This is a genomic window from Trinickia sp. (genome assembly GCF_036503415.1).
Lineage (GTDB): Bacteria > Pseudomonadota > Gammaproteobacteria > Burkholderiales > Burkholderiaceae > Trinickia.
Map to the genome: position 1 here is coordinate 1 of NZ_DASXWY010000127.1, position 44,631 is coordinate 44,631.

Below are 44,631 nucleotides of genomic sequence, written 5' to 3' on the forward strand. Positions count from 1 at the left end.
AGATCGAACCACTCGAGTGCGTTGCCGATGGATGTTGCAACGACTGCCCGCCACACGCCATTGCGCGCCGTGGCCGGTCGTGCCGTCAAAGTCTCGCCCATGCTTGCCTCCTGGGTTGTTTTAGGGGAGCAGTGCCGCGGCAAGTATCTATCGCAAATTTGCGGCGCGCAACGGAGGAGCGGCAGGTGTCGAAGCGAAAAAAAGCCGCCCCGGCTGGATGCGCGAAGCGGCTCGTTCCCTGAGCGCCGGGTCTGAAGCCCGTGCTGAGCGGTTATTGCTGCTTGATACCCTCGGCTTGGATGCGCAGCGCCGTTTCCATCTTGAACCCGTACTTCTTGCCCATATCGATGCCGAATTCATCGCGATCGAACATCGTGCTGGCCTCGACACCGCATACCTCGCGCTTGAGCATCGGATGCGGCATGCACTTGAACGAATCGATCTTCAGATTCACGGGCTTCGTGACGCCGTGCAGCGTCAGCGTGCCGATGACTTCGACGGGCTTGTCGCCGTCGAACTTGATCTCGGTGCCCTTGTACGTCGCGGTCGGATATTTCGCGACATCGAAGAACTCATTGCCGACGAGGTGCTCGTCGAGCTTCTTGTTGCCGGTATCGATCGAAGCCGCATCGATCGTGACGTCGACCGTGCCCGTCTTCGCCTGGCGATCGAGCGTCACCGTGCCGGAGCTCTTCGTGAACTTGCCACGCCAGACCGAGAGACCGCCGAAATGATCGGCCGCGAAACTCGGATAGGTGTGATTCGGGTCCAACTGGTACGTATCGGCAGCGAATGCGGTGCCCGAAATCGAGGCGGCAAGTGCCGCGGCGATGAGCAGATTGCTTTTCATTGATTCTCCTGATGCGTGCCGCCATCCGGGCGGCGAAAAGGGTTGATTGCGTACGGCGAAACCCAGCTCGGGGAGTTCAGCCCTTCTTGGCAGCGGCAACGATATGGAACTTGATGGTCACGTCGTCGGCCACGACCGACGTATCCTTCCACTCGCCCGTCCCCACGTCGAACGCGGAACGCTTGATCGGCAACGCGCCATCGAAGACCTGCGTCGCGCCTTGCTGTGTCACGGTCACGGGCACGACAACGTTCTGGCTCTTGCCCTTGATCGTCAGTTTGCCCGTCACGTTGTACTTGTTGCCGCCTGCCGGCGCGATGGCACTCGAGACGAAGGTCGCGCTCGGGTAAGTCTTCGCATCGAACCAGTCCTTGCCGGCTACCTGCTGGTTGTACTCTTTGTCGCCGAGATCGTAGCTCGCCACATCGATGGTGAATTGGGCGTTGCCCGTCGTGGGCTTGGCCGGATCGAAGCTGATTTGCGCCGTGAACTTCGTGAACTTGCCGTCCACGGGCACGTTCATCTGCTTGGAGGTCGCGACGATCGAGCTCTTCGCGGTATCGACCTGTGCCTGGGCCAGACCGGCGGCGGCCATCGACGCCGCGGCGAACGCCGCCAGCATGTAGCGGTAAAACGATGCTTTCATTGTCATTTCCGTTCAGAGATCACTTGAGAAACGGAATCATCCGGGAGAGCAGCTTGTCCCGGTCGATCCACTGATGCTTGAGCGCGGCCGCCACGTGCGCCAGCACGAGAATGCCGAGTCCGTAATCGAGCGTAATATGCGCGGTCTTGAGGATCGCTTTCCACTCCGGGTTCGGATCGATGATGCGGGGCAACGGAATGAGCCCGAGATAGACGACGGGCACGTTCGCGGCCGAGCTATAGAGGTACCCCGTAACGGGGACCGCAATCATCAGCAGGTACAGCAGCCCGTGCACGGCGTTCGCAGCCGCGCGCTGCCAGGCGCTCATGCCGGACGGCAGCGGCGGCGCCTCGTGCGTCAGACGCCACAGGACGCGCACGAGCGCCAACGCGAACACGGTCACCCCAATCCACTTGTGCCACGAAAAATAGCGCAGCTTCTCGGGGGTGAAACCGGGAATGCGGGTCATGATCCAGCCGATCGTGAATCCGCTCACGATCAAAAGCGCGATCACCCAGTGAAAGGCGATTGCAATACGCGTATATCCGTCTGATCGCGCAAAGGAAGGCTGACGTTTGGTCTGCATGGCAAGGCATCGAGTGACATGAAAGCGGGCCCGCTACCCGGATACTGATGAAACGAATATGTCCCGCTTGCTATTCCAACGGGCGCCATCGTACCGCAACCTGAAAATACGTGCGGGATCGCAAACGGGCTTCTCGCCGGCGGCCGCTGCCCGCTGCAAAGTGCCCACGCGCCGCGCCGATCGACCCAATCGTTCGATCGGCGAGCCCGTCCGCGGGACGCGCGGCGCCCCCTCGAATGTCCATTTGGTAAGATGGGCGCGGACTTGCGGCACATCCGCACATCGCGCGGACGCACCGCGGCCCGCGTTGAAACCAGGACGAAAGCCCGCCGCCCATGAATCGCTTGGATCTGATTGCATGCCACGAATGCGACGCACTGTTGCGAAAACCGCATCATGCGCAGCAGATGAACACGCGTTGCCCGCGCTGCGCGGCGTTGCTTTTTCGCTCGAGCGCAACCCGCCTCGACCTGATCGCCGCGCTCGCGGTCGCCGCCCTGATCACCTTCCTGATCGCGCAAGGCTTTCCGATCGTCGAACTCGATCTGAATGGCACGACTTCCCAGACCACGCTGATCGGTGCGATCGGCGTGCTATGGAACGATGGGATGGAACTCGTCGCCGTGGCCGTCTTTTGTTCGACGTTTCTATTTCCGCTCGTGGAACTCGTCGCGCTGCTCTATGTGCTGATGCCGGTTCGCTCGGGCGTCGTGCCGCCCGCCTTCGATCTGGTTTTGCGGACCATCCAGTTCGTTCGGCCGTGGGGGATGGTCGAGGTCCTGATGCTCGGCATCCTCGTCACGATCGTCAAGATGACGAGCCTCGCCCGCGTGGTGCCCGAGGCCGCGCTCTTCGCGTTCGGCGGGCTGACGCTGATGCTGGCCGTCGTCGTCATGTTCGATCCGCGCGCGCTCTGGGATATCGCGGACGTCCTGCGCCCGTCCTCGGCGCCCCGTACACGCACGCAGGGCGGCATCCCGCGTGCGTCGGCGCACCGCCGATAGACGCCCGATGAGCTATCTCACCGCGGCCCGCGCTGGATTCATCGCCTGCCACGCATGCGGCAACGTCGAAGTCCGCGCTGCGCCGCGCCGCGCGCGACAGCATTGCTCGCGCTGCGGCGCCGCGCTTCATCAGCGTCAGGCGAACAGTATTTCGCGCACCTGGGCGCTTTTGATCGCGGCGGCGTTGCTCTACATTCCCGCTAACCTGTTGCCCGTGCTCCATACGAGTTCGTTGTTCGGCGACCAGGACGACACGATCATGAGCGGCGTCGTCTATTTCTGGGTCTCCGGAGACTGGCCGCTTGCCATCATCGTCTTCGTTGCAAGCATTCTCGTACCGATGCTCAAGCTCACCGTGCTCGCGCTGCTCGCGATCACCGTCCAGCGGCGCACGCCGTGGCGCCCGCTCGAACGCACGCGGCTTTATCGGCTCGTCGAGCGCATCGGCCGCTGGTCGATGCTCGATGTCTTCGTCATCACGCTGACCGTCGCGCTCGTACGGTTCAAGTCTTTCGCCGTCATCACGGCCGGTTGGGGCGCGCTTGCGTTCGCCTCCGTGGTCGTGCTGACGATGCTCGCTTCGATGCAGTTCGATCCGCGCCTCATCTGGGACGCTGTGCACGACGAAAGCGGAGCCGATACCGCCGACAGTGCGCCACGCCGCCCGCCCGACTCAGGACCCTCATCATGACCAGTTCGCAAGGACAGCCCCCCAACGCCAACGGCGGTTCGCCCGGCGGCCCGGAGCTGCCGCCCGATTTGCCCGAGCCCCTGGCAGCGAAACGCAGCTGGCTGCCCTCGCTCGTCTGGCTCGTCCCGCTCGTTGCCGCGCTGATCGGTATCGGCCTCGTCGTCAAATCGGTGATCGATCGCGGGCCGACCATTACGATCAGTTTCTCGAGCGCCGAGGGCCTCGAGCCGGGCAAGACGAAGGTGAAGTACAAGGATGTCGATATCGGCGCGGTCAAAACGATACGCTTGTCGAAGGACCATCACCGCGTGCTCGTGGAAGTCGAGCTGACCAAGGAGGCCGAGGACTTCGCCGTCGAAGACACGAAATTCTGGATCGTGCGCCCGCGCATCGGTGCGAGCGGGGTAACGGGGCTCGGCACGCTGCTGTCCGGCTCGTACATCGGGGTGGACGCCGGCCGCTCGCGCAACGCGCAATCCGATTTCGTCGGGCTCGAAAAGCCGCCGGCCGTGACGGGCGACCTGCGGGGGCGCCGCTATACGCTGCAAGGCGGCTCGCTCGGCTCGCTCGATATCGGCTCGCCCGTCTATTACCGGCGCGTGCAAGTGGGACAAGTGGTCGGCTTCTCGCTCGACAAGGACGGCACCGGCGTGACGGTCGAGGTATTCGTCAATTCGCCCTACGATCAATATGTCGGCACCAATTCGCGCTGGTGGCATGCGAGCGGCGTCGATCTACGGCTCGATTCGAGCGGCCTGAAGCTCAATACGCAGTCGCTCGCCACCGTCATCGTCGGCGGCGTCGCGTTTCAGTCGCCGCCCGGGCAAGCCGTGGGCCAGGCCGCACCCGACGATGCGGTCTTCCGGCTCGCCAGCGACGAAAGCAGCGCAATGCGCGAGCCGGACGGTCCGCCGCTGTCGGTGGTCATGAACTTCAACCAATCGGTGCGCGGACTGTCCCCGGGCGCGACCGTCGATTTCCGCGGAATCGAGCTCGGGGAGGTGACGCGAATCGGCGTCGAGTACGATTCGAAGGCACGCAATTTCACGATGCCCGTCACGATGAACCTCTACCCCGACCGGCTCGGTCAGCAGTTCCGCGACGCCATTGCACGCGGCGGACCGACCGCGGGAATGGAACTGCTGGGCACGCTCGTCGCGCATGGGCTGCGCGGCCAGTTGCGTACCGGCAATCTGCTCACGAACCAGCTCTACGTTGCGCTCGATATTTTCCCGAACGCACCGCGGGCGTCGTTGGACATGCGGCATGCGCCGCTCGTATTGCCGACGGTGCCGAACACGCTCGAAGAGCTGCAGTTGCAGGTGGCCGACATCGCGAAAAAGATCGACAAGATCCCGTTCGACGAGATCAGCCAGAATCTGAACGGCACGCTGAAGAACGCCAACAACCTCTTCAAGCAGCTCGATACCGAACTCGCCCCGCAGGCGCGCGACACGCTGGCCGCGGCGCGGCAAACGTTCGGCGCGGCGCAGGCCACGCTGCAGCAGGATTCGCCGCTGCAATCGGATATGCATCAGGCGCTGAACCAACTCACGCAGACGCTGCAATCGCTGAACGCGCTCGCCGATTATCTCGAGCGGCATCCCGAATCGCTATTGCGCGGCAAAGCCAAGGATGGCCATCCATGACCTCCATTCGCACTTCCTACCGGGCCGGACTCGTTCGTGCCGCGGTCTGGGCCAGCGCCGCGGCGCTCGTTGGCTGCGCCTCGCCCACGAGCCGGTTCTATACGTTGAGCGGCGCGAATGCCGGCAGCGACGGAGTGGTGCCGGCAGCGGCCGCGCAACGTCAGACGACGGCTCCCGCGTTGTTGTTCGAGGTGCCCCCCGTCGACACGCCGGCCCAGGTTTCGCGCAACCAGCTCGTCGTGCAGGCCGGCGATGCACGCGTCGACGTGCTCGAGCAGGAACGCTGGGCCTCGGCGCCCGCCGATGAAATCCGCAGGGCGCTGTCGGGCGATCTGGCCGTGCGCCTCGGCTCGTTCGATGTGTATGGCGCGCCCTATCCGGCAGGCGTGCCGGTTTATCGCATCACGGTCAACGTGCGCCGCTTCGAATCATGGCCCGGTTCGCGCGCGGTGCTCGATGCGGTCTGGAGCGTGCGCGCCGTACGCACACAGGCCGTGCTGACCTGTCGAACCGTGGCGAGCGAGCCCGTCGAAACCGGCTATCCCGCGCTCGTCGATGGTCACCGCCGCGCCGTGGCACAGATGGCCGACGACATCGCGGCCGCCGTGCGCGCGTTGGCGGCGCGGCCGGCCGCTGCAGCGGGCGCGGCGGCAAGCGGCTGCGCGTCGGGAAGCCAGAGCGCTGTGAGCAGTTCGAACTGACCTGGCACAGCGCAGCAAGGCAGGACGCCGGCACGTCCGTCGCGGCAGCGCCGGATTGAAAACGGTTTCGCCGCCACTGCGCACGCTTGCGGTCGAGCCGCGCATTGAGGCGCCGGGACGCATGGATGAGGCGCGTACAATGGCGTCTTTGAATTACGCCTGTGCCTTATGTCCACCCCCACGCCGTTCGATTTTTTCGCCCCTTGTCCGCGCGGCCTCGAAGCCGCGCTCGCCGCCGAGCTCGCGGAAATCGGCGCCCGTCTGCAAACGGCTGGCGCTGCCGCCCCGTTCGAAGCCGGTGCCCAAGTGCCTGGCGGCGTACAGTTTCGCGGCGGCTGGGCGGTCGGCATGGCGGCCAATCTGCATTCGCGCATTGCCAGCCGCGTGCTGCTCAAGATCGCCGAGGGCTCCTATCGTAATGAACAGGACGTCTATGCGCTTGCTGCGGAGCAGCGCTGGGAGACCTGGTTTTCCGCGAACGAAACGCTGCGCGTGGATGTCACCGCGATCAAATCGCCGCTGCGCAGCCTCGAGTTCACCACGCTGCGCGTGAAGGATGCGGTGTGCGACCGTCTGCGCAGCGTGAGCGGCGCGCGTCCGAGCATCGACACGGCACAGCCCGACGTCCGCGTGTCCGCGTTTCTGACCGCCGATCTTTGCACCCTTTATCTCGATACTTCGGGCGAACCGCTGTTCAAGCGCGGTTGGCGGCTCGACAAGGGCGCCGCGCCGCTGCGCGAGAACCTCGCCGCGGGCATCCTGCGCGTGGCGGGCTGGACGCCGGGCACGCCGCTTTACGATCCGATGTGCGGCAGCGGCACGTTCCTTGCCGAAGCGGCGCAGATGTCGCTCGGCATCGCACCCGGCGTCGAGCGCCGCTTCGGTTTCGAGAAGCTGAAGCAATACGACGTTGCCGCCTGGCAGGCGATGAAAGTCGAGGCGATGGACGCCAAACGCGCGGCACGGGCATCGAATTCGGCCGACCTGCGCATCTTCGGCAGCGATATCTCGGGCGACATGCTGGAGAAGGCTCGCGCAAACCTCGAACGGGCTGGGTTGCCGTCGATCTCGCTGAAGCAGCTCGACGCGCGGGCGATCACGCCGCCGATCGCGGCCCCTGGTATCGTCGTCGCGAATCCGCCCTATGGGGAGCGGCTGACGGTACGCGGCCGTGGCCCGCGCGGGGAACTGCGGGAGCCGCGTGAAAACGCGGAAGGTTTTCGCCGCGCTCACGAAGAGACGCCCGATGCGGAGTTCTTTCAGGCGTTCGGCGATGCACTCAAGCAGCGCTTCGCGGGCTGGAGCGCTTTCGTGTTGACGGCGGATCGCAAGCTTCCCGGGCTCATGCGCCTACGCGAATCGACGAAGACGCCGCTTTTCAACGGTCCGCTCGAGTGCCGGCTCTTTCGCTTCGATCTCGTCACGGGCAGCGTGAAGTCGCGGCCAGCGCGCGATTAGTGCTTCCCCGCCCCTCGATGCGATAGGGGTCAGGGAACGCCATTCGTCGCGCCTGCGCCCCTCTTGAAATCTCCACTTTCTGCACTATCTTAGGTTTCGCTCAGGCAGTCGCGGTTCACGCGCTGCGTGTTTCGATTTGTTTGTCAGCGGGCTTCCTCGCGGACGGATGGACTGGAGCGCGTAGTCCGGTCCAGTTCCGTGCGGGCCCCCCGGAAAGGAGCCAATCATGAGCGATCTTTTCTTCGACGCCAATCTGCTGGGCGAGCTCGATCGCCTGCAAAGGCAGATGACGAACCTCTTCGCGGGGTTCCCCGCGAGTCTGCGCGCCACGCGCTTCGACGCCTTCCCTCCCATCAACATCGGCACGACCGACGAATCGGTCGAGATCGTCGCATTCGCGCCGGGGCTCGATCCGGCCACGATCGACGTTTCGATCGACAAGGGTCTGCTCACGATCAGCGGCGAGCGCAAACGCACCGAGCCGGAATCGTCCGACGAGACACGCGTCTACGCCGAGGAGCGCTTCGTCGGCGCATTCCGGCGCGTCGTGGAACTCCCGCAGCACGCCGACCCGGACAAGGTCAGCGCGCGCTACGTGGACGGGTGCCTGTCGATCAGCGTCGGCAAGTCCGAAGCGTCGAAGCCGCGTTCGGTCACCGTGCAATAAACGCGGCGACGCACGAAACAGCACATTGGACCGGTGGGGCGACCCGCCCAAGGCATTACGGAGGACATCATGAATGACACAACCAAGCTGGCCACCCAGGCCGGAGGGAGCAGCACGACCGTGACGAAACCGGGGAACGGACAGACCGCAACGCGTCAAGTGCGCCTCGCGCCGGACGTGGATATCTTCGAAGACCGTCATGGCATTACGCTCTATGCAGATTTACCGGGCGTACCGCGCGAAAAACTCGATGTGCGCGTACAGGACGGCAGTCTGACGATCGAGGCGGAAGCGGTCGTGCCGACCCCGGCCGGCTTGCGTCTACAGCACGCGGAGATACGCCACCCGCACTTCGCGCGCGCGTTCACGCTGAGCCCGGACTTCGACGTATCGCGTATCGACGCACAACTGCGCGACGGCGTACTGAAGCTGACGATTCCGCGCCGCGACGAAGCGAAGCCGCGGCGCATCGAGATCAGCGTCGGCTGATCGGCGGTTGGCGCTGCATTTCCGTGCTTTGCGAACCGCGCGACGGTGGTATCGCGCGGTTGCGCGTGCGGTCGCTCGCCGATGAGGGTTCCGCAGCCGCCCTCATTCTGCCTGCGTGACGCACGCGCCCCCGGCGGTGACGATTCGGTCCGCAACGGAACGCAGGAACGCGGGAAGCTCGACGGCGGTTAAAGGCCGGCTCAACAGGAACCCCTGCATCTGATCGCAGGCAAGCTCGCGCAACGTCAGGAACTGCGACTCCGTCTCGACGCCTTCCGCCACGACTTCGATCTGCAACGCGCGCGCGAGTGTCATGACGGCCGACAGCAATGCGCTGCCGCGCCGGCCGCCGGCGACGAGATCGCGCATGAACGAGCCGTCGACCTTTATCTGGTCGAACCTGAAGCGCTGTAGATAGGCGAGGCTCGAGTATCCGGTGCCAAAATCGTCTATCGCGACGGTATAGCCGCGCGACTGCAGCGCTTCGATCGTGCGGCTCGTCTTCTCGATGTTCTGCATCGCCGTTGTTTCCGTGATCTCGAACATCAGGCGACGGGGATCGACGCCGGCTGCGCCGATCAGCGTGTCGATCCGGGCCACCAGGTCTTGCACGTTGAACTGGATCGGCGAAAGGTTCACCGCCACACATACCGGGGGCAGCCCTTGCGCATCCCATAGCGCGATATTGCTGCAGACCTCCCGCACTACCCAGTCGCCGATCCCGACGATGAGGCCCGAGCGTTCCGCGATGGGAATGAACTCGAGCGGAGGAATCTCGCCGAGTTCGGGATGGCGCCAGCGAATCAGTGCCTCCACGCCCGTCACCGATTGCGACGCAACGCTGAACTTCGGCTGAAACGACACGCTGAGTTCGCCGCCCGTCAACGCACGATGCAGATCGCGTTGCAGAATCAGCGATTTGAGGGTGGTATGGTTCATCTGCGGCTCGAACACCCGGAACGTGTTGCGCCCGCTTTGCTTCGCGACGTACATCGCGGCGTCCGCACTGTGCAGCAGTTCGCCGGCATTGCTGCCGTCACGAGGATAGAACGCAACGCCGACGCTTGCGCTCACGCGCAGCGGCAATCCGTTGACGTCGATCTCCTGGCTTAGCCGCCGCAAGACGCCATTGGCAAGCGCCTCGGCGGACGACGGCTCGACCACGTGCTCGACCACGATCACGAATTCATCTCCGCCGAGCCGGGCGACCATGGCGGTCGGGGGGACGTCCTGGCGTAGACGCTCGGCGCACGCTTTAAGCAGGTCGTCGCCGACGCTGTGGCCGAGCGAATCGTTGATCGACTTGAAGCCGTCGAGATCGATGAAGAGCACGGCGAATGGCGATTCTCTGCGCGAGCATTCGGCGATCGCCTGCGCGATGCGCAACGAAAGTTGCTGGCGGTTCGGGAGATTCGTCAGCGCGTCGTGCGTACCGAGGTAATGCAGTTGCCGGTTCGCGCGCCGCAGCGAGATCGAGAGGCTGCTCGTATGGAAGCCAAGCAATGCGAGTGTGCCGACCAGCACGGTGAACGATGTCGCGGTGACGATGAGCGCAAGCCAGCGCGCATCGAGCTTGCCGACGGAGAGGCAAATACTGCCGGCGGCGAAATCGGCCGCGCTCATGCCGACATAATGCATTCCGGTGATCGCGAGCGCCATGATGAAGGCTGCGCCGAGCCGCTTGACCACGACGTTCTGCACGTCCGATGCGCGCAGTGTGAAGGCGAGCCAAAGCGCCGCCATCGAAGCGGCGATCGCCACGCCCACCGACAGCGCGACTCTCCAGATCGTGTAGGCGATTCCCGGCGACATCTGCATCGCGTGCATGCCGGTGAAGTGCATCGCGGCCACGCCGATGCCCATGACGGTCCCTGCAATGCACAGGCGCGCGCTCGACAGCACGCCGCGGCTCGCCGTGGCAAGCGCAATCAGCGACACGCCGATCGCGAGGAACAGCGACGCTGTCGTGGCGGCCAGATCGTAGCCAACCTCGACGGGCAGCGAGAACGCGAGCATGCCGATGAAGTGCATCGACCAGATACCCACGCCCATCGACACCGCGCCACCCGCGAGCCATAGCGGCCGCCGTTTGGCGCCCGCGAGCGTATTCAGGCCGCCGGACAATTCCACTGCCGTGTAGGACGCAAGGAATGCAACCACCAGCGACAGGCAGACCAGCAGCGGGTTGTAGACCCCGGTCATCGGCTCTCTCTTCGTTAGTATCAGTCAGTCTCGTGCGACTGTGTCTTGGTGCGGTTCAGCCTCAAAGGGTGGCACCACATCGGCGCGCGGCGCACTGTATCCAGATTGTTGTATCGACAAATTGGCGGATTACTTTATCCGTAAGAACCGCACCCCGATGGGTGCCGCAGCGATGCAACGGAGACCGCCATTGCCGGACCTCCCCACCCGGACGGCCCCGCCGCCACCTCTACTGACAGAACGCTGTCAGCAGCGCCGCCTCAGACTGTCTCTCACGCGCCGTCCGGCGCACTGTCCGGCACACCGCCGCCCCCCGATGGAGACTGTCATGACCGCTGTCGCTGCTGCCACTCGCGTTATCGCCTGGTTCGAACTTCCGGCCGTCGATCTCGAACGCGCCGCCCGTTTTTACGAAGCCGCGCTCGGCATCGAATTGAACCGTGAAGTCGTCGGCGGGGTGCCGATGGCAGTATTCCCTCACGAAGACGGTGCAACCGGCGGTTGCATCGTCAACAACCCCCAGCAGTTGCGGCCCGCTCAACCCGGTGACGGCGCCCTCGTCTATCTGAATGCCGAACCGTCGTTGCAAGCCACGCTCAAACGCATCGAAAAAGCCGGTGGCAAGCAGGACGGCTCGCTGGTCGAGCTGCCGAACGGGTATGGCTACATCGGATTTTTCATCGACTGCGAGGGCAACCGGGTCGGTCTTCATTCGCTCGAACTACGCTGATGCGTGTCAGGCGTGGCCGTTCACTCCGCGACTGATGGGTGACGGCCCGCGCTATCATCGCGCCATACCGAGCCCGGGCCACCGGCCCGGCCTCGCCCTGGGCCATTTCGCTACCGTTAGCCGAGTCCGTCCGCCATGAGTCGCCGAGCCGACCGCCTGTTCCAGATCGCCGAGTTGCTGCGCGGGCGGCGCCTGACGACGGCGCAGCAACTCGCGGAATGGCTCGGCGTCTCGCCGCGCACCGTTTATCGCGACGTTCGAGATCTGCAGCTATCGGGGGTGCCGATCGAAGGAGAGGCGGGCATCGGCTACCGGCTTTCGCGCACGGCAAGTCTGCCGCCGCTCACCTTCACGCCCGACGAACTCGCGGCACTGGCAGCCGGCGCCCGCATGATCGAAACCTGGGGCGGCGCGGGTCTCGCGGCCGGTGCCCGCAGCGCGCTCGCGAAAGTGGCTTCGGCCATGCCGGCCGACAAGCGCGCGACACTTGAGCGCCTTGCCGTTTTCGCGCCCTCGTATCACATCGATCGCCAGTTCTCGCAAAACGTCGATGCGCTCCATCGTGCCGTCGATACCCGACACGTCGTGAGCTTTTCGTACCGGGACAAGAAAGGGGCCGAGACCGAGCGGCGCATCTGGCCGCTCAGCCTCGTCTATTGGGGTGGGCAATGGACGGTCGGGGCATGGTGCGAACTGCGCGAAGACTTCCGCAATTTCGACATCTCGCGCATGGTCGATGTCACGCCGCACGAGGGGTTTCCCGATATGGCAGGCCGGCGGCTCGCGGACTACCTGCGGCACGTCGAAGCGCCCTCGTCGGCATGATGTCGAAGGGCGTACGCGCCGAAGTGCGGCGGCCGAGCTATGCACACGACAGACTCGGCCGTACCCCGCATCTCAGTCGACCGACTTCACCATATCCTCGATGACCTTCTTCGCGTCGCCGAACACCATCATCGTCTTGTCCATATAGAACAGCTCATTGTCGAGCCCCGCATATCCGGCGGCCATCGAGCGCTTGTTGACGATGACGGTACGAGCCTTGTAGGCCTCGATGATCGGCATTCCCGCAATGGGCGACGCCGGGTCGTTCTTCGCCGCGGGATTCACGACGTCGTTGGCGCCCAGCACGAGCACGACATCGGTCTGGCCGAACTCGTTGTTGATGTCCTCCATTTCGAAGACGAGATCGTAGGGCACCTCGGCCTCGGCGAGCAGCACATTCATATGCCCCGGCATGCGGCCCGCGACAGGGTGGATCGCATAACGCACATCGACGCCTTTCTCGATGAGCTTGTCGGTCAGCTCCTTCAGCGCATGCTGCGCACGCGCGACGGCAAGACCGTAGCCCGGCACGATCACGACGTTCTCCGCATTGCCGAGCATGAACGAGGCATCTTCGGCCGACCCAGACTTCACGGGCCGCTGCTCGGCCGGGCCGCCCGCCGCGGCCGCGCCCGGTTCGGCGCCGAAGCCGCCCAGCAGTACGTTGAAGAACGACCGGTTCATCGCGTGACACATGATGTACGAGAGAATCGCACCGGACGAGCCGACGAGCGAACCCGCCACGATCAGCATCGCGTTGTTCAGCGAGAAACCGATGCCGGCCGCCGCCCATCCCGAGTACGAGTTCAGCATCGAGACGACGACGGGCATGTCGGCCCCGCCGATCGGAATGATGATGAGCACGCCGAGCGCGAAGGCGATCAGCGTCATGATGATGAACGGCAACCACGACTGCGTGAGAAAGAAGATGATGCCGAAGCCGAGCATGCCGAGCGCGAGCATCAGATTGATCAGATGCTGGCCCGCATAGACGACGGGCGCGCCTTGAAAGAGTCGAAACTTGTACTTGCCCGAGAGCTTGCCGAACGCAATCACCGATCCCGAGAACGTGATGGCACCGACGAAAGTGCCGATGAAGAGCTCGATCCGGTTGCCGAACGGCAGATAGCCCGCGTAGGGCGCATCGGGCGGCACGAGCCCGAACGCGGCCGGCTCCGACACCACCGCGTAGGCAATGGCGACTGCGGCGAGACCGATCAGCGAATGCATCGCGGCAACGAGTTCGGGCATCTTCGTCATTTCGACGCGAGCCGCCACGAACGCCCCCACCGCGCCGCCGACGACGAGCGCGGCGAACAGCAGCCCGAGCCCGAGCGCGAGGTTCGAGCCCAGCAGCGCTGCTTCTCTGACGATCAGCGCAACCGTGGTAAGGATCGCAATCGCCATCCCGGCCATGCCGAATGCATTGCCCGCGCGTGCGCTCTTCGGATTCGAGAGGCCCTTGAGCGCCTGAATGAAACAGACGGAGGCGACGAGATACAGGAGCGTAACGACGTTCATGCTCATTTACGCACCCTCCTTCGCCAGTTTTTTCGGTTCTTTTCTCTTGAACATCTCGAGCATGCGCCGTGTCACGAGAAAGCCGCCGAACACGTTCACTGCCGCGAGCAGCACGGCCAGCGTGCCGAAGAACTTGCCGGCGCCGCCGACGGTGAGCCCGGTCGCCAGCATCGCGCCGACGATCACGATTGCCGAAATCGCATTGGTCACGGCCATGAGCGGGGTATGCAGCGCAGGCGTGACGTTCCAGACCACGTGATAGCCGACATAGACGGCCAGCACGAAGATGATCAGATTGATGACCGTGTGATTGATGATTTCCATCGCCGGCTCCTTAGGATGTGCGCGTGGTCGCACCGTCGCGGGCAATCAGCGTTGCCGCGACGATGTCGTCGGTCAGGTCGATGTTCAGCGCGCCTTCTTTCGTCACGATCAGCTTGAGGAAATCGAAGAGGTTGCGCGCGTAGAGCGAGGATGCGTCGGCGGCGACCATGGCCGGCAGGTTCGTGTGACCGACGATCGTCACACCATGTTTCGTCACGACGCGGTCGGCCTCCGTCAGCGGACAATTGCCGCCGCGCTGACCGGGGCGGTCCGCCAGCTCGGGGCCGCGCCCTGCCGCCAGATCGACGACAACGGACCCCGGCCGCATGGCCTTGACCGTCTCCTCCGACAGCAGCGTCGGCGCGTCCCGTCCCGGGATCAGCGCGGTCGTGATGACGATGTCGGCAAGCTTGGCGCGCTCGTGGACCTGCTGCGCCTGGCGCGCGAGCCAGCTGGCCGGCATCGGCCGCGCATACCCGCCAACGCCTTCGGCCGCATCGCGCTCTTCCTGGGTTTCGTAAGGCACCTCGACGAATTTAGCGCCGAGCGATTCGATTTGCTCCTTGACGGCCGGCCGCACGTCGGACGCCTCGATGACCGCACCGAGGCGCTTCGCCGTCGCAATGGCCTGCAGCCCGGCCACGCCCGCACCGAGCACGAGCACGCGCGCGGCCTTGACCGTGCCCGCGGCCGTCATCAGCATCGCCATGAAACGCGGATAGAGATCGGCCGCAACGAGTACGGCTTTGTAGCCCGCGATATTGGCTTGCGAGGACAGCACGTCGAGGCTTTGTGCGCGCGTCGTGCGCGGCGCGGCCTCGAGCGCGAACGCGGTGACGCCGGCTTCGGCCAGGCGCGCGGCATTTTCGGCGTTGAACGGTTCGAGCATGCCGACTACGACGGCGCCGCGCTTCATCATCGCGAGTTCCGCCGGCTGCGGCGATTGCACCTTGAGGACGAGTTCGGCGCCGAACGCGGCGGCCGCGTCGGCAAGCTCCGCGCCCGCGGCGGCGAACGCGTCGTCGGTCAAGCTCGCGGCACTTCCCGCTCCGCGCTCGATCGTGACACGATGTCCGGCCGCGACGTACTTCTTGACCGTCTCGGGCGTCGCGGCCACGCGCGCTTCATGCGCGCGCGTTTCGGCTGGCACTCCGATGTGCATCGTTCAATCCTCCTCACCTTCTCGTTCATCAAGCAAAGCGAAGACAGGCCGACCACGCACGCCGGCTCCATCTGTCGAGATACACGGCTGACACGGCTGATTCGAAGCGACACTTTAACCGAACTTGCGCCGGCTGACGAAAATCGGTGCGGATCGCTCGCCGGGAGGTGCCGAGCGGCCGCATCGCGCATTCGGTAAAATGCGCTGCTATGAAAAACGAACGCTGGGCGCCGCATGTGACGGTCGCGGCCGTCATCGAGCGCGACGGCCGCTTTCTGATGGTCGAGGAGCGCACGGCGGACGGCCTGCGCATCAACCAGCCGGCTGGCCATCTCGAGGCTGGCGAGACGCTGCTTCAGGCGGCCATCCGGGAAACGCTCGAGGAAACGGCGCACACGTTCGCCCCGCAAGCGCTCGTCGGCGTCTATATGACGCATATCGACAAACCTGGCAGCGGCGCAACGTACCTGCGCTTCACGTTCTGCGGCACCTGCAGCGCCGAGCCAGCGCGGCGCGCGCTCGATGAAGGCATCGTGCGTGCGCTCTGGCTCACGCCCGAGGAGCTGCGTGCCTGTCGCGAGCGTCACCGGACGCCGCTCGTCTTGCGCTCGCTCGACGATTACCTCGCCGGCCAGCGCTTTGCGCTCGACCTTCTGCATACGCATTCGGTCGGACCGCCGGTCGCCGACGCGCCATGAACCCGATAGCAGTGAATTCGATGAGCAAGCAAAAAGTGGTGGTGGGTATGTCGGGCGGTGTCGATTCGTCGGTGACCGCCTGGCTCCTCAAGGAAGCCGGTTATGACGTCGTCGGCCTTTTCATGAAGAACTGGGAGGACGACGACGACAGCGAGTACTGCTCGACGCGGCAGGACTGGATCGACGTCGTCTCCGTCGCGGACCTGATCGGCATCGATGTCGAAGCCGTCAACTTCGCGGCGGAATACAAGGACCGCGTGTTCGCCGAATTCCTGCGCGAATATTCGGCCGGCCGCACGCCGAACCCCGACGTGCTCTGCAACGCGGAGATCAAGTTCAAGGCGTTTCTCGACCATGCCATGTCGCTCGGCGCCGAGACGATCGCGACGGGCCACTACGCGCGTGTGCGCGAAGCCGATGGCCGCTTCGAGCTGCTCAAGGCGAAAGATCACACCAAAGACCAATCCTATTTTCTGCACCGCCTCGATCAGGCGCAGTTGTCGAAGACGCTGTTTCCGCTCGGCGACACCCCCAAAACGCAGGTGCGCGCGATCGCCGAGCAAATCGGGCTGCCCAATGCGAAGAAAAAGGATTCGACCGGTATCTGTTTTATCGGCGAGCGGCCGTTCCGCGAGTTTCTGAACCGCTATCTGCCTACGCGGCCGGGACCGATGATGACGCCCGAGCGTGTCGTCGTCGGCGAGCACATCGGTCTGGCCTTCTATACGTTCGGACAGCGCAAGGGAATCGGCCTCGGCGGCAGCAAGAGCGGCAGCGGCGAGCCATGGTTCGTCGCCGGCAAGGACATGGCGACGAACACGCTTTACGTCGTGCAGGGCCACGATCATCCGTGGCTGCTCTCGGAGACGCTCGTCGCGGGCAATACGAGTTGGGTGGCAGGCGCCGCGCCCGACGATGGCGCGCGGCTCGGCGCCAAAACGCGCTACCGGCAAGCCGACGCCCCATGCACGTTCAGCGTCCAAGGCGGGCCGCAACAGTTCTCGCTTGGCTTCGATACCCCTCAGTGGGCCGTGACGCCGGGCCAGTCGGCGGTGCTCTACGACGGCGATGTCTGCCTGGGCGGCGGCATCATCGAACAGGCCGCGGCCACGGCGTCGATCGCCACCGATATCGCAACAAGTACGACGAGCGCCGCATAAACGCCGCCCGCATTGAACTGATGCAGCGAACGAACGATCAGAAAGCCGATACCGCGGCCCGGGACAAGGCATTCGGCGAGCACGGCCGCGGCGAGTGCAAGTTGGCACCGCAGGCGTAAGCGCGACGACGTTCGAAGCGACCCGCGCGCATCGGCCATGGCTGTCGCGAACACGGCCAGCGCGGCGAACACAGCCTTGGGCACCCATCCGCTTGCGCCGCTCAGCCCCATCGCGAGCGCCGCGGCAATGCCGATACCGACGGCGGGCTGCGCGATGCCGGTCCCGAGCCGCAGTATCCGGCCGCGCATCGAATCCGCCGGACAAGCTGCAACAGCCAGCGCGGCAGCCAACGAGCCGCCCGCCACCCCGGCGGCCGTCTCGCCGAGCGTCAGGCCGATGTGTACGGCCAATGGGCCGCGCGACGTTGCGCCATGCCACCAGTCGAAAAGCTGATACGCAATGACGGACGGCTGCGAGACGAAGAACGGGTCGACGAGACCGCGCCGCGCGGCGAACTCCCACGCAAGCACGAGCAGACCGAGAAGTATGAGGAAAGCGAGCACCGCACCGGCCATCCCCCGCCCGCTCAGCGCAGGAGCGTGCCGAGCCGCGGCCAGATCGGTGCGCTCGGGCGAGCGCTCATCGTGCGGGGGCGCGTCGGGTAGATTCAAGCGGGAATCGTATCGATGAACGACTGCCGCTGCGAAAGCTTCGCGAAGTGCTTATCGAGATTCGAATGTTTTTCGCGCCAGCCAAGCTCCGGCATCCGGAAATCGAGGTAGCCGAGTGCGCAACCGACCGCCACATCGGCAAGCGAAAAATGATTGTTTGCGCACCACGGCTTGCCGGCGAGCCCTTGCGACATGGCACCCAGCGCTTCGTCGATCTTGCGTCGCTGGCGTGCGACCCACCCTTCGCTGCGCCGCGCCTCTTCACGCTGCGTGGCCTCGAGGCGGATCAGGACGCCGGCATCGAGTACGCCGTCAGCCAGCGCCTCCCAGCAGCGGACTTCGACGCGCTCCCGGCCCGATTGCGGAATGAGCCGGCCAACCGGCGACAGCGTATCGACATACTCGCAAATGACGCGGGAATCGAACACGGCCTCACCGTCCTCCATGAGGAGGCAAGGAACCTTGCCGAGCGGATTGAACGTATGAATAGTCGTCTCGGGTGCCCAGACGTCTTCGAGCACCAGTTGGTAGTCGATCTTCTTTTCGGCCAGCACGATGCGTGCTTTGCGCACATACGGGCTGGCCAGCGAACCGATTAGTTTCATCATCTGCGTTTCTCAGGTGTGCGACGGAGAGTATAACGTTGCCAACGATCATAACGGCGGACAGCGTTGCGGGGATATCGGCCCGATCGGCCAGGCCGGCGCCTGTCGGCGGAATGCAACACACCGGCTGACGCGCGCGCCGCGCCGCGCCGGCGCCACGCCATCGAGCCGCCGTTTGGGCGCTACAATCTCACGATGAATCCACCGACCGATCCCCCCCTCGCCGTTGCCGTCTACCGCGAACGCCGTGAGCGCCTGCTGGCTGCCCTGCGCGCGGCCGGCGGCGGTGTCGCCGTCGTACGGACGGCGCCGGAACTCGCGCGCAACCGCGATACCGACTACCCGTACCGGCACGACAGCTACTTCTACTACCTCACCGGCTTCACCGAACCGCAGGCGTTCATCGTGCTCGACGCGGAGGCTCGCGACGACGAGCCGGCCAGTCTGCTTTTCTGCCGCCCCAAGAACGCCGAGCGCGAAACCTGGGAAGGCTTTCACTTCGGCCCCGAGGCCGCGCGCGACGCGTTCGGCTTCGATGCGGCATTTTCCGTCGACGAAATCGATACCGAGCTGCCGCGCCTGATCGCCGACGCGCCGGCGCTGCATTACCTGTTCGCGCAATCGGGCGAACTCGACGGCAAAATTCGCGGATGGCTCGACGCCGTGCGCTCGCAAAGCCGCAGCGGCATCGCCGCGCCCGTGGCGCTCGTCGATCTCACGCCGAAACTCGACGACATGCGGCTCTTCAAGGATCCGCACGAGGTCGCGATCATGCGCCGCGCCGCGCAGATCTCGGCCGAAGCCCACCGGCGCGCGATGTCCGTATGCCGGCCCGGCATGACCGAGTACGAGCTCGAGGCGGAGCTGCTCTATACCTTCCGGCGCCGCGGCGCGCAGGGCCCCGCCTATGGCTCGATCGTCGCGGCGGGCGCCAACGCCTGCGTGCTTCACTACCCGGCCGGCAATGCGGTGTTGCGCGACGACGAACTCGTGCTGATCGACGCAGCGTGCGAGCTCGACGGCTACGCCTCCGACATCACACGCACGTTTCCCGCGAACGGGCGGTTCTCCTCGCCGCAGCGGGAGCTCTATGACATCGTGCTCGCCGCGCAGCAGGCCGCCATCGATACGACGCGCCCGGGCGTGAGCTTCGAGGCCCCGCATGACGCCGCCGTACGCGTACTCGCGCAGGGGCTGCTCGATACCGGCATCATTGCGCGCGAGCGCTTCTCGTCGGTCGACGACGTCATTGCCGAGCGCGCCTATGCGCGCTTTTATATGCACCGCACCGGGCACTGGCTCGGCATGGACGTGCACGATTGCGGCGATTACCGCGACCGCGGCGCCCCGCGCGATGCGCAAGGCGCCTTGCCGTGGCGCACGCTCGCGGCCTCGATGACGCTCACGATCGAGCCGGGTCTCTATATCCGCGCGGCCGAGGATGTGCCCGAGCGCTACTGGGACATCGGCATACGGATCGAGGACGATGCGGTCGTGACCGAGACCGGCTGCGAGCTGCTGTCGCGAGACGTGCCCGTGCAAGCCGACGAAATCGAGGCACTCATGCTTGCCTCGCGGACCGCTCAGCCATGACAGCGCAATCGACGACAAACGGACCGACCGGATCGGCAGATTCGGCCGAATCTGCCGAAGCGGCCCAAGCCGCGCGCGAGGCGGGCGATCCTGACTTCGACGTGGCGATCGTCGGCGCGGGCCCCGTCGGCCTTGCGCTCGCCGCCTGGCTTGCCCGGCGCAGTGCAAGTGCCGGACTCGCCGTCGCGCTCGTCGACGCACGGGAGCCGGAGGATGCGACAAACGACCCGCGCGCCATCGCCGTCTCGGAAGGCTCCCGCATGTTGCTGGAGCCGCTCGGAGCGTGGCCGGCCGACGCCCATCCGATCGAGCGCATCCACGTTTCGGAGCGCGGACGCTTCGGTCGCACGCTGATCGAGCGCGACGAGCACGGCCTCGCCGCACTCGGTTATGTCGTTCGGTACGGGTCGCTCGTGCAGACGCTCGCCCGGACCGTGCGGCGCACCGCCGTAGACTGGTTCACGTCCACCTCCGCACTGCCGCCGCGTAACGAGCCGGGCGACGACGCGCTGACGCTGCCGCTCGAAACCGGAGCCGTGCGGCGCACGGTGCGCGCGCGCATCGTCGTCAACGCCGAAGGCGGCCTCTTCGGCGAGGTGCGCACCGGCGAGGGGGAGAGCGAGGGCGAGACCCACAGCCCGGACGGCGCGGCAGGCTCGACCGAGGTCGCCCGCCGCACGATGCGCGACTATCGACAAACCGCGCTCGTCGGCGTCGTGAGCGTCGCCACACCGCAGCCGGATACAGCCTGGGAGCGCTTCACCGGCGAAGGGCCGATCGCTCTTTTACCGATGGGCGGGGTCGGACAGGCCGATTACGCGCTCGTCTGGTGCATGTCGCCCGATGAGGCCACCCGTCGCGCCGGATTGGCCGATGCCGAGTTGCTCGACGAGCTCGGGCGCGCGTTCGGCTCGCGCATGGGCCGCTTCGAGGCGATACGGGGCCGTGCCGCTTTCCCGCTCGGTCTCGCCGCGGCAAAGACGCTCGTCGATGGCCGCATCGCGGCGATCGGCAACGCCGCGCAGACGCTTCACCCCGTCGCGGGCCAAGGCCTCAATCTGGGGCTGCGCGACGCGCACGCGCTGGCCGACGCGCTCGCGCGGCTCGGGCCCGTGCCGGATGCGCTCGCCGCGTTCGCCAAGGCACGCCGGCTCGACAGAACGCTCACGATCGGCGCCACCGATACGCTTGCGCGCCTGTTCACGGCCGATCTCGGGCCGCTGTCGCCGCTACGCGGCCTCGCGCTGACGGCGCTCGAATTCCTGCCGCCCGCCAAGACCGCGCTCGCGCGACAGATGATGTTCGGCCAGCGCCAGTAGCTTGCGAAACGAGGGCTGCGCCGGGGCCCACCCGCGGGGCTGACCGTTAACGCGGTAAAATGCCCGTTTCCCTTGTCGCCAGCCTGCGTCCGCGCCGCGTCACGAGCCCGGACAGCCGTTCCATCATGCCAACCCTCGGCCCTCACACTCTGCGCAACAATCTGTTCGTCGCTCCGATGGCGGGCGTCACGGACCGGCCGTTTCGGCAGCTCTGCAAGCGCCTGGGCGCCGGGTATGCCGTATCGGAAATGGTGGCTTCGAACGCTCAGCTCTGGAAAAGCGAAAAGACGATGCGCCGCGCCAATCATGCGGGCGAGGTCGAGCCGATCGCGGTGCAGATCGCGGGCGCCGACCCGGCCATGATGGCCGAGGCCGCTCGCTACAACGTGGCCAACGGCGCGCAGATCATCGATATCAACATGGGTTGCCCGGCGAAAAAGGTCTGCAATGTCGCCGCGGGCTCGGCGCTTTTGCAGGACGAGCCGCTCGTCGCCCGCATCGTCGAGGCGGTCGTGGCCGCCGTCGGCGTGGGGCCCAATGCCGTGCCCGTCACATTGAAGATCCGCACCGGCTGGGACCGCGAGCACAAGAACGCGCTCAATATCGCCCGCATCGCGGAGAACGCCGGCATCTCGATGCTGACCGTGCACGGCCGCACGCGCGCCGATCTCTATCACGGCGACGCCGAGTACGACACCATCGCCGCCGTGAAACGCGCAGCACGAATCCCCGTCGTGGCAAACGGCGACATCGATACGCCTGCGAAAGCGCAGGCCGTGCTCGCCGCCACCGGAGCCGATGCGATCATGATCGGCCGCGCGGCGCAGGGGCGCCCGTGGCTCTTTCGCGAAATCGAGCACTACCTGCGGCACGGCGAGCTGCTGCCGCCGCCGCGCATCGCGGAGATTCGCGAGGTGATGAACGAGCACCTCGAGGATCATTACGCGTTTTATGGCGAGTTCACCGGCGTGCGTACTGCGCGCAAGCATATCGGCTGGTACACTCGCGGCCTTCCTGGCGCCAATGCGTTCCGGCACAGGATGAACACGCTCGATACCACACGCGAACAACTGCTGGCCGTCAACGAATTTTTCGACGCGCAACTGGCTTTGTCCGACCGTCTCGTCTACGTGGAAGACGAAGCGGATACAAGCGGCGAGCCGAACCAGCCGAGACATCAAGAACCCATAGCAGCATGAGCAAACACAACATCGAACAATGCGTCCGCGACAGCCTGGGGCGGTACTTCCAGGATCTCGACGGCGCGAAAGCACACGACGTCTTCGACATGGTGATGTCGTGCGTCGAAAAACCGATGCTCGAGGTGGTGCTCGAGCAGGCCGGCGGCAATCAGTCGCTTGCCGCCGAATATCTCGGCATCAACCGCAATACGTTGCGCAAAAAGCTGCAACAGCACGGTCTGCTGTAGTCGCGCCGCCCTCGTCCCTTTTCGGTATTGGTTTCCATCATGATCAAGCAAGCGCTCATCTCCGTTTCCGACAAGTCCGGCATCGTCGAATTCGCCCAATCGCTCTCGGCGCTCGGCGTCAAGATTCTGTCGACGGGCGGCACGGCCAAGCTGCTCGCCGAGGCGGGCCTCGCCGTGACCGAAGTGGCCGACTACACCGGGTTTCCCGAAATGCTCGACGGCCGCGTCAAAACGCTGCACCCGAAAGTGCACGGCGGCATTCTCGCGCGCCGGGACGTGCCGGAGCATATGGCCGCGCTCGAGGCGCACGGGATTCCGACGATCGATCTGCTCGTCGTCAATCTCTATCCGTTCGTCGCAACGGTTTCGAAAGACCAATGCACGCTCGAAGACGCCATCGAGAACATCGATATCGGCGGTCCGACGATGCTGCGCTCGGCCGCCAAGAATCATCGCGACGTGACGGTTATCGTCGATCCGGCCGACTATTCGGCGGTGCTCGATGAAATGCGGGCGAACGGCAACACGGTCGGCTACAAGACGAACTTCCGCCTGGCGACGAAGGTCTTCGCGCACACGGCGCAGTACGACGGCGCGATCACGAACTATCTGACGAGCTTGACCGAGGCGCTCCAGCATAGCTCGCGCAACGCGTATCCGGTCACGCTGAACCTCGCCTTCGAGAAAGTGCAGGACCTGCGCTATGGCGAGAATCCGCATCAGAGCGCGGCGTTCTACCGGGACTTGTCGGCGCCGGCCGGTGCGCTCGCGGCCTATCGGCAGTTGCAAGGCAAGGAGCTCTCGTACAACAACATCGCCGATGCCGACGCGGCGTGGGAGTGCGTGAAGACGTTCGATGCAAGCGCCTGCGTGATCGTCAAGCATGCGAATCCCTGCGGCGTCGCCATCGGGGCCGATCCGCTCGAAGCCTACTCGAAGGCGTTCAAGACCGATCCGACTTCGGCTTTCGGCGGCATCATCGCGTTCAACCGCGAGCTCGACGAGGCTGCGGCTCAAGCCGTGGCCAAGCAGTTCGTCGAAGTGCTGATCGCACCGTCGTTCACGGAGGGCGCCAAGGCAGTCTTTGCGGCCAAACAGAATGTGCGTTTGCTCGAGATCGCTCTGGGCGCCGGGCAGAACACGTTCGATTTCAAGCGCGTCGGCGGCGGGCTGCTCGTGCAATCGCCCGATGCGAAGAACGTCTCGTCGCGCGAATTGCGCGTCGTGACCAAGCGTCATCCGACACCGCAGGAAATGGACGATTTGCTCTTCGCCTGGCGCGTCGCGAAATACGTGAAGTCGAACGCGATCGTCTTTTGCGCCAAGGGTATGACGCTCGGCGTCGGCGCGGGCCAGATGAGCCGGGTGGATTCGGCCCGGATCGCGAGCATCAAGGCGCAAAACGCGGGGCTCACGCTCGCGGGCTCGGCCGTGGCGTCCGATGCGTTCTTCCCGTTCCGCGATGGCCTCGATGTCGTCGTGGCCGCGGGCGCGACCTGCGTGATTCAACCGGGCGGCTCGATGCGCGATGACGAAGTCGTCGCCGCCGCGGACGAGCACAACATCGCCATGATCATGACGGGCGTGCGGCACTTCCGGCACTGATCGCCGATTGCATGTCGCGGGCGCCCGCATCGATGGGCGCCCGTTGCGTGTGCAACGTTTTCATCAAAGACATTCGAGCCACGGACCGACACCCTCTCATTGAATCGGTCAGAACGCTGGCCCGGCGCACATGATCGTCCCAATAGCTGCACCGCTTTTCGCCTCTCCTCACACCGCTTCGCCCTCGCTCGCGTTTTGATACGTGCGCCCTCGATGCGCACGCCTGCCACGTCGCGCCGCCGTTCTCCTCTTCGCCCACCTCCATGCGCCCAATGTGCGCAACGCGATAATCGTCACCACTTCAGCGCGAGAGCCGCACACGGCACGCACTGAGCAACTGCAAGGCGCTTCGATCACATGAAGTCGTCAGCCATTGCGGCGACCACTCGATCGTCGAGCCGGTGACCAAAGAGAAGAACCTCCCAAGGAGACGTGTATGTCAACGCCCACTCTTTCGCCCACGACGGCACCGAGCGTCCCGCATGCGCAGCATCCGGCAGCGGACCGGCAGACTGCCGCCCCCGCCGCTGACGATGTCAATCGGGAGAACGCCTCCCGCCTGCGAGGCGGCAGGCTGCGCGGGCTGTTTCGGATGGATCGCAAACCGCAGCCGGTCGACGTCAAGCGAAAACTGGATGAGCACGTCGAGCGGACATTCGCAGGCAACGACGATCGAACGAGTCGCCGCCGGTTTCGCGCAGCGGCCGAGGACGCTCGCCAGCGCCCGAGCACTCACGATCCGATGACCGACCGGGAGTCGGCACGCGCTGAGATCGAGTCGATGTTCGAGGGCGTCAGCCATCAATTCGTCGATCAGTTGCTCGACAGACGCGAAAACAGCGACATCCCTGTCTACGGTCATGCGCCGCGCTACGCGCAGGCGATCGTGTTGGCCACCGCGCTCGCCCAGGCAACGGGCGGCGATGCAGAACGTGCGCGGGATGTCATGAATGCCTGGAATCTTCAAGCGGAGGGCGACCCGTCGCGATTCCCAGCAACGGTTCAAGCCGACGATCTGGCGGCCCAGTGTCTGCTCGCAAAAACCGAGCTGGGTTGGGATGTGCTGACGGCGCTCGCCCCATCGCGCTTTGTCCGCCTGAGCGATACGGACGACGAGCGTCGGCGGATGTCGACCACGCTCAGAGCGTGCGCACATCTGCTCGACAATCTGCCGTTCGGCGATGAGGCGTTTGAGCGCCCGCGAGATCTCAATGACGCCCTCATGCTCGCCCAGGAGATCGTTGATTGTGCCCTGCCCGAACCCGATGCCGACAAACCGCGGCCCGGCACCAGCGAGGCGCTGGGCTTCGAGCGCAATGTCATCGCGGCGCGCGCGTTGATGGGCTCGTGCTCCACCAGCCCTACCCGGAAGGAACGTGAGGCGATTCTGCTCTTCAAGCCACAAGGGGGCGAGCGCGACGCCAGAAATCTGTCGATGATGCGGCACCGGGTGAACCAGATATTCAGCGACACCAACGAAAAACGCGGTTTCTTCGGGCGCATGCCGACGATGAACCAGCGTCTGATGGACACGCTGGCCAAGCGGACCATGAGCGATTTAGTCGGGCATCTGGACGAGGCACTCGCCCCGCCGATGAGATGGGAAAACGGCCTGCTCGTGCGCGACACCGACTTCGTCCCGGAATTGACCGATGACCGCGTCCGTCAAGCGCTGCACTTCACCGCATTGAAAGCGTTCATCAACCGCGTGGATCACCGTACACGGCGCGCTTCGATCGATCTGAAAAGAGGGGAGTTCAACGATTTGCTCGATGCGACCGCGCGCAGGCTGCAAATCACGCCGCGGGAGCTGAGCCGCCACCCGGCATGGCAACAGGCGCACGGCGAATGCAGGCAACTGAACGTCGACAAACTGCGTGCATGGATGCGGGAAGCCGGCGTCGATCCCGCCACGTCCGACATGGGCAAGCACCTGCGGACGCTCGAAAACATGCAGCTAGGCAAAGCAAGCAACGCTCGAGGGGTGCGCGAGCTCGTCGATACGATGCGCCCCGGCACCTCCATCGCGTTCACGAGCCGAGGTGCACAGGGGCCGAATATCACGTACTGGGCGACGGTCGCTCCCGAGGCGTTGAGGCATAAATGGGGGCATCCGACCGTCACGCCGTTGCCGACAGGCTCTCGCATTCGCGGCCGCGGCGCCGCCATGATTCTCTCGGGGGACGAAGGTCCTGACGGCGCACATATCGACATCGACATCGGCACGATGGATCGCAAGTCATGGACACTTCTCGCCGGCGCTGTGGGGCAGATTCACTCCGAGAGCCCGAGCGCCGCGTCCGAGAATTTCTGGTGGCAAGTGTTCGAATATGGTTTTCACGGCTCTCACGAAACGTCGGAGGGCGTCAAGCTTCGCATCGCGGCCGACACGTTCGATGAGGCAAAGGCCTTGGCATGCAAGGTCGTCGATGCGCTATCCGGCGTGACCGCTTCCGAGGATAGCGACGAGGACCTTGGCGGGTGGGACAATCTCGTTGACGAGCATTTCGACAACGACCACATCAGCGTCCATCATCAAACGCGCGAAGACACGGAAAGGGCGCGTATCGCGCAGACCATGACGGTGCTCGGCGTAAACACCCCGTTCGGAGGCAACCTCGCCATTCCGAAGAACGCGTGGGTTGTGGGGGGCGTCAACAGCTGGTGGAACGCGTTCGCCGTGCAACTCTCGCGGACCAAAGGAACTCTCACGAGCCGAATCCGCGGGGCGGACAATGTCTCGCGAAGCGAGAACCGCCGCGAACAGCATATAACGCTCGGTGGGCTCACCTATCCGCAACCGAGCCTCACACCGCCCATTCACGACGTGACGGGGATGGGCCTCGGTGCGTGGTGGATCCCAATGAAACGGTTCGTAAAAGGACTCGAGAGCGGAGAGGCGACGCTGTACCTCCCGCCCCCGGGCTCCAACGGTACACCGTATCAAGAATGGGTCATGACCGAGCTCGAGTACATCGAATGGCAAACGGAACTCTGGGGCGCCTCTTCGCCTACGCCGCCAGAACACATGCGCAACCACATACTGCCCGATCGCCCCGCGGGCGCGCGCGGGGATCTCAAAGTCGTCGTGCGGCGCTATGTGAAGCCCGAAGCCGCGGGCGAGTTGAACGCCCGCTTCGACAGGATTGCCACAATGAACGGCAACCCCGCCGCGGGGCCGGCGATTCAGCGTGAGATGGACAGCGCGGGCGCGAAGCTGCTGGACGAATCCACTTGGGGCGAAAACATGGTGGTGTCATACCAGTACACCAATCAGCACGAAAATGTGAGCGGGATGCCACCGATCGCGTACCAGAAACAGCACTTCGTCGGCACCGTCGAGCGCGATCGTCAACACGTGCTCGGCCGAACGGGCGGACGCAATACGCTCGTCGGCACTCGCGTGCCCGAAATGTACGTGCCGGACGCCGAAAACCAGCGGATCTTCAAAGCCAATAAGCCGACCCGATTCGCACCCGCAGATCCCAACGTGCGTCAATCGCCGATGCAGCAGCAGATCCGCGAAATCTTCGCGAACTTTCCGCAGGAATGGATGCCGGTCGAGCCTGTGGTCATGCCGAGTCACAAGCAGATCTATGGGCAGCTCTTTCACTTGGTGCAGAGGCGCTCCCGTCTCTACCCGATAGGCACGCCCATCGGCGATGCGCTCCACGACTATCTGGGTACGTCCGACAGCATGGCCGTGGTCGACTGCGACCCCCGGCGCCCTGCGGCCGAGATCATGGCGGATTTCGAGCGGTCGCGGCGAGAATACGCAATCAAAAACATCGCGCAGGGACAAGCTATCCCGGACGATCTCGATACGTTGGGAGACGAGTTCTGGAAGGACTTCGACGTTGCGGACTTCTTCAAGGCGAACTTCTATCCGCCGCGTCGACCGCTTGCCGACAGAAAGCCCGAAGGGCCGATCAACTCACTGAAAGACCACGTCCTCGCGTTTCGCAAGATCAACAAGCTCGATATGTCGGAAGCGACGTTGCGGCCGGGTTCATCCGCAATTCCGGTTCCGGAGGTTGCGGACGTACCGTCAAATCGCTTCAGTACACCGTTCCAATGGGACCAGTTGCTGGCATCGGCGGGCCAACTGGCCGACGGAGACCTGGCGAGCGTCCGGCGTACGCTCATCAACAAAGCGCACATCATCAGGACGACCGGAATCGATGACAACGCCTACGCGACGCACTACACCGGACGTCAGCAGCCGGAGACGTTCGCGATCATCGCGGGGATGTATGCCGACCACGTCGGCAATGACGACATCCTGGTGGAGTTTCTGCCCGAACTGATGGGCGAGTGGTACAACAGAATGCGCGGTGCGGAGAGCCTGATGCCCGGGACCATCTTCAACGGTGTCGCAATGAAACCCGACGGCAAGATCATCAACGGTTTGATCGACTATGCGACGCCCTCGGGATCGCGCCCCGAAGGCGATCTCGAAGACACTGAGATCGCAGACGAGGAACTCGCGCGGGTCGGAATCAATCCTGCATTCGTGTTCGGCGAGAACCGCGATAGCGCGGCCATCGGTACCGATTTCAGCCGGGCGCAGCGCAACCCGGTCGATGGCCGCCGCGAACTGAGCTATTCCGCGCCGCTGACTGAAAATGCCCATGTGCTCCAGTCCGAGCGCGTCCTGGTAAGGGCGCTGCGTGCAGCCGGTCATGACGAAATGGCGGACATGCTGCAGAAGTTCGCCGATCAGCGCGAGCTCGCAATGCAGGAAACCTTCCTCGCGCCTCGTACGGATATCACGCTCGAGCCGAAGCCCGGCACGCGTCCGCCGATGATGGTCGGGTCGTACTACCGGCTCAGAGAAGGCGAGCTGCATCCACTGCTGTCGGCCGAGGTCGCCAACGCACTCTGGGCCGGCGTCGTGCCGCCGCAAGACATCGAATGGATCGTCGGGGCTTTGGACTCGCTCACCACCGGGGACGGTCTCATGGCCACCGCCGATGTGGATAGCCACGAGCAGTGGGATGGCCTCAATTTCTGGGCGATGCACGCTTACAAGGCGGTCGAAGGCCTGATCGCGAACGGTCATCCAGAGCGTGCGGAACGAATCGCGTTGGGCTTCGTGAAAAATGCCCGCGCGGCACTCGTCAATTACGGCATCACGGCCGAGAAGTACAACCCCAATGGCGAGCTGGGCCGCGGCGGCGAATATCCGGTTGAACCGAACATGACGATGACCAATGAAACGCTTGCCTATTTCGCATGGCGGTTCAAGAGCTGCAAGGAGGTCTACGAGCAACCGGTGGAGCAGACGGTGGCGGCCTGACAACACGTGTCCTCGCACTCGGGATGTATCGGAGCGTTGCGCCTGTAGGCGGGAAGTGCCGTTCGTTGTAGTATCGCAGGCACTTCCCCACCTGAATCTCATGAGAATCCTCGGCATCGATCCCGGCCTGCGCGTCACGGGCTTCGGCATCATCGATCAAACCGGCCAACGGCTCACTTACGTGACGAGCGGCGTCATCCGCACGGCCGATGCGGATCTGCCGTCCCGTCTTCGCACGATTTTCGACGGCATCTCCACGCTGATCCGCCAGCACACCCCGGACCAGTCGGCCATCGAAAAAGTCTTCGTGAACGTCAATCCGCAATCGACGCTGCTGCTTGGGCAAGCGCGTGGCGCGGCGATCTGCGGTCTCGTGTCCGGCGGCGTGCCCGTTGCCGAATATACGGCGCTGCAGCTCAAGCAAGCCGTCGTCGGATACGGCCGTGCGACGAAAGAACAAATGCAGCAGATGGTTGGACGCCTGCTCGATCTGCCCGGCCTGCCGGGCACCGACGCGGCGGACGCGCTCGGCATGGCCATCTGCCACGCCCACGGTGGAAGTGCGCTCGGCGCCCTCGCCGATATCGCCCCCGGGCTCGCGAAAAAAGGATTGCGCGTGCGGCGCGGGCGACTCGTCGGCTGACACGCAAGGCCAGCGGCCGGCTCGCGACACCTCGGCATACGCTACACTCGCGCATTGCCTTTCCACTCGCCTCAGACATGATCGGTCGAATCGCCGGCACCCTGCTTGAAAAGAACCCGCCTCACCTGCTCGTCGATTGCAACGGCGTGGGCTATGAGATCGACGTGCCGATGAGCACGTTTTACAACCTCCCGTCGACCGGCGAAAAGGTCGTGCTGCTTACACAGCTGATCGTGCGCGAAGACGCGCACCTCCTCTACGGCTTCGGCACGGCCCAGGAGCGCACCACATTCCGCGAGTTGCTCAAGATCAGCGGCATCGGCGCGCGCATGGCGCTGGCAGTGCTCTCCGGCATGAGCGTTCAGGAGCTCTCCCAGGCCGTGACGCTGCAAGACGCCGCGCGTCTCACGCGCGTGCCCGGCATCGGCAAGAAAACGGCCGAGCGCCTGCTGCTCGAACTCAAGGGCAAGCTCGGCGCCGATCTGGGCGCGGCCGCCGCGGCCGTGTCCCCTTCCGATCACGCGAGCGATATCCTCAACGCCCTGCTTGCGCTCGGCTATTCCGAAAAAGAAGCGCTCGCCGCCATCAAGAACGTTCCGGCCGGCACCGGGGTGTCGGAAGGGATCAAGCTCGCGCTCAAGGCGCTCTCGAAGGGTTAACGGGCACCCCGGCCCAGCGGCGCCGCGCGCGGTACAATGGCGCGCATGATCGAAACCGACAAGCTCGCCACCGAGCGCATCATCTCCGCGGCCCCCTCTTCCTCGCACGAGGAAGCGTTCGAGCGCGCGCTGCGTCCGCGCCAGCTCGAAGAGTACGTCGGCCAGGAAAAAGTGCGCGGCCAGCTCGAAATCTTCATCGAGGCGGCCAAGCGCCGCTCCGAGTCCCTCGATCACGTCCTGCTGTTCGGCCCCCCGGGCCTCGGGAAAACGACACTCGCGCACATCATCGCCCGCGAAATGGGGGTCAATCTGAGGCAAACGTCCGGGCCCGTGCTCGAGCGTGCCGGCGATCTCGCCGCGCTGCTCACGAATCTCGAAGCCAACGACGTCCTGTTCATCGACGAAATCCATCGCCTTTCGCCCGTCGTTGAAGAAATTCTCTATCCCGCGCTCGAGGATTACCAGATCGACATCATGATCGGCGAGGGTCCGGCCGCGCGCAGCGTGAAACTCGATCTCCAGCCGTTCACGCTCGTCGGCGCGACGACGCGCGCCGGCATGCTGACCAATCCGCTGCGCGATCGCTTCGGCATCGTCGCGCGCCTGGAGTTCTATAACGCCGAGGAGCTCGCGCGCATCGTCGTGCGCTCGGCATCGCTGCTCGGCGCGCAGATCCATCGCGACGGCGCGTACGAGATCGCGCGCCGCTCGCGCGGCACGCCGCGCATCGCGAACCGGCTGTTGCGCCGCGTGCGCGATTACGCCGAAGTGAAGGCCGACGGCAATATCACGGCGCGCGTGGCCGATGCGGCCCTTGCCATGCTCGATGTCGACGCCGTCGGCTTCGATCTGATGGACCGCAAGCTGCTCGAGGCCATCCTGCACAAGTTCGACGGCGGCCCCGTCGGCGTCGACAATCTGGCTGCCGCCATCGGCGAGGAGCGCGATACGATCGAAGACGTCCTCGAGCCGTATCTGATCCAGCAAGGCTATTTGCAGCGCACACCGCGCGGGCGCGTGGCGACTTTGGCGGCGTACCGCCATTTCGGCCTGGCCACCCCCGACGCGGCCAGCACCGTGCGCAGCCTCTGGGATAACGACGCCTCCTGAGGCGCAAGCGTCGAGCGCACGCGTCGGGCAGGCCTCATTTCAACGGTTCCCCAGCTCTCCATGTCAGATAGCGCCGGCAAAGCCCCTCGTCCGAGCATGGCATGGCGCGATGCGCTCGGCGCCCGAGTGCGCGCGAAGATCGTCCGGGGCATCACTCATCTGACGACAGGCAGCGGCCCGACGCTCGATTTCTCGTCGCCGCCCGGCGACCCGGGCCTCTTCGGCCCCGATGCGGTCTGCTGGCAAGTGCATGCCGATTTCACGGCGATGATGGTGGGTGGCATCTCGGCGTTGATGCTGCAGGCCCTCCATCCGCTCGCGTTAGCCGGTGTCTGGGACCATTCCACGTTTCGCACCGACATGCTCGGCCGCCTGCGCCGCACGGCCACGTTCATCTCGGGCACGACGTTCGGCAACCGCGCCGACGCGCTCGCGCTTATCGAACGCGTCAAACGCATCCATCTTGCCGTCAGCGGTACCGCTCCGGACGGGCGGCCTTACCGCGCCAGCGATCCCGGGTTGCTGACATGGGTCCACGTGGCGGAGGTCTCGAGCTTCATGGCTGCCCATCTGCGCTACGTCAATCCCGCGCTGTCGATCGGTGAGCAGGATCGCTATTACGCCGAGATGGCCATGATCGCGCAACTGCTGGGTGCCGAGGATGTGCCGCGCTCCCGGGCGGAAGTGGCGACCTATCTCGCCACCATGCGGCCCGCGCTCGAGGCAGGGCCGCGCGTGCACGAAGTCGTTGCGGTGCTCGCCCATGCCGCCCCGAAAGGACGCTTGATGCGGCCCGCCGGCGCGTTGGTGTTCCGCGCGGGCGTCGATTCGTTACCCCGCTGGGCGCAGGACTTGATCGGTTTTTCGGCGCCGGCGCGGTATGCGGGCAAGCTGGCACGCCAAGGCGTACGGATCATCGCGCCCGCGATGCGCTGGGCGCTCGTCAATGGGGCATCGAAGCGCGCACGCCGGCGCGTGGCTGCGCAAGTGTGAACGGCATGACGGCGGTAATGGCGCCACCGCGACCAAGCTCAACGCTCGCGTCGATGATGCTCCGTATCGCCTACTTGCGGTCGACGCCTTTCGCCACCGCCAAGCCGTCGTCGGCGCTCGCGCTTTCGAGATGCGCGACATCGCCCCATTCGACGATCGAGGCGCGGCCGGCTTCGTCCCACTGCACGCTGTTGAGACTCGCATTGAGCAACGGATAGTCGCGCGGCGCATCGAGCGCCAGCCCGCGAGCACAGCGATAAACGCAATCGAGCACGCCACCGTGCGTCACGCAGACGATGCGGCCGTTCGGATGCTCCGCCGCGATTTGCGCGACGGTGTGCAGCACCCGGTGATAGAACACGCGTGGCGACTCGCCGCCTTCGGGCGCAAAGCCTGGATCGCGCGTCTGCCAGACCGCGTAGGCATCGGGGAACCGGTCCGCGATCTCATCGCTGTCATGTCCCTGAAAGACGCCGTAGGCGCGCTCGCGCAGCCCTGGTTGTAGCTTCAGCGACAAGCCGAGCGCGGCCACCGTCGGCTCGGCCGTTTGCCGCGCGCGCATCAAGTCGCTCGCATAGATGGCATCGACCCCGCGGCCGGCGCCGGCTTCGCGCGCCATCCGCGCCGCAATTCGGCGCGCCTGCTCGAGCCCAGTCTCGTTCAGCGGGATATCGATGTGGCCCTGGATGCGCTTGATGCGATTCCAGTCCGTCTCGCCGTGGCGGATGAAAACGATGCGGGTTGGCATGATCGAAATACGTATGGACGGTCAGGTCAGACCCGGACCGTTCGGATCAGTTACGGGCGCGCAGCCAGAACGTGACGGGACCGTCGTTGACGAGCGAGACCTGCATCTCGGCACCGAACTCGCCGGTTTCGACGAGCGGGTGACGCGCCCGCGCCGCAGCAACGAAATAGTCGAACAGACGCCGCCCATCCTCGGGCGGCGCGGCCGGCGTGAAGCTCGGACGCAGGCCGCTGTCCGTATCGGCCGCCAGCGTGAATTGCGAAACGAGCAGCAACGCGCCGGCACGCCCTGCGCCGTCGATATTCGAAAGCGGCAGATTCATTTTGCCGGCCGCATCGCCGAACACGCGATAGCCCAGCACCTTGGCGACGAGTTTGTCGGCCACGGCTTCGCTGTCGCCGCGCTCGGCGCAAACGAGCGCGAGCAGTCCCGGGCCGATCTCGCCTGTTACGCGCGTGCCGACGCGCACTTGCGCCTGGGTCACCCGCTGGATCAAAGCGATCACGAGCCCCCCTCTGTCACGCGGTCAGCGTGATGCGCGCGAAGCGCCGCTTGCCGACCTGCACGACATATTCACCGGCGTCGACCTTGAGCCCTTTGTCCGTCACCGTCGTGCCGTCGATCCTGACGCCGGCTTGGTCGATGTTGCGCAGCGCCTCGCTCGTCGACGGCACGAGGCCCGCCTGTTTGAGCAATTGGCCGATGCCGAGCGGAGCGCCGGCAAGCGTCACCGATGGGATGTCATCGGGCACCCCGCCGCGCGCGCGGTGATTGAAGTCCTCGAGCGCACGCTCGGCGTCGGCCTGCGAATGAAAGCGCGCCACGACCTCCTGCGCGAGCAGCACTTTGAAGTCGCGCGGATTGCGGCCTTCCTGCGCCTCGCGGGCGAAGCGTGCAATCTCGTCAACGCTGCGAAACGACAGCAACTCGAAGTAGCGCCACATGAGCGTATCCGAGATGCTCATCAGCTTGCCGAACATGTCAGCCGGCTTCTCACTGATGCCGACGTAATTGTTCTTCGACTTCGACATCTTGTCGACGCCGTCCAGTCCCTCGAGCAGCGGCATCGTCAGAATGCACTGCTGCTCTTGTCCATACTGCTTCTGCAGCTCGCGGCCAACGAGCAGGTTGAACTTCTGATCCGTGCCGCCGAGTTCAAGATCGGCATTCAGCGCGACCGAGTCGTAACCCTGCATCAGCGGATAGAGGAATTCGTGGATGGAGATCGGCACGCCACCCTGGAACCGCTTCGTGAAGTCCTCGCGTTCGAGAATGCGCGCGACGGTATAGCGCGACGCCAGCTTGATCATGCCGTCGGCGCCGAGCGGCATCGACCATTCGCTGTTGAAGCGGATCTCCGTCTTCTCGCGATCGAGCACCAGCGCGGCCTGATCGAAATAAGTCTTCGCATTCGATTCGATCTGCTCGCGAGTGAGCGGCGGTCGCGTGGCGTTGCGTCCCGAAGGATCGCCGATGAGCGAGGTGAAGTCGCCGATCAAAAAGATGACGGTGTGCCCGAGATCCTGAAGCTGACGCATCTTGTTCAGCACGACCGTATGGCCGATATGAATATCCGGTGCGGTCGGGTCGAGCCCGAGCTTGATGCGCAGCGGCTTGCCCGTCGCGGCACTTCGCGCCAGCTTCTGCACGAACTCCTCTTCGATCAGCAGTTCGTCGGCGCCGCGCTTGGCGACAGCGAGCGCGTGAAGGACCTCGTCCGTGACTGGAAACTTCGAGGCGGGTTGGGCAGTGGAGTCGGTGCTCATCGGAAAGTCGCGTGCTGGGACGTTGCAAAAGCCGTAATTGTCCCATATTCGTGCCGCGGCGCGGCCAAACGGCATGGCGGCGTCACGCCACCGGTAGCCTGATCCGGAATATGCTGCCGTGCTTCGGTGCGGACTCGAGTTCGATCACGCCGCCGTTGGCTTGCACTGCCCATTGCGCGATTGCGAGGCCGAGCCCCGTGCCGCCCGTCGCGCGCGAGCGGTCCGGCTCGACGCGATAAAACCGTTCGAAAACATGAGCCTGATGTTCGGGCGCAATCCCGGGTCCGGTGTCGGCCACCTCGACGACGACTTCGCCCGCGCGCGACGCAACACGTGCCTCGATCGCACCACCGGCAGGGGTATAGCGAATCGCATTGGCAAGGAGGTTGTAGACGGCTTGCTTGAGCGTCGCCTCGTCCACCGTCGCAAGGACCCCCGGCGCATTGGCGCAAACCAGCACCTGCCGCTTCTCTTCCGCCAGCACCGCCAGACTATCTATCGAGTGCGCAACGAGCGCACTCACATCGGTCACCGTCCGCTCCAGCGGCAATGCACCATCCTGCGCCCGCGTCAGCAAAAGCAGCCCATCCAGCAATTGCACGAGGCGGTCGACCTCTTCAAGCATGCTGCCGATCGCATCGGCGTGACGCACGCCGTCCCCCGGATGCTGCAACGCATTTTCACCCACGCTCCGTATGACCGTAAGCGGCGTGCGCAACTCATGCGAAGCATCCGCCGTGAAACGGCGCATCCGCTCGAACGCGCCTTCGAGTCGCGAAAGCGTGTCGTTGAACGCCACCGCAAGCTGTCCGAACTCATCATCGCGATCGTAGACAGGCAGGCGCTCCGACAAGTTCTCCGCACCGATGTCTCGCGCGCGACGCGCCATCTGAGCCACCGGCGCAATCGCATGCCCCGCCAGCCAATAACCGCCCGCAAGGCTCGCGAGCAATGCAGCCGGAAAACCGATCCAGATGAGGAGTGTCAGCTTGCGCCCGATCGCATAGGTCTGCTCGACATCTTGCGCCACGGCGACCGTGTAAGGTCCGCCCGGCGTACCGGTCTTCGCTTCGTGTAGGAAGTAGTGTCTGCCATTGCTGCCTTGCACGATTCGATCGGACTGACCGCTCCCACCCAGCAATCCGGCCGGAAACACCTCCCGCCAGGCAGCGGTCACACGCTCCCCGCGCTGAGCCGATGCAGTGCCGAACAGTCTCACGCCGCCAGGCCCCCGTGCGACCGACGCGTCGCCCGGCCACTGGTCGCCCGCTTCGTCGATGAGTGCCTTGACGTACGCGACATCGCGATCGGCCTGTGTCCGCAACAGCAACATGCTGCTCGTGCGCACGAACAGGTACACGCAGGTCGAGAGCGTCAGGCAAATCAACGTCAGCGTAATCGCGTACCAAAGCGTGAGCCGCCAGCGGACACGCCCGTGCATCGATCCCGTCATGGATGCGCACGCAAAACGAAGCCGATGCCGCGCACGGTATGTACGAGCGGTACCCCGAAACCCGTGTCGATCTTCTTGCGCAACCGCGCGATGTGAACATCGATCACGTTGTCGAGCGGCATCACGCGCGCGACCTCGTGCCAGATGTCGCGCACGATCATGGCGCGCGTCACCGTGGTGCCCCGATGGCGCAGCAGGAATTCGAGGATTTCGAACTCCTTCGCGGTTAGCTCGACGGCCTGTCCCGCCCGCGATACCGCACGCGCGACAAGATCCATTTCGAGGTCCGCGCATCGGAGCCGCAATACGGTCTCGGCGCCGCCACGCCGAAGCATTGCGCGAACACGAGCAAGCAGCTCCGGAAGCGCGAACGGTTTCACGAGATAGTCGTCGGCACCGCTGTCCAAGCCTCGCACGCGATCCTCGACTGAATCGCGCGCCGTAATGATGATGACTGGCGGCGCCGCATCGCGCGCGCGCATCGCAGATAGAATCTCGATCCCACCTCGCCCAGGCAACATCAAATCGAGCACGACGAGATCGAAGGGCTCGCCACTGAGCAGAAAGAAACCCTCTTCCCCCGTGGTCGCCACACGCACGTCGTACCGCGCAAGCGTCAAACTCTCCTCGATCACGCGGGCAAGCTTCGCTTCGTCTTCAATGACAAGGATCTTCATTTGGGAGCGGCAATACCCGCGGCTGGAGGCTGGCTCGCGCATTCTATACCGATGTGCGCGGGCTTCCTTTCTGAAGTTTTCTTCATGAAAAGTTCAGTTGCGCAGGCAAAGCTGCCTTTCTACGATGCTCCGCGTCGACGCTGCGTACCGCCTTTCCACGGCCTCGCACCCCGGCTTCCCTTCAACACGAATACGGTACCTCCATATGAAATTTGCTCTTCGAAGCATCTTGGCCTTCACGCTGCTCGTTTCGAGCCTCTTCGCTTTCGCCGGCGAGCAAGCATTCGACCGGACGACGTTCGACACATTGCGCGCCGCCGGCAAACCCGTCGTCGTCCATGTGCATGCCCCCTGGTGCCCTGTCTGCAAGAAGCAGGCGGAGGTGATTTCCTCGCTCGAATCCGATGCGCGGTTCAAGAACGTCACTGTGATGCGCGTCGATTTCGACACCGAAAAGGACGTGCAGCGGACACTGGATGTCAAGGCACGCAGCACCCTCGTCGCGTTCAAGGGCAACACCGAGGTCGGCCGCTCCACCGGTGAAACGAATCGGGACAGGATCGCAGCGCTATTTTCAAAGACCCTTCCCTAGGTCAGGCCCCACCCGGTACGCGCCCCCATGCAATTCGGCATCGGAACCTACGGCCTCGCCTATGCGGCCGGCCTCCTCTCGACCCTCTCCCCCTGCGTGTTGCCCCTCGTCCCGCTCGTCCTCGCGAGCGCAGCGTCGGCACACCGCTGGGGTGTTGCAGCGCTCACGGCCGGCCTCGCCCTGTCGTTCGCCGTAGCCGGTACGCTTCTCGCCGCGCTAGGCACCTCGCTCGGTATCGATGAGCTGATGCTGCGCAACGCATCGGCGGTGCTACTCGTTGCAGCCGGTGTCGTTACGCTGCTGCCGGCGCTTCAGCGTCGCTTCGGATCGGCCGCTTCAGGCATTGCGGCGATCGGCCATACATACAGCGCGCAAATCGATACGCAGACCCTGCGCGGCCAATTCGTCATCGGCCTGCTGCTCGGCGCGATCTGGAGTCCCTGCGCAGGTCCGACGCTCGGCGCAGCGATCGCACTCGCGGTGCAAGGCAAGGCGCTGGGCCCGATCGCAGCGCTCATGAGCGTCTATGCGGTCGGCGCCAGCACGCCGATGGCTGTGCTCGGCTTCGCCTCGCGTGCATCGGTGGCGAAACTGCGCGAGCGCATGCGCTCGACGGGATCGTTGGGCAAGCCCGTGCTCGGCGTGATACTCGTCGCGCTCGGGCTCGTCACGTTGACTCACGCCGACCGAGCTCTGGAAACCTGGGCGACCCAATGGCTGCCTGCGGCGCTCGTCGATCTGACCACGCGGTTTTAAGGGTTCAACATTGCCGACATCGCGAATGCAGCCACTTGTTCAGCATTGTGTCAACGCCGGGTACCATTGCTCCGATAATGTCATGCACGAAGCGCTTTCACATGCCTGCCCGCGCGCATTTCCGGCTCCTGCCGGCAACGAAACGACGAGGAGTTTTCCGTGCCCCGTACCGCCCCCTCCGCTCCCGGTGACGGCATCTACTTCGGCTTGATGTCCGGCACCAGTCTGGACGGCGTCGACGGCATCGCCGTCGAATTCGCCGACGGACGGCCCCCGACCGTGCTGGCCGACGCTTTCGTCGGCTTCGCCGACGGCCTGCGCGGCGCGCTCTTCGCGCTGCAGCAGCCCGGAGACAATGAAATCGAGCGCGAGGCGCTCGCCGCATCGGCGCTCGCGACACGGTACGCGGTGTGCTGCCACGAACTGCTTCGCTCCGCCAACCTGGCACCGTCGCGCGTGCGAGCGATCGGCGTACACGGGCAAACGGTGCGCCATATGATCGAAAAAGGCTATACGCGTCAGATCAATAATCCCGCCTTGCTCGCGGAGATGACGCACATCGACGTCGTGGCGGATTTCCGAAGCCGCGATGTGGCGGCCGGCGGCCAAGGCGCGCCGCTCGTGCCGGCCTTTCACGAGCAGATCTTCCGGTCAGCAGACGAGACCCGCGTGATCTGCAATCTCGGCGGGATCAGCAATATCACGATCCTTCCCGCCGACACCGACACCTCTGTCCGGGGCTTCGACTGCGGGCCCGCGAATGTGCTGCTCGACGAGTGGGCCAGCCGCCATCTAGGCACGCCCTACGACGAAGGCGGTCGATTCGCGGCAAGCGGCACGGTTGTCGAGCCGCTCCTGAACCGGTTGCTGGACGAGCCGTTTTTTGCATTGCCGCCACCCAAGAGCACGGGCCGCGATCTGTTCAATGCGAGTTGGCTGGATGCCAAACTGGCCGGTTTTTCCGGATCGGCCCCGGCCGACGTCCAGGCCACGCTGGCCGCGTTGACGGCGACGACCGTCGTGCGGGAGGTGGAGCGGCATGCCGGCGGATGCGGCGCTATTTACGTCTGTGGAGGCGGAGCGCGCAATCCCGAACTGCTTCGAGCGTTCGAGGCGGCATTGACGAAGAGCGGTGTCAGGGGCGCATCGGTGAGAACGACCGACGAACTCGGCGTACCGCCCCACCATGTGGAAGCGCTCGCGTTCGCCTGGTTGGCGAAGCGGTGTATCGAGCGGGCGCCGGGAAATCTGCCCGCGGTGACGGGCGCCGCGGGCGAGCGCGTGCTGGGGGCGCTCTACCCGGCGTGAGCGGTTGCTGAACGACCGGAACGGGGGAGACTACGTTACGCCGAGAACGACGAGCCGCAGCCGCACGTGGTCGTGGCGTTCGGGTTCTTGATGACGAATTGCGCGCCGTTGATATCGTCCTTGTAGTCGATTTCGGCGCCGACAAGATATTGATAACTCATCGAATCGATCAGCAGTTGAACGCCCGCCTTGTTCATGACGGTGTCGTCTTCGTTGATCGTTTCGTCGAACGTGAAGCCGTATTGGAAGCCCGAGCATCCGCCGCCTTGCACGAAAACGCGCAATTTGAGGTCCGGATTGCCCTCTTCGTCGATCAATTGCTTCACTTTTTCAGCCGCCGCGTCCGTGAAGACGAAGGGGCCGGGCATTTCGGTCACGGGGGTTTCAGTGACGGCGGTCATTCGAACTCTCCAAAAAAGCTGCTAAGCGCCATTGTAGGGCTGTTCGGAATATCGTGCTGTAAGTCCATGAATTCAATGGGTGCTTGCCTTACACGTTCCGTATGACGCCCCGGAAATGAACAAAGCCGCCGGTGCGGACAGCAGCGGCGGCTTTTTTTGCGGACCGCGCCAGCATTGCGGCGCGGTACCGGCGCGTATTAACGCTTCGAGAACTGCTTGCGGCGGCGTGCCTTGTGGAAGCCGACCTTCTTACGCTCGACTTCACGTGCATCGCGCGTCACGAAGCCGGCGCTCGACAGCGCGGGCTTCAGCGTCGCATCGTAGTCCATCAGCGCACGCGTGATGCCGTGACGGACCGCACCCGCTTGACCCGTCTCGCCGCCACCCGACACGTTGACCTTGATGTCGAACGTCGTGCCGTGGTTCGTGAGCTCGAGCGGCTGACGAACGATCATCAGCGACGTTTCGCGCGAGAAGTAATCAGCGATGGGCTTGCCGTTGACGACGATATCGCCCTTGCCTGCCTTGATGAAGACACGAGCGACGGCGCTCTTGCGGCGGCCCGTACCATAGTTCCAATTACCGATCATGTGGGCTCCCCTTAGATCTCGAGCGCTTGCGGCTGCTGAGCCGTATGCGGATGCGTCGCTTCGGCGTAGACCTTCAGCTTCTTGATCATTGCATAGCCAAGCGGGCCCTTCGGCAGCATACCCTTGACCGCTTTCTCGAGCGCGCGGCCCGGGAAACGCTCCTGCATCTTGCCGAACGTCGTTTCGTAGATACCGCCCGGGTAGCCCGAGTGGCGGTAGTACTTCTTGTCGGTGGTTTTGTTGCCCGTCACCTTCAGCTTGCCAGCGTTGATGACGATGATGAAATCACCAGTGTCGACGTGCGGGGTGAACTCAGGCTTGTGCTTGCCGCGAAGACGGCGTGCCACTTCGCTGGCGACACGGCCGAGAACCTTATCCGTCGCGTCAATCACGTACCATTCGCGCTTTACCTCTTCGGCTTTCGCGGAAAATGTCTTCATGATCGATCCAAAATTGTGACCTGCCCTTACTTTTCATTCCTGCTTGGATAGTTGCGTATCGAGACGCGGCGCAGGCTCTCCCTGTTCTTCTCCCGCGGGCATGGATGCGGAAAAGCCCTGAATTATAAAGGAATTCAAGGCGACACGTCAAAAAAAAGCCCGAACACTTGGCTCGGGCTTAATCCACCTAAGGAGGAGGGTGGAGGAGACATGCGGAGATTGCCGAACAACCAGGGCAACCAATGAGGCGTATTGTACAGAGGATCGACCCATCGCGCAAGAAAATTTGCATGGCGAAATCGCATCTCACGATACGATATATCGATATCGCGCGCCGTGGGATTCCGCCAGGAGCGGCAGCGTTCGGGCGAGGCTACAATGCGCTCTTCTTTTGACTGCGCGGGAGCCTGAACATGGAATGCAAGGTGAGCTGGATGGGGCCTGACGGCATGGCGTTCGCCGCCGAGACCGGCAGTGGGCATCTGGCCATGATGGACGGCGCCCCCGAAGGCGGCGGCCGCAATCTCGCTCCGCGGCCGATGGAAATGGTTCTGCTAGGCACGGGCGGCTGCACGGCCTACGACGTCGTCATGATCCTGAAAAAGAGCCGTCAGGAGATCGCCGGGTGCTCGGTGACGCTGAAGGCGGAGCGTGCGAGCGTCGATCCGAAGGTCTTCACGAGCATTCACTTCCACTTCACGGTGACGGGGAAGAATCTGAACCCGGCCACGGTCGAGCGGGCCATCAACCTGTCGCACGACAAGTATTGCTCGGCGTCGATCATGCTCGCCAAGACCACCGAATTGACGCACTCCTTCGAGATTGTGGAGCAGTAAGGACGAGCGCGTCATTTCGCCTTATTTAGCGGCGCGCGAATGCACCGAGCTCGGCCGGCAGGCAAGCTTCGATCCTTCGAGTCGGTTTCCAGGCCAAGGGGGATATCAATGAGCTTCAGTCTCGTCGCACCCGAGCAGTTCACCGCGCGCCAACAGCAGTATCTCGAGAAGTTCCGGCAATCCATCGATCTCGTCTCTTCGCAGGCGGGAGCAATCGTCGGCGCAAAAGACGTCGATTCGCGGCATCTCATCGCGACAGATTCTTATGCGCGCATCGTCGGCCTGTCCAAGGGAGGGGATGTGACCGGGCGCTTCGACCGCGAGATGCCTTGCGAGGGCACCGCCCAGTTCGCGGACTGCTATGTCCGCGAGGACCGCGACCTGCTATCGCATCGCGATCCCGGACGGATGACTTCCGTGATCAACATTCACGAGTACAGCGACGGCCTCAAAGGGCTGGTGTTCAACAAATTCGCGCTCAAGCACCGCCCGACGAAGTCGATTCTCGGCACCATCTACAGCGCGTACGAGTTCGATATCTCCCGCTTCTTGGCGATGTTGCCGAACTATACGTTCGAGTTCGGCGCAGGATGCAGCATCGCACGGGCTGACGACGCCCCGATCGAAATCGAGACACAGCTCACGGAGTTCGAGTACGAGATTGCGTTCTTGCTCACCATGAGATGGAGCCTGGGACAAATCCGCGACTTCCTGAGCGAGTATCGGCGCGGCACGGAAGCGGGCGTCATCGCCAGCGTCCGGACGATCGGCGACAAGCTCGGCGGCGGCTTACGGGGTGCATCGGCGTTGCGCGATAGGCTCGTCGAGCTTGGCGTGCATCGAAAAATGCCCAAGGCACTCTTTGATCATGTGACGGCCGCGGAGCCGCTGCGGGCCGGTTCATCACTTCGCGAGGACCTTCCTTGAACCCCAACATCGATCTGATCGGCGTGCCGGGCGGCCGGCACCTACTCGACACGCCCGCCCTGCTCGTCGATCTGGCCGCCCTCGAACGCAACATCGCCCGTATGGCGGAACTCGCTGCAAGCTCCGGTATTGCGCTGCGGCCGCACGCGAAAAGCCACAAGTCGGTCGAAATCGCGCGCTTGCAGATCGAAGCGGGAGCGATCGGGGTGTCATGCGCCACGCTCGGCGAAGCCGAAGTCATGGTCGAGGCAGGCATTCCCGGCGTCCTCGTGACTTCGCCCGTCGTCGGCAAGAACAAGATGCGCCGGCTCATTCGCAGCGCGCGTACCGCCGGGCCCGGGCAGTTGATGGTAGTCGCCGACCATCCCGACAACGTCGACGCACTTGCCGCAGCCGCGGTGGACCTCGGCCATCGGCTGCCGGTGCTCGTCGATTATCACGCCGGATATCACCGCACCGGCGTGGCCGATGCCGCGGCCGCCGTCGCACTCGCCCGGCACATCGCGAAGAGCGATACGTTGTGCCTGGGTGGCCTGCAAGCCTATGGCGGAAACATTCAACACCTGGCAGACCGCCGTCAACGGCAACGAGCCGCGGCGGAACTGAGCCGTACGGTCGCGAACATCGTGGAGGAAATCGAATGCGCGGGCCTCGCGGTCGAGATCGTCACAGGCGTCGGCACGGGCACGCAGGAATTCGATTCGACCGCCCAGGTATTCACCGAGATGCAGCCCGGGTCGTATCTGTTCATGGATTCGGACTACCTGAAAGCATTGAGCGACCCGTTGCGCCCAGCCCCCTTCGAGACGTCTTTATTCGTGCAAAGTACGGTCGTCAGCGTCAACGCA

The 44,631-nt window shown here is 64.5% G+C and carries 44 protein-coding genes; 27 read left to right on the forward strand and 17 right to left on the reverse strand.

The features are described from left to right. Positions 1 to 271: 271 nt before the first annotated feature. From VGL01_RS16010 to VGL01_RS16020, 3 genes are all read right to left on the reverse strand, one after another. Positions 272 to 850: a YceI family protein gene (locus tag VGL01_RS16010; RefSeq protein WP_331570979.1), complete on the reverse strand. Its 579-nt coding sequence runs from the start codon at positions 848 to 850 to the stop codon at positions 272 to 274. Positions 851 to 926: 76 nt separating this feature from the next. Next, positions 927 to 1,496 carry a YceI family protein gene (locus tag VGL01_RS16015; protein WP_331570981.1) on the reverse strand — a complete coding sequence of 190 codons (570 nt, stop codon included), beginning with the start codon at positions 1,494 to 1,496 and terminating at the stop codon, positions 927 to 929. A gap of 19 nt (positions 1,497 to 1,515) precedes the next feature. Next, positions 1,516 to 2,082: a cytochrome b gene (locus VGL01_RS16020; protein ID WP_331570983.1), complete on the reverse strand. Its 567-nt coding sequence runs from the start codon at positions 2,080 to 2,082 to the stop codon at positions 1,516 to 1,518. A 335-nt stretch (positions 2,083 to 2,417) separates the two neighbouring features. Between VGL01_RS16020 and VGL01_RS16025 the strand changes: the two genes are divergently transcribed. The 7 genes from VGL01_RS16025 (at position 2,418) to VGL01_RS16055 (ending at position 8,741) form a co-directional block, all read left to right on the forward strand. Next, a complete protein-coding gene (locus tag VGL01_RS16025) occupies positions 2,418 to 3,086 on the forward strand; it encodes a paraquat-inducible protein A (RefSeq protein WP_331570985.1) in 669 nt (222 codons plus the stop codon). Positions 3,087 to 3,093: 7 nt separating this feature from the next. Continuing rightward, on the forward strand, positions 3,094 to 3,777 hold the full coding sequence (locus VGL01_RS16030) for a paraquat-inducible protein A (RefSeq protein WP_331570986.1): 684 nt from the start codon (positions 3,094 to 3,096) through the stop codon (positions 3,775 to 3,777). Further along, positions 3,774 to 5,426: an intermembrane transport protein PqiB gene (locus VGL01_RS16035; protein ID WP_331570988.1), complete on the forward strand. Its 1,653-nt coding sequence runs from the start codon at positions 3,774 to 3,776 to the stop codon at positions 5,424 to 5,426. Before VGL01_RS16030 ends, VGL01_RS16035 begins: the two co-directional genes overlap by 4 nt. Further along, positions 5,423 to 6,127, forward strand: coding sequence for a PqiC family protein (locus VGL01_RS16040; protein WP_331570990.1), 705 nt, complete (start codon positions 5,423 to 5,425; stop codon positions 6,125 to 6,127). The genes VGL01_RS16035 and VGL01_RS16040 overlap by 4 nt, the downstream gene beginning before the upstream one ends. Positions 6,128 to 6,295: 168 nt before the next feature. Then, positions 6,296 to 7,585, forward strand: a complete 1,290-nt coding sequence (locus tag VGL01_RS16045) for a class I SAM-dependent RNA methyltransferase (RefSeq protein ID WP_331570992.1) — start codon at positions 6,296 to 6,298, stop codon at positions 7,583 to 7,585. A gap of 226 nt (positions 7,586 to 7,811) precedes the next feature. Continuing rightward, a complete protein-coding gene (locus VGL01_RS16050) occupies positions 7,812 to 8,252 on the forward strand; it encodes an Hsp20/alpha crystallin family protein (protein WP_331570994.1) in 441 nt (146 codons plus the stop codon). Positions 8,253 to 8,321: 69 nt separating this feature from the next. Continuing rightward, a complete protein-coding gene (locus VGL01_RS16055; RefSeq protein ID WP_331570996.1) occupies positions 8,322 to 8,741 on the forward strand; it encodes an Hsp20/alpha crystallin family protein in 420 nt (139 codons plus the stop codon). Positions 8,742 to 8,843: 102 nt separating this feature from the next. On the opposite strand, the gene VGL01_RS16060 is transcribed toward VGL01_RS16055, so the two are convergent. Further along, positions 8,844 to 10,943, reverse strand: a complete 2,100-nt coding sequence (locus VGL01_RS16060; RefSeq protein WP_331570998.1) for a putative bifunctional diguanylate cyclase/phosphodiesterase — start codon at positions 10,941 to 10,943, stop codon at positions 8,844 to 8,846. Positions 10,944 to 11,271: 328 nt separating this feature from the next. Here VGL01_RS16060 and VGL01_RS16065 point away from each other — a divergent pair, with 328 nt between their 5' ends. Both VGL01_RS16065 and VGL01_RS16070 read left to right on the forward strand, forming a co-directional pair. Further along, entirely contained in the window at positions 11,272 to 11,673 is a 402-nt protein-coding gene (locus VGL01_RS16065; protein ID WP_254366727.1) for a VOC family protein, read from the forward strand. Between the two features lie 135 nt (positions 11,674 to 11,808). Continuing rightward, positions 11,809 to 12,498: a YafY family protein gene (locus VGL01_RS16070; RefSeq protein ID WP_331571000.1), complete on the forward strand. Its 690-nt coding sequence runs from the start codon at positions 11,809 to 11,811 to the stop codon at positions 12,496 to 12,498. A gap of 72 nt (positions 12,499 to 12,570) precedes the next feature. Here the strand turns inward: VGL01_RS16070 and VGL01_RS16075 are convergent, their stop codons facing one another. From VGL01_RS16075 to VGL01_RS16085, 3 genes are read right to left on the reverse strand one after another with little or no spacing between them, the layout of a single operon-like run. Next, positions 12,571 to 14,025, reverse strand: a complete 1,455-nt coding sequence (locus VGL01_RS16075) for an NAD(P)(+) transhydrogenase (Re/Si-specific) subunit beta (protein WP_331571002.1) — start codon at positions 14,023 to 14,025, stop codon at positions 12,571 to 12,573. Beyond that, entirely contained in the window at positions 14,026 to 14,343 is a 318-nt protein-coding gene (locus VGL01_RS16080; RefSeq protein WP_331571004.1) for an NAD(P) transhydrogenase subunit alpha, read from the reverse strand. It lies immediately after the preceding gene. Positions 14,344 to 14,353: 10 nt separating this feature from the next. Then, a complete protein-coding gene (locus tag VGL01_RS16085; protein WP_331571006.1) occupies positions 14,354 to 15,505 on the reverse strand; it encodes a Re/Si-specific NAD(P)(+) transhydrogenase subunit alpha in 1,152 nt (383 codons plus the stop codon). Positions 15,506 to 15,714: 209 nt separating this feature from the next. Between VGL01_RS16085 and VGL01_RS16090 the strand changes: the two genes are divergently transcribed. Beyond that, positions 15,715 to 16,203: an NUDIX hydrolase gene (locus VGL01_RS16090; RefSeq protein ID WP_331571008.1), complete on the forward strand. Its 489-nt coding sequence runs from the start codon at positions 15,715 to 15,717 to the stop codon at positions 16,201 to 16,203. Between the two features lie 20 nt (positions 16,204 to 16,223). Then, on the forward strand, positions 16,224 to 17,363 hold the full coding sequence (gene mnmA / locus VGL01_RS16095) for a tRNA 2-thiouridine(34) synthase MnmA (RefSeq protein ID WP_331571010.1): 1,140 nt from the start codon (positions 16,224 to 16,226) through the stop codon (positions 17,361 to 17,363). Here the strand turns inward: mnmA and VGL01_RS16100 are convergent. Both VGL01_RS16100 and VGL01_RS16105 read right to left on the reverse strand, forming a co-directional pair. Continuing rightward, positions 17,261 to 18,034, reverse strand: coding sequence for a hypothetical protein (locus VGL01_RS16100; RefSeq protein WP_331571012.1), 774 nt, complete (start codon positions 18,032 to 18,034; stop codon positions 17,261 to 17,263). The two genes, mnmA and VGL01_RS16100, sit on opposite strands and share 103 nt — an antisense overlap. Continuing rightward, positions 18,031 to 18,642 carry a glutathione S-transferase family protein gene (locus tag VGL01_RS16105; protein ID WP_331571014.1) on the reverse strand — a complete coding sequence of 204 codons (612 nt, stop codon included), beginning with the start codon at positions 18,640 to 18,642 and terminating at the stop codon, positions 18,031 to 18,033. The genes VGL01_RS16100 and VGL01_RS16105 overlap by 4 nt, the downstream gene beginning before the upstream one ends. Positions 18,643 to 18,834: 192 nt before the next feature. Here VGL01_RS16105 and VGL01_RS16110 point away from each other — a divergent pair, with 192 nt between their 5' ends. The 10 genes from VGL01_RS16110 (at position 18,835) to VGL01_RS16155 (ending at position 33,289) form a co-directional block, all read left to right on the forward strand. Further along, positions 18,835 to 20,232, forward strand: coding sequence for an aminopeptidase P N-terminal domain-containing protein (locus VGL01_RS16110; protein ID WP_331571016.1), 1,398 nt, complete (start codon positions 18,835 to 18,837; stop codon positions 20,230 to 20,232). Next, complete coding sequence (locus VGL01_RS16115) at positions 20,229 to 21,551, forward strand: UbiH/UbiF/VisC/COQ6 family ubiquinone biosynthesis hydroxylase (RefSeq protein WP_331571018.1); 1,323 nt, start codon at positions 20,229 to 20,231, stop codon at positions 21,549 to 21,551. Before VGL01_RS16110 ends, VGL01_RS16115 begins: the two co-directional genes overlap by 4 nt. A gap of 125 nt (positions 21,552 to 21,676) precedes the next feature. Next, on the forward strand, positions 21,677 to 22,750 hold the full coding sequence (gene dusB / locus VGL01_RS16120; protein WP_331571052.1) for a tRNA dihydrouridine synthase DusB: 1,074 nt from the start codon (positions 21,677 to 21,679) through the stop codon (positions 22,748 to 22,750). Beyond that, positions 22,747 to 22,980 carry a Fis family transcriptional regulator gene (locus tag VGL01_RS16125; RefSeq protein WP_173255266.1) on the forward strand — a complete coding sequence of 78 codons (234 nt, stop codon included), beginning with the start codon at positions 22,747 to 22,749 and terminating at the stop codon, positions 22,978 to 22,980. The genes dusB and VGL01_RS16125 overlap by 4 nt, the downstream gene beginning before the upstream one ends. Before the next feature lie 39 nt (positions 22,981 to 23,019). Then, positions 23,020 to 24,585 (forward strand): bifunctional phosphoribosylaminoimidazolecarboxamide formyltransferase/IMP cyclohydrolase, encoded by a 1,566-nt coding sequence (gene purH, locus VGL01_RS16130; RefSeq protein ID WP_331571020.1) that lies wholly within the window; start codon positions 23,020 to 23,022, stop codon positions 24,583 to 24,585. Between the two features lie 436 nt (positions 24,586 to 25,021). Then, entirely contained in the window at positions 25,022 to 29,884 is a 4,863-nt protein-coding gene (locus VGL01_RS16135) for a trehalase family glycosidase (RefSeq protein ID WP_331571022.1), read from the forward strand. Between the two features lie 100 nt (positions 29,885 to 29,984). After that, entirely contained in the window at positions 29,985 to 30,527 is a 543-nt protein-coding gene (ruvC, locus tag VGL01_RS16140; RefSeq protein ID WP_331571024.1) for a crossover junction endodeoxyribonuclease RuvC, read from the forward strand. A gap of 77 nt (positions 30,528 to 30,604) precedes the next feature. Further along, positions 30,605 to 31,186: a Holliday junction branch migration protein RuvA gene (gene ruvA, locus VGL01_RS16145; protein ID WP_331571026.1), complete on the forward strand. Its 582-nt coding sequence runs from the start codon at positions 30,605 to 30,607 to the stop codon at positions 31,184 to 31,186. A 45-nt stretch (positions 31,187 to 31,231) separates the two neighbouring features. Next, positions 31,232 to 32,296, forward strand: a complete 1,065-nt coding sequence (ruvB, locus tag VGL01_RS16150) for a Holliday junction branch migration DNA helicase RuvB (protein ID WP_331571028.1) — start codon at positions 31,232 to 31,234, stop codon at positions 32,294 to 32,296. 96 nt (positions 32,297 to 32,392) lie between these two features. Next, positions 32,393 to 33,289 carry an oxygenase MpaB family protein gene (locus VGL01_RS16155; protein WP_331571054.1) on the forward strand — a complete coding sequence of 299 codons (897 nt, stop codon included), beginning with the start codon at positions 32,393 to 32,395 and terminating at the stop codon, positions 33,287 to 33,289. A 70-nt stretch (positions 33,290 to 33,359) separates the two neighbouring features. Here VGL01_RS16155 and VGL01_RS16160 read toward each other — a convergent pair whose 3' ends face one another. From VGL01_RS16160 to VGL01_RS16180, 5 genes are all read right to left on the reverse strand, one after another. Beyond that, entirely contained in the window at positions 33,360 to 34,037 is a 678-nt protein-coding gene (locus tag VGL01_RS16160; protein WP_414720278.1) for a histidine phosphatase family protein, read from the reverse strand. Between the two features lie 46 nt (positions 34,038 to 34,083). Continuing rightward, entirely contained in the window at positions 34,084 to 34,542 is a 459-nt protein-coding gene (gene dtd, locus VGL01_RS16165; protein ID WP_331571030.1) for a D-aminoacyl-tRNA deacylase, read from the reverse strand. Between the two features lie 13 nt (positions 34,543 to 34,555). Next, entirely contained in the window at positions 34,556 to 35,803 is a 1,248-nt protein-coding gene (tyrS, locus tag VGL01_RS16170) for a tyrosine--tRNA ligase (protein WP_331571032.1), read from the reverse strand. Positions 35,804 to 35,885: 82 nt separating this feature from the next. Continuing rightward, positions 35,886 to 37,256, reverse strand: a complete 1,371-nt coding sequence (locus VGL01_RS16175) for a sensor histidine kinase (RefSeq protein WP_331571034.1) — start codon at positions 37,254 to 37,256, stop codon at positions 35,886 to 35,888. After that, complete coding sequence (locus VGL01_RS16180; protein ID WP_331571036.1) at positions 37,253 to 37,933, reverse strand: response regulator transcription factor; 681 nt, start codon at positions 37,931 to 37,933, stop codon at positions 37,253 to 37,255. The genes VGL01_RS16175 and VGL01_RS16180 overlap by 4 nt, the downstream gene beginning before the upstream one ends. Before the next feature lie 205 nt (positions 37,934 to 38,138). On the opposite strand from VGL01_RS16180, the gene VGL01_RS16185 reads away from it, so the two are divergent. The 3 genes from VGL01_RS16185 to VGL01_RS16195 all read left to right on the forward strand — a co-directional run bounded on the left by VGL01_RS16185 (position 38,139) and on the right by VGL01_RS16195 (position 40,589). Further along, the gene (locus tag VGL01_RS16185; RefSeq protein ID WP_331571038.1) at positions 38,139 to 38,525 is read left to right on the forward strand and encodes a thioredoxin family protein; all 387 of its coding nucleotides are present in this window, start codon (positions 38,139 to 38,141) and stop codon (positions 38,523 to 38,525) included. 27 nt (positions 38,526 to 38,552) lie between these two features. Next, positions 38,553 to 39,281 (forward strand): cytochrome c biogenesis CcdA family protein, encoded by a 729-nt coding sequence (locus VGL01_RS16190; RefSeq protein WP_331571040.1) that lies wholly within the window; start codon positions 38,553 to 38,555, stop codon positions 39,279 to 39,281. Between the two features lie 159 nt (positions 39,282 to 39,440). After that, positions 39,441 to 40,589: an anhydro-N-acetylmuramic acid kinase gene (locus VGL01_RS16195; RefSeq protein ID WP_331571042.1), complete on the forward strand. Its 1,149-nt coding sequence runs from the start codon at positions 39,441 to 39,443 to the stop codon at positions 40,587 to 40,589. Positions 40,590 to 40,624: 35 nt separating this feature from the next. Here VGL01_RS16195 and erpA read toward each other — a convergent pair whose 3' ends face one another. The 3 genes from erpA to rplM form a co-directional block, all read right to left on the reverse strand. After that, positions 40,625 to 40,990 (reverse strand): iron-sulfur cluster insertion protein ErpA, encoded by a 366-nt coding sequence (erpA, locus tag VGL01_RS16200; protein ID WP_173255275.1) that lies wholly within the window; start codon positions 40,988 to 40,990, stop codon positions 40,625 to 40,627. Positions 40,991 to 41,187: 197 nt separating this feature from the next. After that, positions 41,188 to 41,580: a 30S ribosomal protein S9 gene (rpsI, locus tag VGL01_RS16205; protein ID WP_173255276.1), complete on the reverse strand. Its 393-nt coding sequence runs from the start codon at positions 41,578 to 41,580 to the stop codon at positions 41,188 to 41,190. An 11-nt stretch (positions 41,581 to 41,591) separates the two neighbouring features. Further along, positions 41,592 to 42,020, reverse strand: coding sequence for a 50S ribosomal protein L13 (gene rplM, locus VGL01_RS16210; RefSeq protein ID WP_331571044.1), 429 nt, complete (start codon positions 42,018 to 42,020; stop codon positions 41,592 to 41,594). Positions 42,021 to 42,433: 413 nt separating this feature from the next. Here rplM and VGL01_RS16215 point away from each other — a divergent pair, with 413 nt between their 5' ends. From VGL01_RS16215 to VGL01_RS16225, 3 genes are all read left to right on the forward strand, one after another. Then, on the forward strand, positions 42,434 to 42,856 hold the full coding sequence (locus tag VGL01_RS16215) for an OsmC family protein (protein ID WP_331571046.1): 423 nt from the start codon (positions 42,434 to 42,436) through the stop codon (positions 42,854 to 42,856). A gap of 108 nt (positions 42,857 to 42,964) precedes the next feature. Further along, entirely contained in the window at positions 42,965 to 43,783 is an 819-nt protein-coding gene (locus tag VGL01_RS16220) for a hypothetical protein (protein ID WP_331571048.1), read from the forward strand. Beyond that, the coding region (locus VGL01_RS16225; protein ID WP_331571050.1) for an alanine racemase at positions 43,780 to 44,631 on the forward strand (852 nt) is incomplete at its 3' end. The genes VGL01_RS16220 and VGL01_RS16225, both read left to right, overlap by 4 nt.

Coding starts and splice junctions, on each gene's coding strand:
- VGL01_RS16010 (WP_331570979.1), bottom strand. CDS start 850: ATGAAAAGCAATCTGCTCATCGCCGCGGCACTTGCCGCCTCGATTTCG.
- VGL01_RS16015 (WP_331570981.1), bottom strand. CDS start 1,496: ATGAAAGCATCGTTTTACCGCTACATGCTGGCGGCGTTCGCCGCGGCG.
- VGL01_RS16020 (WP_331570983.1), bottom strand. CDS start 2,082: ATGCAGACCAAACGTCAGCCTTCCTTTGCGCGATCAGACGGATATACG.
- VGL01_RS16025 (WP_331570985.1), top strand. CDS start 2,418: ATGAATCGCTTGGATCTGATTGCATGCCACGAATGCGACGCACTGTTG.
- VGL01_RS16030 (WP_331570986.1), top strand. CDS start 3,094: ATGAGCTATCTCACCGCGGCCCGCGCTGGATTCATCGCCTGCCACGCA.
- VGL01_RS16035 (WP_331570988.1), top strand. CDS start 3,774: ATGACCAGTTCGCAAGGACAGCCCCCCAACGCCAACGGCGGTTCGCCC.
- VGL01_RS16040 (WP_331570990.1), top strand. CDS start 5,423: ATGACCTCCATTCGCACTTCCTACCGGGCCGGACTCGTTCGTGCCGCG.
- VGL01_RS16045 (WP_331570992.1), top strand. CDS start 6,296: ATGTCCACCCCCACGCCGTTCGATTTTTTCGCCCCTTGTCCGCGCGGC.
- VGL01_RS16050 (WP_331570994.1), top strand. CDS start 7,812: ATGAGCGATCTTTTCTTCGACGCCAATCTGCTGGGCGAGCTCGATCGC.
- VGL01_RS16055 (WP_331570996.1), top strand. CDS start 8,322: ATGAATGACACAACCAAGCTGGCCACCCAGGCCGGAGGGAGCAGCACG.
- VGL01_RS16060 (WP_331570998.1), bottom strand. CDS start 10,943: ATGACCGGGGTCTACAACCCGCTGCTGGTCTGCCTGTCGCTGGTGGTT.
- VGL01_RS16065 (WP_254366727.1), top strand. CDS start 11,272: ATGACCGCTGTCGCTGCTGCCACTCGCGTTATCGCCTGGTTCGAACTT.
- VGL01_RS16070 (WP_331571000.1), top strand. CDS start 11,809: ATGAGTCGCCGAGCCGACCGCCTGTTCCAGATCGCCGAGTTGCTGCGC.
- VGL01_RS16075 (WP_331571002.1), bottom strand. CDS start 14,025: ATGAGCATGAACGTCGTTACGCTCCTGTATCTCGTCGCCTCCGTCTGT.
- VGL01_RS16080 (WP_331571004.1), bottom strand. CDS start 14,343: ATGGAAATCATCAATCACACGGTCATCAATCTGATCATCTTCGTGCTG.
- VGL01_RS16085 (WP_331571006.1), bottom strand. CDS start 15,505: ATGCACATCGGAGTGCCAGCCGAAACGCGCGCGCATGAAGCGCGCGTG.
- VGL01_RS16090 (WP_331571008.1), top strand. CDS start 15,715: ATGAAAAACGAACGCTGGGCGCCGCATGTGACGGTCGCGGCCGTCATC.
- mnmA (WP_331571010.1), top strand. CDS start 16,224: ATGAGCAAGCAAAAAGTGGTGGTGGGTATGTCGGGCGGTGTCGATTCG.
- VGL01_RS16105 (WP_331571014.1), bottom strand. CDS start 18,642: ATGATGAAACTAATCGGTTCGCTGGCCAGCCCGTATGTGCGCAAAGCA.
- VGL01_RS16110 (WP_331571016.1), top strand. CDS start 18,835: ATGAATCCACCGACCGATCCCCCCCTCGCCGTTGCCGTCTACCGCGAA.
- VGL01_RS16115 (WP_331571018.1), top strand. CDS start 20,229: ATGACAGCGCAATCGACGACAAACGGACCGACCGGATCGGCAGATTCG.
- dusB (WP_331571052.1), top strand. CDS start 21,677: ATGCCAACCCTCGGCCCTCACACTCTGCGCAACAATCTGTTCGTCGCT.
- VGL01_RS16125 (WP_173255266.1), top strand. CDS start 22,747: ATGAGCAAACACAACATCGAACAATGCGTCCGCGACAGCCTGGGGCGG.
- purH (WP_331571020.1), top strand. CDS start 23,020: ATGATCAAGCAAGCGCTCATCTCCGTTTCCGACAAGTCCGGCATCGTC.
- VGL01_RS16135 (WP_331571022.1), top strand. CDS start 25,022: ATGTCAACGCCCACTCTTTCGCCCACGACGGCACCGAGCGTCCCGCAT.
- ruvC (WP_331571024.1), top strand. CDS start 29,985: ATGAGAATCCTCGGCATCGATCCCGGCCTGCGCGTCACGGGCTTCGGC.
- ruvA (WP_331571026.1), top strand. CDS start 30,605: ATGATCGGTCGAATCGCCGGCACCCTGCTTGAAAAGAACCCGCCTCAC.
- ruvB (WP_331571028.1), top strand. CDS start 31,232: ATGATCGAAACCGACAAGCTCGCCACCGAGCGCATCATCTCCGCGGCC.
- VGL01_RS16155 (WP_331571054.1), top strand. CDS start 32,393: ATGGCATGGCGCGATGCGCTCGGCGCCCGAGTGCGCGCGAAGATCGTC.
- VGL01_RS16160 (WP_414720278.1), bottom strand. CDS start 34,037: ATGCCAACCCGCATCGTTTTCATCCGCCACGGCGAGACGGACTGGAAT.
- tyrS (WP_331571032.1), bottom strand. CDS start 35,803: ATGAGCACCGACTCCACTGCCCAACCCGCCTCGAAGTTTCCAGTCACG.
- VGL01_RS16175 (WP_331571034.1), bottom strand. CDS start 37,256: ATGACGGGATCGATGCACGGGCGTGTCCGCTGGCGGCTCACGCTTTGG.
- VGL01_RS16180 (WP_331571036.1), bottom strand. CDS start 37,933: ATGAAGATCCTTGTCATTGAAGACGAAGCGAAGCTTGCCCGCGTGATC.
- VGL01_RS16185 (WP_331571038.1), top strand. CDS start 38,139: ATGAAATTTGCTCTTCGAAGCATCTTGGCCTTCACGCTGCTCGTTTCG.
- VGL01_RS16190 (WP_331571040.1), top strand. CDS start 38,553: ATGCAATTCGGCATCGGAACCTACGGCCTCGCCTATGCGGCCGGCCTC.
- erpA (WP_173255275.1), bottom strand. CDS start 40,990: ATGACCGCCGTCACTGAAACCCCCGTGACCGAAATGCCCGGCCCCTTC.
- rpsI (WP_173255276.1), bottom strand. CDS start 41,580: ATGATCGGTAATTGGAACTATGGTACGGGCCGCCGCAAGAGCGCCGTC.
- rplM (WP_331571044.1), bottom strand. CDS start 42,020: ATGAAGACATTTTCCGCGAAAGCCGAAGAGGTAAAGCGCGAATGGTAC.
- VGL01_RS16215 (WP_331571046.1), top strand. CDS start 42,434: ATGGAATGCAAGGTGAGCTGGATGGGGCCTGACGGCATGGCGTTCGCC.
- VGL01_RS16220 (WP_331571048.1), top strand. CDS start 42,965: ATGAGCTTCAGTCTCGTCGCACCCGAGCAGTTCACCGCGCGCCAACAG.